Raw genomic sequence first — 57,671 nt, 5'->3', positions numbered from 1 at the left:
TTGATTAGCGAATTCATCAATTGACAACAAGCTGTCTAAACTTTGCGAAGATTTACGTCGTAACAGTTGGATTAACGTCTGCGCTTCAATACGCTTATTAACAGCGATATTCAGCTTGCGAGTGAGTTCTTCTAGCTCATTTGCGTAAATTTCATCAATACCGTTGATATCGATCAACCCTTCTTTTAACAAGAATTCTTGCAGCGCTTGCTCCGAGTTACGTAATCGCTCCTCCAATTTTTGAGAGTTATTTGTCAACCAAGTAGCCGCATTTTGTGTAACGACCAATTTGGCTTCAAAATTTGCGTCAATGTAGGCTTGGCCGACCGCGTTGGCGATTGTCGTCGCAAGCTTAGGATCGGTAGAACGAAAGCGAATTCTGACTAATTGGGTGTTACGTACTGGCTCAATATCGAGTTTACTTCTGAAAGCTTGAAGTGCCTGATAATAGGACTCTGAAAACTGGGCGGTTTCTTTTGGGCTTGGTGCCACATTCAGTAGGTCTTGAACAAAAGGAATCGACTTTATTTGGTCGATTTTTTTATTTAACCCCCCTGAGCTTGTGAATTCAGGTAATTGGGTGAGGTTCAGCTCTCTAATGACCTTATCTGCAATATGATTCGATTTTAAAATGGCGATTTGCGTTTGAAAGTACTCTTTTTTTGTCGTGTCGACGCCATATACTTCCTCGATTGAAAGGGCGCTTTTTTGCTCCTCTTGGATGAGTAGCGTAGCTGTAGCTTGGTATATCGATGCTTTGGAGTAGATATACCAAGTACAAGTTAATGAGAACAGAAGCGTGAATGCTGCGATGCTTAGCCAATTCTTTTTAATCGCTTTGAAGTGATGGCCAAAACGAATCAGTTCTACTTTGTTCATCTGGAGATTATTTGGATGAGTCCCGTTCATTTGATTCCCTGTCACTTAAAAGAAGCTCTGGTCAATAAATACAATGTCACCAGGTTCAACGTTGCGGTGCATACTGACCCCTTCCATCGTTTGACCTGTTTTATGCTTGGTGAGGTTAATGCCTTTGCGTGAGGCTCTGTCGGTCAAGCCACCTGCTAGAGCGATGGCCTTCTCTATGGTTAACCCTGGACGGTACTCAAATCCACCAGGTTTCCTGACTTCGCCATTAACGTAAAACAGACGAAAGTTATTGATGGTGACCATCACTTTTGGATTGATGAGATAATCGCCTTTTAAGCCCGTTTCTATTTCGTACTTGAGTTGTTTTGGTGTTTTTTTGATTGCTTTGATTCGGCCAAGGTAGGGGTAATCAAAATAGCCATCTGACGTTATTAGAATATTTTTAATCGTAAGATCTTCTTCACCATAGACCTGCACGGAAATGGTATCGCCAGTATCGAGTAAGTAATCTTCCTCGTTTGAGTCAGCGTTGACCAAAGTGCTAAATAGCAACAACGCTACACTCATGAATTTGATGAATGCCTTCATTAATAATCCTTTTTACAGAGAAAACTGTGCGCTTAAAGTCCAAATATTTTGTTCGAAGCTATAATCCGATCGGCTAGAGTTTTTATCTTGGTATTGCCAATCGGCTTGCAGCTGTATCCAACGTTTGATCTGATAATCGATACCAAAAGATAGAGTGTACCGATCGTCGTTTCTGGAGATTCCCGTGTAATCATCTTGTTGATAAACAGCACCTAAGCGAGTTGCAAGGTAACTATTCCAATCGTGCTTCAGGTTCAGTCGGTAACGAGTTTGTAGGTTGTAATCGCCATCTTGATCGGGGTTAACCGCCGCTTGAGTGGTTTTCACGCTGACTAGAGTTTGTTCTTGAGGCAACCATTCAAAGCCGATATCCCAACTAAAGCCTTTAAATGTCTCTCGTTGAGCGCTGTCAAAATCTTTGATTTGATAACCGAGTCGAGCGATGCCTTTGGTTTTTCCTGTGACTTCCCATTCGGCACCGGTGTAATAGAAACTGGTGTTGTTATCTTTCGATGGCTGCGCAGAATTTCGGTGCTGATACTCGGTTACGATTTGGTTTGTTCCGACTAACCAATAGGTTCTTGGCGTCGCTCTTAAATAGAACTCCAAATGTGCATTGGGAGCTCGAAAATCGTTGTATTTAGTTTTAGCGTTTGGGCGACCAGGCAAGCCGTCACGATAGTTTTGATAGGTTTTATCACTGTAGCCTAAACCGAATTCGAGTCTGCCTTTGGCACCGTTAGATCCAAAGACATAATTGGTTTTTACATCGTTACGGTTGAACTCTATTGGTGAGTCGATTGCGCTACCATTACCTTCGGTAATATCTTCTCCTCGAACTTCATGCTGGGCGCGAAAACGGTAATCAACCACTAAACGATGACGATGATTAAATTCGAAAAAGTTGGAAAACTGAAAAGTGTGGTCGTCGAAGTCGTTGCGATCGTCAGATGAAAAGCCAGCTTTTAACTTATATAAAATATCTGCGCGATAGCGATTCCGTTCTATACGTGCTAGTAAGCTTGGTTCTATACCCCAAATATTGACCGATTCTACATTGCCGGATTTTTCCGCTTTATTGATGTTGTCATCTCCCTCGTAGAAAGTTTTTACGAGGGGAATCAACTCTATACCAGACTCGGTTTGGTAAGCCATCGGTTCTGCGAGCAAGTCAGTAGAAAACAGACTTAATGCTATTGCTATTGTCAGTTTCTTCATAATCTCAACCTTAGTACGCGTTAGCACCAGTGAAGCCTTTGAAAACGGTCATAAAGATGATTTTGATGTCCATCCAAACCGACCAATGGTGGATGTAATCCAAATCAAACTCGACTCTCTTTTCCATTTTTTCTAAGGTGTCGGTTTCGCCGCGATAACCATTAATCTGCGCCCAGCCAGTAATGCCTGGTTTTACTTTGTGACGTAGCATGTAGCGATCCACGATCTGACGGTATTCTTCATTGTGTGCCACGGCATGAGGGCGTGGGCCGACAATAGACATGGTCCCTTGCAGTACATTGATAAATTGAGGTAGTTCGTCCAAAGAGGTGCGACGCAGAAATCCGCCAAAAGGCGTGATACGAGGATCGTTCTTTGTCGCCTGTTTCACGTTGGAACCTTGATCCATGGTTGTCATTGAACGGAACTTCCAGACTTCAATCTTGCGTCCATCAAGACCGTACCGATGTTGTTTAAAGATGACAGGGCCTTTAGACGTTGCCTTAATGCCAATCGCAATGACGAATAGAATAGGGGCGATTAAGACCAAAATAATGCTCGAAAACAAGATGTCTTCAAACCGTTTTACCCAAGAAGAAATTCCAGCAAAAGGTGTATCAAAGACACTTAGTGTTTGAACTTGGCCGATCTGCGCCCAACGAGAATGTAAAAGGTTATAAGTGAAGAAGTCGGGAATCAGATACGTATTTGCGGTGGTGTCTGAGAATTGGTTAAGAAGTGACGCAATGCGCTCTTTTGCGTGCATTGGCATCGCGATATAGACGTAATCTACTTCCCCTTTTTTAGCTCGCTCAAGGGCGTGGTCAACAGCTCCTTTAATAGGATAATCAGAATTTGGCAATCTGTCGGAAGATCGTTCGTCGTAAAAGCCATCAAAAAGCACACCGTGTTCTGTGTGGTTTTGAATTTCGTTAGCTAGGGTAATGCCGTGAGGAGTTTGGCCGATGATGACCGCAGTGCGAGTGTTGAATCCTTTTTTTCTCAAATAGGCTAATCCGGTACGGAATGTTACTCGCCATGCCAAAAGCAGAGCGGGCGTAATCGCAAACCACAGCACTAAAATTGTGTTATCAAATAAGGTATGGACTTCAGAAAAATACAGCACAATAAAGATAAGTGCAGAAGTCACCGCCCAAGCAACACAGACAATAAACATCTGCTCTTTAAACGAACTGGTTCGCCAAGAGCGATACAGATTGCCGCTTTCTGCCATAAATAGAAAGGAGATGCCTCCAACGAAAGCCAATATGACGTAATCTTTCCCCATCGCAGTATTCATGTCTTTGAACACTAAAAGCAGCATAAAAGAGACGATGACAGCAAGATCTGAGATGCGATATAAAAAAGCGAACTCCATCTCATGAGAGCGGATAAGTCCTTTTTGTTTCATGACTCAGTTTCCCTTCTGACACGCTACCGCCCTTGGGTGTCTTCCCCAATTGCCGTGTCGTGAACGTTATTAGTAGTTGGTGCACAGAGCATTCTGTTGAATGCTGCTGAGTTTTTTGTCACGTGTAATTTCGTTGATAAGTGTAAAAATTTGCGTTGTAGAGGTAAGTGGAAATAAGAATGATATTTAGCCCTTTGGCTAAGTTTGGCGGGTTAGGAAAAAGCTGGTACTTACTTATGAGGAATGAGGAAAAGTATTAAAAATGAAGTATCAGTACAAAGACAATGGTTTATGTGAGGTTAGAAGAAACGGGTGATTTGATTCGTTAACGATTAATGATTTAGTATCGAATTGCTGATATTTATTAAGATAAAAAAATCCCTCTCAAGTGAGAGGGATTTTTTTGAGTAAGGACGAATGAACTATTCGACTTCTACGCCGTTTTCTTTGTATAGGCGGCGGCATGCGCGACCATCACTGTGGAACAGGTGACAACGATGAGCTGGAATACCGATCTCGATTTTATCGCCAGTGTCGACTGCAAGCGTGTCAGGCTGACGGAAAATAACGTCGGCGTCCGCGCCTTCTAGATTTAGGTATACTTGAGTTTCGTTACCTAGCTTCTCAACAATCATCACTTCACCGTGAATACTTGCATCAGCTTCAGAAGCGGATAATAGGTGCTCAGGGCGAATGCCTAAAGACATTCGGTCGCCGCGGTTAACGGTTGTACCATCCACCGGAATCCAGAAAGATACGCCGTTAGATAGTTGAACTTTGACGCGCTCTGCTTCTACTTCATCAATGAATACGCTCATGAAGTTCATTTTCGGAGAACCGATAAAGCCAGCTACAAAGCGGTTTTGTGGGTAATGGTAAAGCTCAAGCGGCTTACCAACTTGCGATACATAACCGCCGTCTAGTACAACGATTTTATCTGCCATTGTCATCGCTTCTACCTGATCGTGCGTTACGTAGATCATGGTACAACCAAGTTGGCGTTGTAGCTTAGTAATTTGTGCACGCATGTTTACACGCAGTGCCGCATCCAAGTTTGATAGTGGCTCGTCTAGAAGGAATACATTTGGCTGCGATACCAATGTTCGGCCAATCGCCACACGTTGACGCTGTCCACCAGAAAGTGCTTTTGGTTGGCGCTCAAGCAAGTGGCCTAGTTGTAGGATTTCTGCTGCTTGTTCAACACGCTTGTCGATTTCTGCTTTGTCTGCTTTTGCTAGTTTCAAGCCAAATGACATGTTGTCATATAAGTTAAGGTGCGGGTAAAGAGCGTAAGACTGGAATACCATACCAACACCACGTTTGGATGGTTCGACGTCATTCATGCGCTGGTCACCAATATACAAATCACCTGAAGTAATGTCTTCAAGACCGGCAATACAACGTAAAAGGGTAGATTTACCACAACCTGATGGACCTACGAAAACAACAAATTCACCTTCGTTGATTGTTAGGTCTACGTTCTTAGAAATCAGTACGTCGCCATACGCTTTACAAACATTTTTTAACGTGACACTCGCCATGTAGCTCGTCCTCGATCAATTTTTTATTATTCACCGCTCATCATTATATGAATTATCTAGCGAGCAGTAACAGTAGGAATCGGTAAGTTCTTGCGGTTGGTAAGAAAAGTAGGGTAGCACTTCAATAAAATGTCCTGAATAGAAGTGCTACCCATCATAGCCAAGTACGAGTTTCTCTCCCCCACATTATTCGTATTGTCTCCCCCGTGAAATAATTACCACAAACAACACTAATAATGACATTCCACTCGTCTGGCAATGCAAAACCAGCAAATCTTTTTCCTAATACGTAGGCACTGCTGGGAAAGGGTTCTTACCATCCACTCTTGGATGACTGCAGTTTCTAAGATTGTGCGTAGTGCGACATCCTCCTAATAGAAATAATTGTAGGGGGAGTAGAAAGGGAGGAGTAAAAAAGGAGGAGGAAGAAAGCAGTTGGTCGGAAATCACATTATTGCACCACCTAAAGTTGAAACCGATCACAGGAACTATCCATTTTGTGATTTGAGTCTCTTACCCTTGGCGATTTAGATCACGAAAATACGTCATAATTGTAAGGGCGTAGGGATTAGGAGGATGAGACATATTGGATTATTTCAGATGATATATGTCGAAATACGGCTGAACCTCAATGGACTAGCCCTACATCAAAAATATAAAAAGGATACGAACATGAAAAAGTTAAGCGCTGTAGCACTAGGTACTCTTGTTGCTTTGGGTTCTTTTGGTGCTAATGCTGCCATCGAAGAAGGACAACTTACTATCTGGATCAACGGTGATAAAGGCTACAACGGCCTTGCTGAAGTTGGTAAGAAATTTGAAGAAGACACAGGCATTAAAGTGACTGTGGCTCACCCAGATGGCCTTCAAGACAAATTCCCTCAAACTGCAGCGACTGGCGACGGTCCTGATATCGTATTCTGGGCTCACGACCGTTTCGGTGGTTACGCAGAAGCTGGCCTGCTAGCAGAAATTAAACCTTCTAAGAATATTCAAGAAGGTATCGTTGATTTCGCTTGGGATGCAGTACGTTACGACGGCAAATTGATCGGCTATCCAGTTGCGGTTGAGTCTCTATCTCTAATCTACAACAAAGACCTAGTTCCAAACCCACCAAAGTCTTGGGAAGAGGTTGCAGCATTAGATGCAAAACTTAAAAAAGACGGCAAGTCTGCAATCATGTGGAACCTAAAAGAACCGTACTTCACTTGGCCACTAATGGCGGCTGATGGCGGCTACGCGTTCAAATACACTTCTGAAGGTTACGATGTTAAAGACGCTGGTATCGCGAAAGAAGGCGTTAAAGACGCAATGAGCTTCGTAAAAGGCTTAGTTGATAAAGGCGTAATCTCTGCGGATATGGATTACTCAGTGTCTGAGTCTGCGTTCAACCAAGGCAAAACAGCGATGACGATCAACGGTCCATGGTCTTGGGGCAACATTGAGAAGTCTGGCGTTAACTACGGCGTGACTACGCTACCTAAGTTCCAAGGTCAATCTTCTAAGCCATTCGTTGGTGTTCTAACGGCTGGTATCAGCACTGCGTCTCCAAACAAAGATCTAGCAGTTGAGTTCATTGAGAACTACCTACTAACAAACGATGGCCTACGTATGGTTAACAACGATAAGCCTCTAGGTGCGGTAGCACTTAACTCGTTCCAACGTGAGCTAGATTCAGATACTCGTATCGCAGCAACAATGGACAATGCGATGAACGGCGAAATCATGCCAAATATCCCTCAAATGAACGCATTCTGGGGTGCGGCTAAGAACGCAATCATCAACGTAGTTGACGGTCGTCAAACTGTCGATGCAGCTCTTGCAGATGCAGAAAAACAAATGACTAAATAATTAAGTAAGACCTTTTTAAGGAGGAGGCAACTCCTCCTTACTTTTCTATATTTATTCTATATTCGCTAGCAGGTTCCCTATGCAGTCAGTTCAAGGTACAAATGCTATGACAGCACCAGAAGCCAGCCTTCCGAGCAGCAAAAAAGTGTTCATGAAATGGTCACTTTTAGGCACAGTCGGCATCATCAATGGCTACGCAACAATCCTTATGTATTCTCGCGGTGAGATTGCGTTTGCACTACTTACGCTCATTCTTACCGCTTTAGCGTTGTTCATCTTTGGTAGCAAAAAGACGTACGCACACCGTTACATCTACCCTGGTATAGCAGGGATGATCCTTTTCATTCTTTTTCCTTTGGCGTACACCATAGGTTTGGCGTTTACCAACTATAGCGCGAAGAACCAACTCTCTTTTGATCGCGCTCAGAACGTACTTTTGGACCGAACTTACCAAAGTGGTGATAGCTACCCGTTCACTTTGTATAAAACGGAGCAAGGCCATCAACTTGTGGTTGAAAAAGATGGTGAGCTACTTGCAAGCCCGACTTTTCAGCTTGATAACCTTTCAGCATCGGAGTTTGATCTTTCACCAATTGAAGAAGTAACGGGTGAAAAAGAATCAATCAAGGCGATTGTTAAGAACCGCAGTGCGTTGAGCAGTGTCGATTTACATTTGCCAAGTGGTGATGATATCCGCATGAGTGGGCTGCGCAAATTTGCTGCAGTTGTACCTTTGTACACATTACAAGAAGATGGTGAAACGCTTTACAACAACCGGACTGAAGAAACGCTACGTCCAAATATGGAAGTAGGTTACTACCAGCCTGTCGATGAAAACGGTCAATTTGTTGGTAGCACAGTGTCACCAGGTTTCGTGGTGAACATTGGTACCCACAATTTTGAGCGTGTTTGGAAAGATGATGGTATCAAAGAGCCGTTTATCAGTATCTTTATCTGGACCATTGTTTTCTCTGCGCTAACCGTATTGTTTACGCTTGTTATTGGTCTTGTCCTTGCCAGTGTGGTTCAGTGGGAAGCACTTAAAGGTCGCTCAGTTTACCGTTTGTTGCTAATCCTGCCTTATGCAGTTCCGGCGTTTATTTCTATCTTGATCTTTAAAGGTTTGTTTAACCAAAGCTTTGGTGAGATCAACATGTTGTTGGAAGGCTTGTTCGGCATTAGCCCGGCTTGGTTCTCTGATCCGTTCATGGCGAAAACCATGATCTTAATTGTGAACACTTGGCTTGGTTTCCCTTACATGATGATTTTGTGTATGGGCTTACTAAAAGCGATTCCAGACGATTTATATGAAGCATCAGCAATTGATGGTGCGAACTTTGTCACGAACTTTACACGTATCACACTACCAATGATGTTGAAGCCATTAACACCATTGTTGATCGCGAGTTTTGCATTTAACTTCAACAACTTCGTACTTATCCAGTTGTTGACTGGCGGTGGTCCAAACATGATTGGCACATCAGAGCCTGCGGGTTACACCGACCTGCTAGTAAGTTACACCTACCGAATCGCATTCGAAGGTGCTGGTGGTCAAGACTTCGGTCTAGCAAGTGCGGTAGCAACGCTTATCTTCCTATTGGTTGGCGCATTGGCACTTATCAACCTACGCGTAACTAAAGTAGCTCAGGACTAAGGAGAAATTACAATGGCAATGGTACAAGGTAAGTCATTAAAGTATCGTGTTTGGGCTACTCATATTGCAATGTGGGCATTCTTGGCACTGATTATTTTCCCTTTACTGATGATCATCGCGATTTCATTCCGTGAAGGTAACTTTGCAACGGGTAGCCTGATCCCAGACAACCCAACACTTGATCACTGGAAATTGGCATTAGGTTTCTCGGTGACTAATCCAGACGGTACAGTTACACCGCCACCATTCCCAGTAATGACATGGTTGTGGAACTCGGTAAAAGTGGGTGGTATTTCTGCAATCCTAATCGTGGCGCTATCAACCACATCGGCTTACGCGTTTGCTCGTATGAAGTTCAAAGGTAAGAACACCATTCTTAAAGCGATGATGATCTTCCAGATGTTCCCTGCGGTGTTGGCACTGGTTGCTCTGTACGCGTTGTTCGACAAACTGGGTCAGTACATTCCTTTCCTTGGTCTGAACACGCATGGCGGTCTGATCTTCGCTTACTTAGGCGGTATCGCACTGCACGTTTGGACCATTAAAGGCTACTTCGAAAGTATTGACTCGTCTCTAGAAGAAGCAGCGGCTCTTGATGGTGCTACACCATGGCAAGCATTCCGTTTGGTATTGCTGCCACTGTCTGTGCCAATCCTAGCGGTAGTCTTCATATTGTCGTTCATCATGGTAATTGGTGAAGTTCCTGTAGCGTCACTACTGCTTTCTGATGTAGACTCGTACACACTTGCAGTGGGTATGCAGCAATACCTATATCCACAAAACTACTTGTGGGGTGACTTTGCCGCAGCTGCTGTACTTTCAGCAGTGCCAATCACTGCCGTATTCTTACTTGCGCAGCGCTGGTTGGTTGGTGGTCTAACCGCTGGTGGCGTGAAAGGATAATCTCTTGTGGTCTGAGATTGATAAGAATAACTAGAAAAGGGCGACCACATGGTCGCCCTTATACTTAGCACGGATATTACAATTTTGGTTTGGCCGCCGATCAGTAATATCTTGGCTTTTATTGGCGTTACGCATAGCTGGCTGTTAGCTTAGTTCCTTACGATTCAATCACTAACAGTTTTTGTAACCATAACCTGAGTTTAGACTCAGGTTTTTTTATGCCTGCTAAAGGCAATTTTGCAATAAGTAGATAGAGATTAGCGGCTTTGCAATGGATTACACAGGGCTTGAATAATGCCCTGCGTAGCACTTCACATAAATAACTAGAGCTTAGTAAAAAGCTAAATTGAGGTAGGGAAGGAAGAGATTAAAACTCTCGGCTGGAAGGTGCGCATCCAACGTATTGAAGCAGCGTGTACAAACTTTCTTGCTGCAGTGCGACGCGACGAAATAGATTAGCAAAGGTAACGTCACCGCCAAAGCAAGTTTGAATGTAATGATTAATTTCTGTTTCGTTATACCCCTCGACGTACATGGTTCTCACCCACTGGTACTCGACCGCTTTTAAATTGGTCAACGTCTCTTCACTTAAGGTCGTTTCTTTTAGTCTCAAGATCCAAACTCTATCCAACTCTAAAATAATGGATGGATTTAAGCAAAGCTAGGTGAAGGATTTATGACAGAGAAGGGCGAGCGTGAAACAAATGGCAAAACCATGATGTTGCTCCACACTCTGGGTCTAGGTAACGTTGAGGTACTTAATAGCGTTCTTAACGGATGCCAGTTACTTGAGATATTTAACGTGTGCTTCCATTTCTTCCCCAATCTCTTTACGCATGTTCATAAGACGGATAGCGGATTGCTCTAAGGCTTTGTCTTCATCTGACTCTGGAATCCATTTCGGTACATCGGTTGGTTTTCCGTTTTCATCTACAGCAACCATGATAACGATACAGTGAGTGGTGAGTCTGTTTTTCATTTGCTTTGGATCACTGGCTTGCACGTCAATCGCAATGTGCATTGAGCTTCGTCCGGTATAAATGACTTTCGCGCTAACTTCGACTAAGTTGCCGACATGAATCGGAGCAACAAACCGAATGCCGCCAGCATATGCGGTAATGCAATATTTACCACTCCACGCTGCAGAACAGGCGTACGCTGCCAAGTCGATCCATTTCATTACGGCGCCGCCGTGCACTTTTCCGCCAAAATTTACGTCGCTGGGTTCTGCTAAAAAGCGAAGGGTAATGTCTCTTTGACCACTGCTCATCTGTCTTTCCTTGATGGGTTATTGTTTTCCCAATTTAGCAGCAAGATGAATTTTCGGGAATAGCGAATGAAACAAAATATTAACTTTTATTCGAACGCTGGAAGTGACAAGCCACAGCGTAGTTCTGTGGCTTGGGGTGTAGATGTTAATTGGCGGTAGAGGCAATCTCAGAATTGGACAATGGTTTTCTCTGTCTTACTTTTATTTGCGACAGGATAACGCCAGAGATGACTAACAACCCACCAATAATATGGTAAGCGTAAATTTTCTCACCAATTAGTGTTGAAGCAAGTATGACGGAAACCACAGGCATTAGGTTCATGAACATAGCACTTGAATCAGCACCAATTGAATCAATCGCTTTGACCCACATCAGCGGCGCGAAAATGGAAGCAGCAATACCAGCATAAGCGATTAATGGTAGCGCGTCTTGGCTTGGTAACAGTTGCTCACTAGAGAGCCAAAGTGGTGTGAGCATCAAAACAGAAAAGAAGCCCTGCATGTAAACCAGAGTCAAACTACTGAATGGCATTTTCCAGCGTTTTAGCAGAACACAATAAGCCGCGTATACCATGGCAGCAACGAGCATTAAGCTGTCACCTTGCGTTAAGTCTTGATGTAAAAAGTAAGTGATATCACCGTGACCAAGCATAAATGCCAAGCCGCCGAGCGAAATGACACCACCGACGATACTTAACATTGATATAGATTTACCGAGCAATGGGACACTTAAAAACACACTGATCAAAGGAACTAAAGAGGTGATCAGGGCCATATTAGAGGCCGTTGTTGTTAAACCGGCATAGTATCCAAGTGACTGGTTGAGAACCATACCAAGTAACGCAAGAAACGCCAACTTAGCTAAGTAAGGTCGAATAATGTGTCGTTGTTTGATGATTGCAGGCAGGCAAAATGGCGTTAGGAGTACCATTGCGACAAACCAACGGTAGAAACTCATCGCACTTGGTTCAATGGCGCTTGCTGCCATCTTGTTCACAATTGAGTTACCACCCCAAATCATAACGGTGAAAAACGGAAGTAAATAAATCATGAGAACCCTATAGCACAATTATTGATGGCGCTAGTCTGGCAGGTCTTTATAATAAAAAGTATCTCTTAAAAGACATCGTAAGCGATAGGAAGACAATTTTGAAAAAGAGCGCCAGAAATCTTCACCCCTCCTTATCAATCGATCGTGCGCCATCAGATGTATTTATGAATTTCGAAGCGTTTCTCTCTAATACAGAAACACGAATTCATAGCCACCCTTGGGGGCAAGTGCAACTGATCAGCGGTGGGATTCTGGAGATGGATGCAGAAGACACAAGATTTCTAGCACCTCCACATCTTGCTATTTGGGTTCCCGCCGGAATTCGTCACACTAGCTACAACCGTAAGCCAATCGAATATTGTTCTTTGAACATTGCCCCTGAATTGACGGCGCATTTTCCAACTAAAACGAGCTTGATCAAAGTGACTCCAATCGTGTCATCTATTATTGAGGACTTTCGTCAGCGAGACATTAACGTGGCGCAAACTGATGAAGACAAGCGCTTGGTACAAGTGTTATTGGACCAGCTTGCAAAGCAAGAAGTCGAACATCACTTTTTACCGACTACCGACAATAAGTATCTTGAACCGATTTTAAAAGCAGTAGAAGAATCGCCGACGGATGAGATCAGTTTGGCGGAGTGGGCGGCAAAAGTGCATACCACAGAACGCACGTTAGCGAGACATTGCCAGAGTGAGTTGGGCATGAGCTTTACTGAGTGGCGCTTACGTGTGCGATATTTACATTCTATGGAGTTGCTGCGTAAAGGGCAGACTGTGAAAGAAGTCGCTCTGACGTTAGGTTATAACCAAGCTAGCCCTTTTATCGCGATGTTCAAGAAATACTCCGGCATGACACCGGAGCAATACAAGAATCGATTGTTATAGCTGAGCGATTATGTAATTCAAACCACCCACCACGGCTGCAACCTGTGCATCGTTACATTCTTCGTCGGTCACTGTTGGGCTGTCTGGGTACACTTCCGTTGTCGTGCCGTAAACGCAATTTGTTACGCCGCCACACAGGCCCAGTTTTACCATTGGGTAGTTGATAACGCCAAACTGTACGACGGGTGAACCAATGATTTCGCCGTTTTCATCTGCTGGTGCAATGTGAGTCACTTTTGCAACTGACTCAATGACCGCTTTTTGGAAGTCAGGCTGAGGGTTTTCACTATCTCCCACCGTGTAAAAGCCATCTGGGATCATACCTTCAATGTACTCAATACCATCACGAGCAGCTAAGGCTGGACGGAACTCAGTTTCGTCAGAATCTGTCGTTTCATGTAGATCAATGTGCATTAACACATCGCCTAAAGTTGCAACTAGCTTTATGAGGTTAGCGGACTCTTCGGCAGGGCTATCCTTATAGAAAGAGCGGTTTGGATCAATCGCGTTTGGATTCCAGCGGTTGATCACCTCGTAACCCCAAGGGCTTACGCAGGGTGCAACGACAATATTGAAATGCTCTGCATAGCGCTCTGCTTCTGTTTCTACAAACTTTAATGCGCCATGTACACCGCTGGTTTCGTAACCGTGCACGCCGCCTGTGACCAACACAGCAGGTTTAGTTGAATCCCAATTGCGTGTTTTGATACAAAACAGAGGGAAGCGTGCCTCGTTGTATGAGAGCGCACCATATTGTTCAACATCAAAACGCTCGCGTAGGGCATCGATTTTACTGACGACTTCATCTTGGTAGCTACGTTTTACTTCTTGCGTTGCTAACCAAGCTTTACGTTCTTCTTTGTTCCAAGGTTGGCCAGGAGTACCGATCGGGTAAATGTATCCACTTTTCATCTATACTTTTTCTTTTGACTGCTGAAAGGTATCACAAGACTAGACCTGTCTTATCTATACGGCAATATAAAACACCATTTGGGGTGGTATTCTTTGCAAAATCATCACTTTGATGAGTGATTCATTGGTGTTACATTTTGTTACTTACTCAATTTCATATAAGAGACAAAAAATGGCTGGAGCAAGTTTACTCACACTGTTGGACGATATTGCCACGGTGCTTGATGATGTCGCCTTAATGTCAAAAATGGCGGCAAAGAAAACCGCAGGTGTATTGGGAGATGATCTAGCGTTAAACGCTCAACAAGTGTCTGGTGTTGCATCTGAGCGAGAGATTCCAGTGGTTTGGGCGGTTGCAAAAGGCTCATTCAAAAATAAATTGATTTTAGTTCCTTCAGCTTTACTTATTAGCGCGATTATTCCATGGCTTATTATGCCATTATTGCTAATTGGCGGCTTATTTCTCTGCTTTGAAGGGGCAGAGAAAGTACTTGAGAAAGTGTTTCCTCACTCGCATCCGCACGAAGAAAAAGAGGAGCTAGTTAATACTGGCGAGTCGATAGAAGAGTATGAAAAGCGTAAAGTTTCTGGTGCGATTCGAACAGACTTTATCCTTTCAGCAGAGATCATCGTGATTGCGTTAGGTACCGTGACAGGAGCCAGTCTTGTTACGCAAATTTTAGTTGTCAGTTTAATTGCAGTGATTATGACGGTTGGAGTTTATGGACTAGTCGCTGGGATTGTGAAGCTAGATGATTTAGGCCTTTACCTTGAAAGTCGCTCAAACGGTAAAGGTTGGGTAGCGAAAGTCGGAGGGGCCTTGGTCGCTTTTGCACCAAAGTTGATGAAGTTGTTAACCATTGTAGGAACTGCTGCGATGTTTTTGGTGGGTGGAGGAATTGTGGTGCACAACGTGCCAGCCATTCATCACTTTGTAGAGCCGATTATTATGAACTTTAGTGGTTATTCGGTTGCTACAGCCATTTTGCCTATTTTATTGAACGGTATTATCGGCTTTGTGGCGGGGTTGGTTGTGGTTGCGGTATGGACGATGGTTGAAAAGCTTCGTGGTCAATAATCACATCTAAAACATGAGACGATAATAACAAGGGTCATGACTTCTTTTTACAAAAAGCATGACCCTGTTTTATGGGTGAAACGTCAGTAAAGTACTTACTTCACTTTCCACTCGATCTGTTCATTTGCTCGAATAGGCACAACGATATCATTGCCAAATGGCATCGTTTCTGGCACATCCCAAGCGGATTTTTCTAACGTTACCGTATCTTTGTTACGTGCAATGCCGTAAAAATCAGGACCGTTGAAGCTTGCGAAAGCTTCCAAGTTTTCCAACTTGCCTTCTTTTTCGAAGACTTCTGCATAAAGCTCTAGCGCTGCGTGTGCAGTGTAAGAACCAGCACAACCGCAAGCCGATTCTTTTGCCCCTTTCGCATGTGGCGCTGAGTCTGTACCTAGGAAAAACTTCTTGCTACCACTAGTTGCTGCTTCGATCAGCGCTTGCTGGTGGGTTCCGCGCTTAAGAATTGGCAAACAGTAGAAATGAGGTTTAATACCACCCACAAGCATGTGGTTACGGTTGAAAAGAAGATGGTGGGCAGTGATGGTAGCCGCTACGTTGTCTGAGGCGTTGTTAACGAAGTTTGCTGCGTCGGCGGTGGTGATATGTTCTAGAACGATTTTAAGATTAGGGAAGTCATTGACGATAGGAGCGAGGACAGTATCAAGGAATTCTTTCTCTCGGTCGAAGATATCAACATCGTGATGTGTTACTTCCCCATGAACCAAAAGTAACATTCCTACTTCTTCCATCGCTTCGAGAACGTGGTAAATGTTCTTCGCATTGGTCACACCGGAATCTGAGTTTGTGGTAGCGCCTGCAGGATAGAGCTTGGCAGCAACAATGTGTCCGGTTGCTTTAGCCTTACGTATTTCGTCTGGTGTCGTGTTATCTGTAAGGTAAAGCGCCATTAAAGGCTCAAACTGTTCGCCATGTTGCTCTTTGAGAATTCGGTCACGGTAGGCTAGGGCGAGCTCAGTTGTAGTAACAGGTGGGACGGTATTTGGCATAATCAGCGCACGGCCATTGTAGCGGCTGATGTCGCGAACGGTGTCTTTAAGAACTTCCCCATCGCGTAAGTGAACGTGCCAGTCGTCAGGACGAGTGATAGTCAGTGTTGTCATTAATTGCTCCCACCATTGAAAAGTTGTCTGATTGGAGCCTAAGCGCCGTATTTGCTTTTGAGCAAACGCTTGCGCTTAGGCGACAGGATGATAGAGGAATTGCCCTCATATTTCATCCCATTTTTCAATTTTATAAAGAGTGAGAGTGTAAGTGGTTACTTCATTGTTAACCAAAGCGCGTGGATCGTACCTGGTAGAAAGAAGAAACACGTCAATATTAGATTAATCAAAAAGTCTTTATTTAGACCTTTCTCCATAAACACCGCGACAGGCGGAAGAAAGATACATAACAAAATCAGAACCAGTTTTCTTGTATCCATAATTAAGCTCCAAATCGATAAATGGGAGTAGTGATAACTTGGGTGAATTATGTGTGTCGTATCACACTTTATCAAACGGTATTTGGTCAGAACGGTGTTAAAAAACGCGAATATTGAGTGTAGTAAATACTTGTCACTAAAACCAAATTTATAAGAATATGGTTTCGAGAAAGTTGAAATGGATGAAGAGGCAGCAGACTCTGCAACTTAATGTGATTTGAGTATACAATACCGCAACAAATAAAAAACACCCGTAGGAAGAAGGCTATGTCGCAACCCGTTTTATCCCAAATTAATGTTTTTCCGGTTAAGTCAGTTGGCGGATTATCGCTGTCGTCCGTATGGGTTGAGAAGCAAGGATTGAGCTTCGATCGTCGCTTTATGATTGCGAAAGCTGATGGCTCGATGATCACTGCGCGAAAGTATCCGCAAATGGTAACCATTAAGTCTGCCTTATTGTCCGATGGAGTGGTGTTTAGTAGTTTGGGTATGGAGCCACTTAAAATCCGTTACCAAGATTTCAAAATGCAGGAGACACCTGCAACGGTTTGGAAAGATACGTTTACTGCCTATACCACGACAGATGATGCAGATGACTGGTTTAGTCGTGTGTTGGGGCAGCGCGTTGAGTTGTTGTTTAGTGGTGAGCAATCGAATCGTGTCCGTGAAAAGCTAGGTCAAAACGTCAGTTTTGCTGATGGTTATCCGGTTTTAGTGATCAGCCAAGCTTCACTTGATGAGCTGAACCGAAGAAGTTCAGAGCTACACTCAATGGATCAGTTTCGTACTAACTTAGTTGTCTCTGATACTAAGCCATTTGAAGAAGATTCATGGAAGCGCATACGAATCGGTGAGGTAGAGTTTGAGTCTCTCAAACCTTGCGAGCGCTGTATCCTGACTACGGTGAATACCCAAAGAGGCACATTCCGTGAGAGCAAAGAGCCGCTCAAAACCTTGCAACAGTTCCGTGCAAACGATGTCGGTGGTGTGTTCTTTGGCCAGAATCTTGTCGCGCGAAATGAAGGCATTATTCGTCAAGGCGATAAAGTTGAAGTATTGGAGTACAAAGAGCCGGAGTTTTACGCAGATAACTCGCCAGTGCGCATGAAGCTTACATGTGTTGAGCGTGAAGAAATTGCCCAAGACTTTGTGACCTTATGGTTAGAGCCAAACAAAGGTTCGTTGCCTAATTACTTGCCAGGACAACACCTGCCAATAGAGGTGAATATTGATGGTAAGAAAGTGGGTCGACGCTATACCTTATCATCCAGTCCTTCTCGCCCGGGTCGTTATGCTATTTCTGTAAAGCGTATCGCGGGTGGAAGAGTCTCTAACTCACTCTTAGACAACTTACAAGTCGGTGATGTTTTAGAGGCAGAACAACCTGACGGTCAGTTCCACCTTAAAACGCATGAAGCGCAGCCTCTGCTGTTACTCTCTGCGGGTAGCGGAGTAACACCAATGTTATCAATGGTGCGTTACTTAGCGGATCACAATCAGTTGGATAATGTGGTTTTCTACCATCAATGTCGCACCGAGAATGATATTCCTTGTCGCTCAGAGTTGGAGCAGTTAAAGCGTGAGCACCCAGGGCTAGAAGTAAAAGTCTGTTTAACGCAACCTGCTGTTGATTGGTTTGGTTTGAAAGGGCGTTTAAGTTTGTCACACATTAAGCAAATCAAAGATGTTGAACAGCGGCAGGTGTTTGTGTGTGGCCCGGATGGCTTTATGGATAAAGCAAAAAGTCTTCTACTAAGAAAAGGGCTGCCAGAGGAAAACTACCATCAAGAAGCGTTTGGAGTTTCTTCTCTTACGTCAAAGCCAGAGAAAAGTCTCGCTATTGACTTTAATGGAGCTAAAGTCGTAGGCAACAACCAAAAAACGTTGTTAGATCAGCTCGAAGATGCTGGGAAGGTCATCAGCAATAGCTGTCGTGCTGGCTTATGCGGCGCGTGTAAAGTTCAGCTTACGTCGGGGCAAGTTCATCATCCGGACGTGCCCGCGCTGACTGATGAGGAACGTGCAATGGGAACCGTGTTGGCGTGTTGTGCTGTGCCAGAGACGGACGTAACAGTAACCAACTAGGCGAGAGCAACTTTGTCATTCGACAAAAACTGTTCCTAGACAAAAAAACGCTGCTATTTTTAGCAGCGTTTTGAGTTTTAAAGAGAGCTGAAAATATCGCTTAGTCGTAAATCGTCGGGATTGGCTGGCGTTTGTGCTGCGTTGCTTTGTAAATCGCTACCAGACGGTCACTCACTTGCTGTGTAACAGGTTTGCCCTCTAAGAAGTCGTCGATTTGCTCGTAAGTTAGGCGTAGGGCATCTTCGTCTGCTTTCTGTGGAGCAAGCTCTTCTAAGTCTGCCGTTGGCACTTTCTTCACTAGTTGCTCAGGTGCACCCAATGTAGCAGCCACTTCACGAACTTGGCGCTTACTTAATCCGAACAATGGTGCCATGTCACAAGCGCCATCACCAAATTTAGTGTAGAAACCAGTGATGTTTTCTGCTGAGTGATCAGTACCAAGAACAAGGCCGCCTACGTAGCCCGCGATCTCGTATTGAGCAACCATGCGAGCACGCGCTTTTACATTGCCTTTTACGAAGTCGACTTTTGCTGCATCAGTTGGTAGAAGGTCTGTGCCTTCTAATGCAACGTGAGAAGCCGAATGAAGCCCGTCAACACCTGCTTTGATGTTCACCGATACAGAATGGGTTGGCTGGATAAAAGACAGAGCGAGCTGAGCCTCATCTTCATCTTTTTGCTCCCCGTAAGGCAGGCGAACTGCGATAAATTGGTAGCTATTGTTGCCCGCTTCTTCGTTTAGTTGGTCTACAGCCAACTGAGCTAAACGACCACATGTCGTTGAGTCAACGCCACCGCTGATGCCAAGAACAAGAGACTTACAGCCCGCTTCTTGCAATTTACGCTTAATAAAAGCGACACGGCGTTCAATTTCAAAATGCGGATCAATTGAAGGGAGTACGCGCATTTCGTCACGGATGGATTGTTCCATTTAGGGTTCCTTTTCCTGCAAATATTTCAGACTCTAAAGCGCATTTGCTCAAATGGTGATAAACCATACAGTTGAGGCTCATTAAACGCGACTTTAGGGTCAAAAGCTGTAAAGATTAGTAGTATCATACCGAAATCATCAGATTAGAAAACTCTCTTCAACCAGGTAATCACCGGATATGAAAAAAATCGCCATTTTTGGTAGTGCATTTAACCCACCTAGTTTAGGGCATAAAAGTGTTATTGAGTCTTTGAGCCACTTTGATCTTGTGCTACTTGAGCCAAGCATTGCACACGCTTGGGGCAAGAACATGCTTGATTACCCAACTCGGTGCAAAATGGTTGACGCGTTCATCAAGGATATGGGGCTTTCTAATGTTCAGCGTTCTGATGCAGAGCAAGCTTTATACCAACCTGGACAAAGTGTGACGACCTATGCGTTGTTAGAAAAAATTCAAGAAATTTACCCAACTGCCGATATAACTTTTGTCATTGGTCCTGATAATTTCTTCAAATTTGCTAAATTTAGTAGAGCTGAAGAGATTACGGAACGTTGGACTGTTATGGCATGTCCTGAAAAAGTAAAAGTCAGAAGCACGGATATTCGCAAAGCATTGGCCGAGGGTGAAGAGATCGGCGCCTATACAACACCTTCCGTACGTGATTTATTACTTAGTAAAGGCTTATACAGAGAAACATTGTCTGGGAACTGAGAGGTCAGATTTTCATGGTCAGAGTCGTTTTATTTAGTGCATGTGCGCTGCTTGTGGTGACACAAGCTCATTCCGCGTGTAACTATTTTTCTGATCGTTCCGTGGTGTTTGAAGATAACACGCTTCCAATCTGTGAAGAAATTTTAGATTCCATCGGCGTGTTAAGTACTGAAGCATTGATTTGGTATGCAGCGGAAGCGAAGCTTGAAGGACCAACAGAAAACTATTGGGAGGAGTGGGCGATTAAGCCGGAAGACACCCCACTTCTAACTCAAAACTTAGAAAAGAATTACTTTGGTCTTGGTTTTTGGATGCCGGAAGAGCTCCGAGACGAAGAGAGTAAAATGGATACAGAAGAGTGGCTTCGTAGTCACGGGTTGATGTTCAGCGTCGGTTTTGGTGATAAATCCGACGGACAGCCAAGAATGCGGTTTGATTATCGTTGGCACGAATATTATGACGCTGACTGGATGATGCAGATAGAAGTACCTTTCTAGGCATCTCAAGCAAATGAAAAAAGGGCATACATTATCAATGTACGCCCTTTTTGTTTTAATCTACTTTCTGTGTCCGTAATTCTGAACACGTAGCTTGTTGAAGAGCAAGTTATAGCGCTTCTCCAAAGACTAAAAAGCAAAGCTGTTCATATTCTTCGGTGTTACCAGCAAAAAGAGAGTCAACAATTTGCTCTTCCTTCTTCCCCGACAGTTTCATTTTTCTTGCTTCACGTAGTGTTAGTACCAAGCAAAGCTCTTTAGAAATATTCATGTCACAGCCAGGAGTCCATTGATTGATGGTTCTCGTTAACGTTGAGTGCGCTAGTTTAGGAGACAGCGTCAATATTTCATGTCTTACTACTGTCAGTAGATCGGTTTGCAGATCCGAGCGTTCGGCAGTTGTTGCTAGCTTCTCGACGAGCGCTTTGAGTAGCGGTGAAGGCTTCACAAAGCCCGCCTGTTGTGAGAAGTCGTCATTTAAACGCACAGAAAAATCACAACGATATACACGAGAATTAGGTAAAAAGGTGAGGGAGCTCAAACATCCTTGAGGAATCCAAAAATATTGGCCTGGTTCAATGGCATACTCCTGCTTACCCAATTTAATGACGGCTAACCCTTCGATGACAGACAGTAGACTGTGCTTCAATGCTTTTTTACGCGCAGCTACATCAAGAAAGGGGTATTTAGCGTCGTGAAATTCAATTGCGTAGTTCATTATGAGTACCAGTGTTTTTTGGCGCTAAGGGTAACGTTAAACCCATACGATTCCAACCTGCTGAGAGAATTTTTTAGCATGATAAATGGTGGCTTAACTGGTATGACCATGTTAAAAGTATGGGTTGAAATGCTGCTTGTCAGCAAAACTATGCGTAAAATGTGCCAGCTTTTTTTGATATGTAATGAACAATGACAGCCAATACCGATCCTTATATTGAAATTCGTCCTTACAACGACGAAGAAATTCCAGCAGCGCTGGATCGTCTAATCCAAGATGATGAATTTATCACTGCTATCCTAGAACATCGCTTTGCTAATAAAGCAGCGTGGTTCAAAACGCTAATGAGCCCGATCCTGCGCATCTACCTGAAAGCCAAGTGGAGCAAGCTTGATTCTGTCGAAGCAATTCAGATTGAAGTGAAGAAGTATCTGAAAGATACATTGAATAAGACAACGGATGGCGTCACTTTTTCTGGTTTGGATAAGCTGGATAAAAACACGTCATACCTATTCGTTTCTAACCACCGTGATATTGCGATGGACCCTGCGCTCGTAAATTATGGCTTGTACCAAAGTGGGCACCGTACAGTTCGTATAGCGATTGGCGATAACCTGCTGAAGAAGCCATGTGCGACAGAATTGATGCGACTCAATAAGAGCTTCATCGTTAAGCGCTCTGCTAAAGCGCCTAGAGAAATGATGAAAGCATTGGGACAACTGTCAAGCTATATCAAACATTCGCTTGATACTGGCAATTCAATTTGGATTGCCCAAAAGGAAGGTCGTGCTAAAGATGGAAACGACTTTACTGATCCTGCGATTTTAAAAATGTTCCATGTCGAAGGTCGTAAACAAAAAATCAGTTTTGGTGAGTACACGCGTTCTTTGAAAATCGTTCCTGTCTCGATTGCCTATGAAAATGATCCATGTGACATTGCCAAAGCAAAAGAGCTGTACGAAAAAGCAGAAAATGGCCGCTATGAAAAAGGCGAATTTGAAGATATCGAAAGCATCATTCAAGGTATCGTTGGCTATAAAGGCCGTGTACATGTTGCGTTTGGTGATGTGATTGAGCAAGAGTTTGAAACGCCGGAATCTCTTGCTGGTGAAATCGACCGCCAAATTCACAACAACTACAAGTTGTACCCAATCAACTTGTTAGCTGCTGGGCATGAAGATTCGAGCATCATTACGGAAGCAGTTAAGCGTCATCTCGCGGATAAGTTGGATCAGCTACCTGAAGGCGCAAGACCTTATTTGGTGGCGAGCTATGCTAATCCTGTGAATAACCAAGAGTAATCTTCGTCACTGAACTCTGTTGATTCAGAATGCCTTAAAGCCTCGGCCTGCCGGGGCTTTTGTTTATCTGCTCTTTAAGGTGCGACGGCGCCACCAAGGGTTAAATTGCTAGGCCATTTGGTGATCCTGTTACCACCTAAATAGATATTCCCTTTCACCGTCATTGTGTCTGGAAATACTTTCAGCGCTGATCCTCCAATATAAAGATTACCATCAACCACCAATCCTTCAGGAAGTGCAGAAATGGGAGTGCGAATAACACTTAGATCACCTTTTACTCGAAGTTTAGCTGGAAGCGCTTTTAACGGTGTATCTGTCAGATTTAGGTAACCGCCTAGTTTGATGCCTTTAGGCCAGTTTTCGATCTTACTACCTAGTAGGTTTGCATAGCCTTTTATCTTTGTTCCTGAGCGAATAACTTTGAGTGCGCTGTTAGTTGCTTCCAGACTGCCTTCAACATCAAGCCCTTTAGGCAAGGTTTTGATAGGGGTTTGTGAGATGTTTAAGTTGCCCTTTACCACTAGGCCAGAGGGGAGTTGGGTGTAAGGCTTGTTTCTAAGATCAAGATTGCCGTAATTATCGATGTGACCAAACTTAGAATAGTAATCTAGCTCATATGCCAAAGGAGACGAGCAGAGCAGGATTGAAGTAATGCATAGGGAAACAAAACGCATAGTCAAAGAGTTAGTTAAATACCGAGATCAACAGGTGCTTATCTTATACTTAAATAAACCTATTATGCATTTTTTGCTCACAGTTTTTGATTCATAACTTAAATATTCAAATTAGAGATACACGTTAAAAGTGTGCGCTTCTTTACTGAGCTAAGTAACTTCAAGCTTACTAAAATGAGATAAATTAAATGATTGAATGTGAAGCAGACCCAAGTGTAGAGGTGAGAAAAATATCAGTAGATATTTGAATAATATGAGATTCTTCCAAGAACTTCACAAGGGTCCTTGTTAGTATTATTGAGGTTTGAGGGAGATTTTCATGAAGTTAAAAAGTGTATCTATTTTTACCGCTGGTGTTTTTGCAGTACTGCTGTCGGGTTCCGTTTTTGCTAAATCATACAGTACACCAGAAAACAAAGCGCTAATAGTTGCTGACGGTAAGGTAGGTCAGCGTATCTGTTACTACGATGATAAAGCCTACACCACAGGGGCCGTGATTAATGTTGAAGGCGTATTACTGATGTGTACCGCTGAGAACGATTTTGAAACCAATGGCTCGTTAAAGTGGGTCGTGTTCAAAAAAGATAAATAAACGCGCCGAAGTTGTCTGTTTCATTTAGAGCGGTTTAAGATTAAGAGATTGGAAAAATAAAAAGCGAGCATCATGCTCGCTTTTTTCATTAACGCGCGAGTGAGCGAGTTTTTAATTCAAAGATAAGTTTTTCAGCACTTACTTCAAATTTGAATCGAGCCGTCGCTTGGTTCGATTCTTCGGTTATTTCTGAAACATTGTATTCAACATCAGCACATACTGATTTAGCGAGCTCGATGTATTTTTGTAGTTCAGACTCTAGCTCTGTTTTTGTCTGTGCGAAAACCGTTACGTCGGCAACTTCGTCACCTTCTTTGATGATAAAGCCAATCTCGCCAGCACAGCCGCAGGCCTCACATACTTGGTTTTTTTCTAATTCGACACTCATAACGAATCCTCTTGTAAATACTAAGGGTATTCTATCAGGTATTTGATCTGTATCTACAAAAATGACGACTTTTGCGTAAAAAAGGAACAGAATAGGCACTTGTTAAGTAAGGGTTAAAGATTGGATTACTAAATCATCAAGAACGTTAATGTGATATATATCAACATTTAAAATCAATTAACGAACATAGTGACGAGATTTTGCTCAGTCCAGTTGAACTAATGGTTAATTTATAAGACTATTTCTTGATTGATTATTTTTAATAATTATCATTCTTGGTCTTTGAATAGTTTCGATGAATAATTGGCGCAAGGTTTTGATGAGACTAACTTTTCGCCTTATTTTGAGTAGCATGTATTGACAAAAACATAACTGAAAATTACACATTACGCAGTGTAAAGACGTTATGGTTTGGAACTCGACATGATATTAAATAGTCGCAATACATATACCCAAAGCGCTTTCAAGTGCAGCGCTTAGCAACCTGATTTCTAGGTTTTCGCTAATCGAACCGCATTGGCGAGCCGGGTATAATGCTAAGAATGATTTCATTCTGGCCTCATTTAATAGTGAGTTAGATGGATTTACAAAGAGAAGAGCTTAAAATATGCCAAAGCGTAGTAAAGAAGATACCGAAATCACTATCCAAAAGATCATGGATGCCGTTATTGATCAGCTACTCAGATTAGGTTACGACAAAATGTCGTACACGACGCTAAGCCAGCAGACAGGTATATCGCGTACCGGTATTAGCCATCACTTCCCTAAGAAAACGGACTTCACCGCCGCACTGGATGGCCGTATCTTTAAAATGTTTATTGAACACTTAGAGTTTGATAAAGGATTAAATGCATTTTCACAAAGTTGGATTAAAGCGCTGGAAGATGCTGAGTTTCTCGCGATTTTACGACTGCTATTCCATCACATTGTCACCGCTGAAAATGCGCAAGAATTTGCTGCTAATGGTATTGACCGCTTATACAAAATGGTTGAAAGCCAGTTTGGTGCGGGTGGTGACAAAGAGCTTGAGTGGTTGATTGGTCGATCATTGATCCAAATGAGCAAGTAATAGCCTTTAAAGCACCAAATTCTGCCACTATCAAAGCAAAGGCCCGCAACTCTCATATTGCGGGCCTTTGTCGTATCGAAGTGTTTTAGAGACGGCTTAGAGGAGATACGCTTTATGCTGCGGCATGCACTTGAGGGAAGTCTAGCGTCGGATGTTTTGTCACAATAGATCGATAGCCATAAACTTGCTCAATGCGCTCTGACGTTAGTGCATTCCATGGCGTGTCATCACAAACTAGTTTCCCGTTACGCAAGAGTACAAGGCGGTCTGCGTACTGAGAGGCTAGATTCAAGTCATGTAACACCACAACCACCGCTGCGTTTTGTGCTTTTGCCGTTTCACGAGCAATCTTTAACGTGTTGTGTTGGTGGGCGAGATCCAACGCTGAGGTAGGTTCATCAAGCATTAAGATTCGTTTTTCGCCAGATTGATGTAGTTGTGTCATCACTCGTGCTAGATGCAGTCGTTGCTTTTCTCCACCAGATAAAGACGGGTACAGGCTTTCTGCTAAATGCAATACGTCGGTTTGTTCCATGTAATGTAAAGCCAGTTTAGTGGTTTCTTTATTGGACAGTGATAGCGGTATTGCCCCCAGCTCTACTACTTCTCTGGCTAGAAATGGGAAGGTTAAGGTGCTGTGCTGCGGGAGCATTGCAATATGTTTGGCGCTTTTTTCAGGCTCCCAATCATGCTTTTGTTTACCGAAGTAGGTGATGTGATGATTCGAAGAGATCTCACCGCATAGAAGCTTGAGCAAAGTACTTTTACCTGCGCCATTGGGGCCGAGTAGGGCGGTCACTTCACCAGCTCGGATATCAATGTTGATGTCATCGAGCACCACACGGTTGCCATACGTCATCGAAATGTTTTTCCCCGATAAAACGATCTGGTTCATTACAAAATCTTCCCTTTTTGCTGGAACAATAAGTAGATGAAAAAGGGCGCGCCAATCAATGCGGTCACGATTCCAACTGGTAATTCAGCTGGTGCCACGGCAACACGAGCAAACATATCTGCGGCAGTAAGAAGCAGTGCTCCCATTAAGGCAGATATTGGTAATAGCGTTCGATGGTCAGGCCCAGCGAGCATGCGCCCTAAGTGAGGAATCACGAGCCCAATAAAGCCAATTGCACCACTGATGCTCACCGTAATACCAACACCCAGTGCAGAAAGTAAAATAAGCTGACGTTTGAGTTTTTGAACCGGAACTCCTAAATGTCTTGCTTCTGATTCCCCTAACAACAGAGCATTCAGCGCCATCGACTTCTTCTGAAACCAGAGCAATAGGATGACGAGTGTTACAGCAGATAGAGCAATCCCTGACCAATTTGCACCAGCTAATGAGCCCATCGACCAAAGCGTCAAGTCTCGCAGCATCTGATCATCTGCGATAAAGTTCATGTAGCCAATCGCAGCACCCGAGAGCGCGCTGATGGCAACGCCGGCTAACAACATAATTGTAACTGAGGTACCAAACTTACTTGTGCCGAGTTTATAAACGAGAATAGTCGTTAGTGCACCGCCAAGGAAAGCAAAAAGAGGCAGAGCCGCTAAGTTCATTAGTTGCGGATAGTTTTGGCTAAATTCAGCAAATACAACAATAGCGAATGCACCACCAAGAGCAGCGCCAGCAGACACACCAATGATACCAGGCTCGGCTAATGGGTTACGGAACAAGCCCTGCATAACCACACCACAAATTGCCAAAATGGCGCCGATGAACATACACAAAATGGTGCGAGGCAATCGGATTTCGTTAATGACCAACTGAATGTGAGGAGCGAGATCAGAACTGCCTCCCGTTAGGCTACGCAAACTGTCAGCAAAGCTAATGTTCATTGGGCCAACGGTAATAGAGGCGATAGCAATAAATGCTAAAAATCCACTAAGCACTGATAACGTCGTTGAAAGGGGGATGCGTCTTAACAACATGTCATGTCTCTATGGGTAAAGCAGTGCATTCAAGCGTTTAGCTTCTGCAAGGCTTTTAAGGCCCAAACCACCTACCAGAGCATGGCCATCAATCGTTATGATGTCTTTGTTCTTTCCAGCGGGTGTTGCAGCAAGAAGCGGCATTGCTTTTAAAATTGCATCGGCACCACCCAACGTTTCATAGCTGCGACCACTAACAAGAATCACGTCAGGCTGCATCTCTACCATCGCTTCTGTGGATAGAGGCTTGTAAGACGAGAGTTGTGTAGCGGCTGGGTTTTGTCCGCCGGCGAGTTGAATAATTGCATCGGGTGTTGTTTGTGAGCCCGCAACATTTGCAGGTCGCCCTTCATGGATCAGCAGAAAGAGCACTTTCTTTTTCTTCGCTTGAACAGGTTGGTTTGCATTGAGTGCTTGTACTTGCGCCTGGACATCTTGCTTTAAGCTTTCAGCTTGAGCTTTGCGATCCATAAGGTTCGCAATTTGATCAATACGTTGATAAAGGCCCTCGACATTTGCATCAGTATTAACGATTTCTACATCTACGCCAGCCGATTTCAATTGGCTCAATGTTGTTTTCGGCCCCATCTCATCAGAACCAATGACTTTTGTCGGACGTAAGGCGAGCAACCCCTCCGCTGAAAGACGACGATGGTAGCCCACTTTAGGCAGTTCCATTTCTTTTGGTAATTGACTGGTGACGTCGATAGCAACCAAGCTATCTTTAGCGTCGAGTTCAAGCAAGAGTTCAGTGACGGCGCTGCCTGCGCTAACAACGCGCTCTGAGGATGGCGTTTCATTGGCAAAAAGTTGACTACTCGCAAGTAGGGAAAGAGCTGCCGTGACAACAGCTTGAATAGTGATGCGTATGTTCTTCATTTTGAAAGGATCTCTATCTTACTTATTTTTATGATGGCTCTTCAGTGAGTAACTGAGTAGCTTGAATTCCGTTTTCTTGTAAAAAGCCGAGAAGTTGTACTAGCGACTGAATATTCGCGGTTTTTTCTGCTCCAATTACAATCGGTTTATCGCTTGACTTACTCTCTTCTAACAGCGCGAGGGTAAAGTTGTCCCAATCGATATATGTCTTGCCGTTAATAGCCCAGTAAGGCTCGTCTTTAAGAATATTTACCGTGATGGATTGCTTATCGACATCTGCAACAGCCTGAGATTCTGTGCTCGGTAAATTGACGTCTAATGAATCGAGTTTGACCGCTGCGGTTAACATCAGGAAAACCATGACGATAAAAATAATGTCTAACAGCGGTGTTAAATCGGGGGTTAAACCGTTACGACTATTTTCTTGTGGTGTTTTAATCATTGAGTTGCAGCCTCAATCTTCCCAGAAGAGCGCAGTGTTACTTTTGAGTGGTCTGGCGAGACATGCTGTAACGAGATACCTTCAAGCCATAAGTTGACGTAGTTTAAAGTGTGCTCAAGCTTGGCGATTACACGATCCGCCCACAAACCAATGATCTGCGCTCCTGAAATAGCAGGAAGTGCGATAATGAGACCTGCGGCAGTGGTGCGCATAGCAAGACCTAGGCCGTCAGCCAAATCATTCGGAGTGATATTCCCCGTTGAAACCGCAATGCCTTTGAACATGTCAATTAAGCCAAGCACCGTACCAAGCAAGCCAATTAAAGGACTGATGACACCAATCAGCGTCAGCAAACGAAGGCCGGAATGCAGCTGATGGCGTTTTTCTTGCAGCCAAATACCTGCGGCATCTTCTCTTAAAGATTTCGAGAAAGAATGATGAGCAAGCAACATCGCAACACCACGGTACAGAAGCGGCCTCTTATTCGACAACTCTTCAGCAAGTGCTTCAAGCTCGCTCCCATTTGTTGGGTCTAATCCTGTGAGCTTTTGGCGAATGGCTCGCTTTCCTACACCAAGGCTAATTAACACATGGAATAATCGCTCGGCGATGATCATCACGGTTAGAGCTGAGCAAATGATCAAAGGCCATGTCATCAGCCCAAATTGAGTTTGTAATTCTTGTAGTTGTTCCATTATCCATCCAACTTAAAACGAACAGGTACTTGTACTCGGTGAGCGACTTTTAGCCCACCTGAAATATGTGGTGTAAATTGCCACTGTTTGATCGCACGAAGTGCTGAGGCATCTAGCGACTCTGTGCCGGAAGACTCAATCAAAACCTGTTTAATCTGGTTACCATTCTCATCTAGCCATATCTCATACAAGGCTACACCTTCAATACCGCGTCTTTGTGCAGACCTTGGGTAACGGGGTTGTGTTGGTTGACTCACAAACGTTGGTTTGTCGACCAAGACAGGCTGAGACGTTGCCCCTTTGGATTGGCTCGCAGGTGCGGATTGTTGAGCTACCGTCTCTTTCTTCACTGGTTCCGTTTTTTTCTTTGGTTTCGCTTCGGGCTGAACCTTTTGCTTTGTTACGGTTTTGGTGGGCTCGACCGCTTTAGGTTTAGATTGTTTAACCGGTTCAGGTTTTTTCTCTACTACCTTCTTCTTAACAGCGTCTTTCTTGACGACCTGTTTTTTTACAATCTTCTTTTCTGGTTCAGGTTGGTCTTGAGGCTGCTCTTTTGGTGGCGCTACATTTTCTGGTGTAGATTTTTCGACAGCGGGAGGAGCAGACACAAGATTTAGACTCACCGAACTTGCTGGGTTTCCAGCCGGCATCGCGAACACCTTTGTCTCTTGAGAAACAAAAAGAAGTGCGGCATGGATGGCAAGGGAAGCACCTCCTGCAATGACATATCTTTGTACGTTCACGGAATATCTCGGGAAACTATGAAAACTTGGGCAGATTATTACCTACAATGGAAATAAGATCAATTATCAATTGCATTATCATTACGCTCAAATTATGATTCTTGCAGAATTTTTATGATCAGCTTCCATCCCTTACATGATGGGAGTTAAGCGAGTATATATGAGCGTCGATATCGATAAGCTTGATGAATCAGTGTTGGGCAGTGATAGTCCTGATCCATTGCGATTTGCTTTTGTTAAGAAGCATTCTGCACATGCCGGGGGAGCGAGCGTACCTGTGCCCTCGTCTCAACAACAGGCGATTTTTTCGAGTATTACGGCTAACTCAATTAAAGCGACCAATAAACGCTGTCTTTATATTCATGTTCCGTTTTGTCGCGTTCGTTGCACTTTTTGTAACTTCTTTCAAAATGCTGCAAGTCGCACACTGGTTGATGAGTACTTTGAAGCATTAATGCAGGAGCTTAGAGAGAAAGCGGCATTACCTTGGACACAAAATGGTATTTTTCACGCCGTATATATCGGGGGCGGAACGCCAACGGATTTATCTCCAGTACAGGTTCGTGTGTTAGGCCAGGCTATCCGAGACCACTTTCCTTTGGCTGCAGACTGCGAAATCACCTTAGAAGGTCGCATCAATCGTTTTTCTGATGAGTTGTATCAAGGCGCTTTAGAGGGTGGGTTTAATCGTTTCTCTTTTGGTGTGCAAAGTTTTAATACACAAGTGCGCCGCAGCGCAAAACGTTTAGATGATAGGGAAGATGTCCTCAAACGAGTGAGCGAGATCGCCAAAGAAGACAAAATTCCGGTCATTATCGATTTACTCTATGGCTTACCTTATCAAACCAAAGAAGTGTTAGAGCAAGATTTAAATGATTTCCTCTCGACTGGCGCACACGGACTGGATTTGTATCAGTTAGTGGTTGGCGGGTCAGCTCCCATGCTCAACCTCGTAGAAAAGGGAAAAATCCCGCCACCTGCGACCACACCAGAAAAAGCGGGAATGTATGAGCTCGGTGTGAACTTTATGGCCAAACACCATATGAAGCAACTGAGTGTGAACCATTGGGCAATCGATAACCGCGAGCGTAGTTTATACAATAGTTTAGCCAAGACTTATGCAGAGGTATTGCCAATTGGCTGTGGTGCTGGAGGTAATATCGGTGGCTACGGGATGATGCAACACCGCACACTAGAGACCTATATTAAAGCGGTCAAAGAAGGTCAAAGCACCATCGCGATGATGATGAAGCAAAGCCCTCTAGAACCACTTTTTTCTACACTCAAATCTGCGTTTGACCGTGGCATTGTTCAAGCAAATCAACTTCCATCATTTATGGGAGAGGACGCGTTCGGGTTTTTATTGCCTCTATTTAAAGTGTGGCAAGCGAAAGGCTTAGTACAACTACATGAACGTAGCGCAGTCCTTACTCTTGCAGGCAGCTTCTGGGCAGTGTCATTGGCTCAAAGTTGTATTCAGGTACTCACGTCGGAGATGAACGAAACCGTACCGAAAGCATCCAATAATTAATGAAAACAAATTGAACAAAAACGGAAGACACAATGGAATCAATCAAGCAACAAGTTGAAGTATTACTAGAGCAAGAACCACGATTATTGCCAGCTGCGATGGCAGAGCGTCTTGGCATTTCCGAGTTTGAGGTTGTTGCGGCTCTACCTCAGGAAATGGTGGCTATTGCACCAGGAGAGCAAGCGCAAAGCATCCTAGAAAGTTTGGTTGGTTTTGGCCCGGTGACGACCATCGTCCACTCTTTTGGTTCTATCTTTGAAGTTAAAGCGCCGTTTCCAAAAGGAAAAGTGGCGCGTGGCTATTACAATTTAATGGGTAGAGAAGGTGAACTGCACGGCCACCTTAAATTAGATAACGTTAAAAATGTCGCATTAGTCAGTAAACCGTTTATGGGTAGAGAGAGTCACTATTTTGGTTTTTTCTCGGAGTGCGGAAGCAATATTTTCAAGGTTTATTTAGGCCGTAACGAAAAGCGCGAGTTGATTGAAGAGCAAGTCACCGCATTTCGCGCCCTACAAGCCGAATTAAAAAAGTAATCACAAACATAATCGAGGCTTAACTCGAATACTAATTAGTAAAGTCAGGTATCAATATGGATCAACAAGTTAAACAAGAGCGTTTGCAAGGTCGTTTAGGGCCAGAGATCAAAGAGTTCCGTCAGGAGCGTCGTACACTTCAGCTTGCAACTGTCGATGCAGAAGGTCGCCCGAATGTAAGCTACGCGCCTTATGTCCAAAACCAGGAAGGTTATTTCGTTCTCATTTCTAAAATCGCTCGTCATGCCCGTAACCTTTTAGAAAATCCAAATGTTTCATTGATGATGATCGAAGATGAAGAGTCTTCAAAGCAGCTGTTTGCTCGTAAGCGCTTAACTTTTGATGCGGTAGCAAATGTAGTTGAGCGAGACACAGAGATGTGGCAACAAGTTGTTGGACAAATGAAAGAGCGTTTTGGTGAGATTATTGATGGTCTAAGCCAGCTAGAGGATTTCGTTTTGTTCAACTTAAAGCCAGAATCGGGGCTATTTGTTAAAGGTTTTGGTCAGGCGTATCAAGTGTCTGGTGATGATTTAGTCGACTTTGTTCACCTTCAAGAAGGTCACAAGAAAGTCGAAAGTGCCTGATTGTTAACCGATCATATGAATGTCGATCATTTGGCATAATGAACGTTTAAAGGGAGTTAGGTTATACTGACTCCCTTTTTTCTATTGGAACAAAAGCATGAAACCTGTAAGCAAGGAATTGAGCGAGATTTGCTATCCGTTTATTTACGAGGACAGTCCGGTTTGTGACTTTGAAATTACTGCAGATGAACTTTGTAGTCGTATTGGCCTTGTTCTCGCTATGGAGTTGGACGAGTTTAGCCGCGATATACTGACAAGAATGCAGCCTAATGTTTATCATCTAAATGGTTCGGTTCGCGGAAAATTAGCGATTACAGAGGCGGAAGTTGAAGAGTTAAAGGCCGATTATTCTTTGCTCAAACAACGCATTGATGGCGGCTTCAAAGGCTTTGTTCTACCCGGAGGGCACCCGGCAGCCAGTCAATTGCATTTGTGCCGTTGCCAAGCTAAAAAAACGGTACGAGCATTAGTTGCCGTTGAACATACAGGTAAGAAGCAGCCCGCACCTATTTTGTTTCGTTACGCGAACTTATTAGCGAATGTACTTTACAGCCTAGCTTCTTATATTAATCATGCTCACCAAGTCAAAGAGACGGAATTCGTTTCTCGTAGTTACGCGATGCCAAAGAAGTGAGCTGAGAAATTAGCGGATGTGAGCATCAGGGATAGGACAAGCACTACATTATATTCTCAAATCAAGTCGTCCAATAAGAGTTAAGAAGTCATAGCTTTGGCTTCTAGCTCTTTTGCTCCGCGAAGCATCGCTTCGATTAGTTCTCCTGCATTGAATTTCTCAAGTGCCTCATGCGCGCCAACTTGGTGAGCTCTGTCTACACAGATTTCGCTCGATAACGATGTATGTAAAATGCGGTATGAATGGTTCAGAGAGGAATTATTCTGAACTTCAAATGCTAATTCATAACCGTCTAATCCGGGCATTTCAATATCGCTGACCAGAATATCAATTGGGCGATGAGCCGCAGCGTCACTTTTCATCAGTTCCAATGCATCTAAACCATTTTTACAGATTTGATACCCAATATTGATGCTATCGAGTGCGTCACACAGCTGTTTACGAGCGATGGAAGAGTCATCTACCAATAGAATACTGAGTGCTTTTAGGCGTTCTCGCTCAATATCTGTCAGCATTGGGATCTTTGAATTCTCGTACTGCGGATAAATTTTGGAAAGTAGCAGCTCCACATCCAGCATTTGAACAGTTTTGTCCTCGTAGCGAGTAATTCCAGTCACGAAAATATTTTTTCCAGCGCTCAGAGGTGGCGTTTCAATAGCTTTCCAATCGCACTCAATGATCTTCTCTATACTACGAACCATAAAAGCTACCACGGTTCGCAAGCAATCTGTCACGATCAAGTAGCAGCTTTTATATTCTTCTTCACTTATAGGACGAAAGCCAACAGCCGCTGACATATCGATCACTGGTACTGTTAAGTTACGTATCGTAACGGTTCCAATGACGTGATGATGCGAGTAAGGGATCTTTGTCGTTGGCATGTACGGGACGATTTCACGGACTTTTAGCGTACCGATAGCGAAACTCTGTTGCAGGGTGAGCTTAAACATCAACATGCCCTGAGATTGATTCGCTTTGCTAATGACTTTTGCCATGAAAATAACCTTATAAACACCACCGAATTGTGTCTAATCTAATCTTATCAGACGAAGGCTTCAACCATCGGAGAGACAAATGTGAGCTTTTTAGACAATCTTTTAGAGACATAGTGATTAACTGAGCAAAACTTGTTTGTATTTTAAACTCATTATGTAGACGATTTTATATTCCTCGTGTATTGGGGCCTTTACCGCTGAGCTATTATTAAGAAATGTTTGGTCTGTTAAAAAGGATTGGGTACACTTGCGCGACCAGAATAGTGAGAGATAGATCAATGGCAAATACAGCAGCCGCATTACATATTCTTGTGAAGCACAAAGAGCAAGCGGAAGACATAATCAAGCAACTGAAAAAAGGCGCAAAGTTTCAGACATTAGCGAAGAAGTATTCAACTTGCCCGTCAGGCAAACGCGGTGGTGACCTTGGTGAATTCCGCCGTGGTCAAATGGTACCTCAATTCGACAAAGTGTGCTTTTCTGGCGAAGTGTTAACGCCGCATTTAGTTAAAACCAAGTTCGGTTGGCATATTGTGAAGGTGCTTTACAGAACATAAGGCTTGGTATCGACCTAAACATTGTCAGATGAAACCCACAAGCATTAAATATCATCTGTACGGTCTCTTTTCACCAATCACTACCGTTATGACATGGCAGATACATTCTGATCTGCCATGCTCAACCAAACGCTAATCTTTCCAAACTAGAAACTCATTTATATGCAGTTAACTTGGCTTTTCTCATAAGTCGTTATCCTATTTCAAGCTTTGGTATGAGAATACGTTGGCTGGTTGTATCAATTATCAATGCTATTCCTTGCTGGCGAACTTTGGTTCATCTTCGGGCGCCATTCGCATATGATAGCGACCTTATAAAAATTAACCCTGTTCATAATTTAAGATGTCCCTGACTCATAAAGACTATTTTAAAATCGCATTTCCTTTCATCGTTTCTACTGTTACCCAACCATTATTGGGGGCGGTGGACACCGCGGTGATCGGTAAACTCGGTGTGGCTGAGATGATTGGTGGTGTGGCGATCGGCACCGTCATCATGAACACCTTGTATTGGCTGTTTGGCTTTTTCCGCGTAAGTACTACGGGGCAAAGTGCAATCGCATTAGGTAAAAATAGCCCAGAAGATCAAGCGAGCAGCTTATTCCGTCCTTTCGTGCTTTCGCTCTGCCTTGGCTTGATTTTCATTGCGTTGCAGTCCGTGATTTGGATGGGGGCAGAGCTGATTATCTCCCCTGATGCAGTCGTGGCAGAAAACGCTAAGACTTACTTCGATATCATGATCTTTGGTGCGCCGTTTGTACTGCTGAACTACACCGTGATTGGTTGGTTGATGGGGCAGGCGGAAGCCAAAGAAACCTTGTTCACGCAAGTGTTTGGTAACGTGCTGAACATCGTGCTGGATATCGTCTTTGTGTTGTACTTCGATATGGGCATTGCTGGCGTTGCGGTAGCGACACTTATCGCGCAAATTTCGACGTTTGTTATTGGTGCGGTGCTGGTGTTGAAAACCTGTCGCTTCCCGCTGTTTGATTACATTCAGACCGCGAAAATGACGCGTAAAGATCTCAAAGTTATCGCGTCTTCCAATATGGATCTGCTGCTTCGCACTGTGTGTCTATTGGTGTTCTTCAACATGATGGCGCGTGTAGGCTCTCAGCTTGGTTCTGATGTGCTTGCTGCGAACGCAATCTTGATGCAAGTGACCTTTATCGTCAGCTACATGTTCGATGGTGTGGCGAATGCGTCGAGCGTCTTCGCAGGTAAAGCCGTAGGCCAGAAGAATCCGACATTGCTTGATAACGTGATTAAGCTAAACACGCAATGGACCGCGGCGTTCGTTGTTGTCTTGACCTTGCTGTTAGTGCTGTTCAAACATCAAGTGGTGTCGTTATTTACCACTTTGCCAAACCTTGTTGAGCTGTATCTAGACATGAGCCCTTGGTTATTGGCATTTCCGTTGGTTGCTGGTTTTGGTCTTACGTTTTACGGCATCTTTACCGGTACAGGGACGACGCGACCAGTGCGTAACTCTACCTTCCTAACCATGGTTTTGTTCTTAGTGACTCAATTTATTGCGGTGCAATATTGGTGCAATCACGGTTTGTGGCTGGCATTCACTTTGTTCTACGTTGGGCGTTTTGTCTTCTTGTTCCCATACCTCGGTCAAGTTAAACAAAAGTGTCTTTAATTCACACTGTCACAAACGACCTAATTTAGATGTTCTTATAACAAGGGTGGGGCCATCTGCCCTTACTGATAAATCTAAAAAAGGTGATGAAATAACCTTTCCGACTGGTTTCCTTGCTTTAACCCGCATGATATTATTTGTGATGTTATATTATTACATTTAGTTTGATGCCGTGATTTCTCGACCAATACTCTCCGTTAATAATCTCAGCCTTACAGACTCAGAGCGCACACTCTTCAAAGACATTTCTTTTGAGCTGTTTCAAGGTGAAGTTCTTGCCATTATGGGACCTTCCGGCATTGGTAAATCCATGTTGTCGAAAGCCGTCGCAGGTTTTTTGCCGTCTGATATTTGGGTAGACGGAAGTATCCAGCTTAACAGCTGTGAAGTCGCACAAACTGCCATGCTGCAACGCAGTCAATCTCAGCGTCCTGCGGTCATTTTCCAAGATGCACTTAAAGCACTGAATCCATTGGCGTCTGTCGAACAACAACTGTGTTTGGCATTGACGGGCAACAAAACGCGCTTGTCTTCAGCAAACCGAGAAACGGTGACGACCTTGTTGTCTCAACTCGGATTTGCGGATCCAAAAGCAGCATTAGCGCAGCATCCAAGTCAGCTATCTGGTGGTCAACGTCAGCGTATTTGTATTGCGATTGCGTTGCTTGGTAGTGCTAACTTGATCATCGCTGATGAGCCCACCAGTGCGCTCGATCCAATCACCGAAGCGGAGATCCTTGAGTTGTTTCGCAGTAGTGTTCAGCAACGCAACATCAGTGGTTTGTTGATCACGCACGATCTATCTGCGGCTTTGGTGTGTGACAAAGTCTTGGTGATTGCGGACAACACCATGGTGGCTTATGGCGCACCGTGGCAAGCCATTCAGCAAAGTTCGCATCCTTTCTGCCAACAACTTGCGCAACTGCTGCCTTAACCTCATCTCTGGAGCCTATTTTGACTAAGCACAACTTGAGCGGGCACACGCAGCCTAAATCGGCGGAAGTTCGCTTTGAGCAAGCCAGTGTTCACTATTACTCCAAACCAAGTTGGTTAGGGGGTAAACCGTTTAAAGCGCTTGAACAATTGGATCTTGCTATCGACACAAAGAATATTGCGATTGTTGGTCCTTCTGGTGCGGGTAAATCGACCTTGATTGAGCTTTTGTTCGGTCTTCGTAAGCCCACATCTGGTGAAGTGTATGTGTGTGGCTATCCGCTATCGCGTAGCTCGGCTAAGCAGCGACAAGAGTTGTGTCAGCACATTCAACTGATTCCGCAAGAGCCGCAGTCTAGCTTGAATCCGTATTACACCGTTCGCCAGATCTTACTGGAGCCGCTAAGCAACATTGGTTTAACGCAAGAGCTTAACGAGAAGGTGGAAAAGGTCTTGGCGGATGTCGGTTTGGATCTCACATTGTTGGATCGTAACCCGCAGCAATTATCAGTTGGGCAAGCGCAACGTGTGGCTATCGCCAGAGCTTTGATTGTCGAGCCTTGTGTGTTGGTTGCCGATGAGCCAACCAGCAGCCTAGACCCCGTCAGTCGTAAACAGATTCTTGACCTGTTGGCAGGCATTCAAAAAAGTCGTCAGATGCGCCTGATTTTGGTGACACATGACCTCGATGCGGCACAAACCCTATGCGATGAAATCCTAGTGTTAGACAAAGGACGCGTTGTCGAGCACGGCACAGCACAGAACGTGACAAATAACCCATCACACTTGATCACGAGAGCCTTGATGAGCGCTCAACACAAAAGTAATGAATTCACAAAAACCATTGGAGAGGTTTCTTATGCACCTTAGTACTCCCAAGTTAGCTTTGTCGCTGGCTTTAAGCGCACTGTTGACGGGTTGTTTTGACTCTGGCGAAAGCAAGCCAGAAGCGGAAAAAGCAGCTGCACCGCAAGCAACGGAAATTCGCGTTGCCATGATGCAACCACCACGCACAGGTTTGTCGCCACTTTCAGATGACGCGTTCAAACTGTCACGTTGGAGCACAGCAGAAACGCTAGTGAACCTCAACGATCAGTCGGTAGCAGAGCCTATGCTGGCAACAGAGTGGGAACAAGTTGACCCGATGACGTGGCAATTTAAGGTACGTAAAGGCGTGAAATTCCACGATGGTTCTGAGCTTGATGCCAACGCGGTCGTGAACTCTCTGCAAAAAGCATTAGATGCCGCACCAAAACCACGTATTTTGGATGGTATCGAATGGCAAGTTCGCGCACTGGACGACTTCACTGTTGAAATCAAAACGACCTTTAACGATCCATTGTTGCCAAGCCGTCTATCTAGCCCACAGCTAGCGATCCTTTCTGGTGCTGCATATCAAGAAAACGGTCGCGTTGTGCCAATCAATGCGGGTACGGGTCCATTCGTTCTGACAGAAATCAACGGGACAACCAGCGCGAAACTGAAGCGTTTTGACGGTTACTGGGGTGAAAAAGCAAAAGTAGACAGTATCTTTGCTGAATACGTACCAAACGGTTTTGCTCGTGCTGCTGCACTGCGTACCGGTGAGGCGGATGTCGTTGAAGCGGTTCCTGTTTCGCAAATCGCGATGATGGAATCTTCACAGCTGCACGAAGTCGCAATGCCACGTACCAACACGCTTTACCTAAACAATAAATCAGATGTGTTTAGCCAGTTCGGTTTGCGTAAAGCAGCTGCTCAAGCGGTTAACCGTGAGCAAATCATCAAAACGGTTTACGAGAACCACGCCGATTCAGCAAAAGGTCTGTTAGGTCCAGCATTGGCATGGGCTCAACCAATTCGTGATGCGAACCCTCGTATGGAAACCATGGAAATGCGCCACGCGAACGGTGAGAAGATCACCATCGGTACATTTACCGACCGTGCTGAGCTGCCAGAAGTGGCGGTGCTGCTAAAGCAACAACTTGAAGCGGCCGGCTTTGTGGTTGAACTAGACGTTCGTGAATACGCACAAATCGAAAACGATGCACTAGCAGGTAAGTTCGATGCGTTCTTGTTGTCACGTGCAACAGTGTTGGATTCTGGTGACCCAGTGGCGTACATGCAAAGTGACTTTAGCTGTAAAGGTTCTTACAACCTAGGTCAGTTCTGCTCTGAAGAAGTGGATGCTGCATTGAAACACGCTGATCGTCAGCCGTTGGGTGAGAAACGCCAACAAGCGATCATCGAAGCAGAAAGCAAAATCCTTGAGCAATACGCTGTGATTCCACTGCTTCACGAGCGTGTAATCCAAGGTGAGAGTGACCGCGTGAAGAATGCACAACGTGACCCACGTGAGCGTCGCCTGATCGACCAGTTTACTGAGGTGAACTAACTCGATGTCGTCTGTTGCCAACATGCGCTCTCGTTGGAGCGCTTGTATGCCTGAATGGTTTACGCGTTTTTTGTCGCGCTTCCTGTCACTCGGGGTAGTGGTTGTGCTGGTGGGTTTGATGCCGGACATTGCCGGTATCGACCCAAGCCAATCAATCCTCCGTGCTCGTGCGGGGGCTCAACAATTGCTGACGGCAGAAGCTCTGCAAGCAATTCGAGAAGATCTTCAACTTGACCGCAGCGCTGCTGAGCGACTGTGGGATTGGTTGACGCTTGCCATGCAAGGTGACTTAGGTGTCTCTTGGGTGAGCGGGGCGTCCGTCATGGAGAGCGTTAAACAAACCGCAAAAACGTCGCTATTACTGATGCTTACAGCGCTAGGCATGGCATTTGTAATGTGTATGGCGAGCGTCCTTTACACTGTGCGTCGTTGGCAACAGAATCGTTTAGATAAGCATCATGACACGCTCAGTTCGGTGTTGGTTTCATTGCCTGAATACGTGATTGCTTCGTTGCTGATCATGGTGTTTTCCATCTGGTTGGGCTGGTTCCCGCCTTATGGTTGGCAAGGTGTGCAAAACCTCTGGCTACCCAGTTTGGCAATAGCATTGCCTGCTGCTGGTTTGTTCGGGCGCTTGCTCAATGACAGCCTCAAGCGAGTATTAGATGAGCCTTGGGTGATCACTTGGCTATCGGCAAACGTCAGTAAGTTTCAAATCTTACGCTTTGCCTTGTGGCGTGCCGTTAGTAACTTGATTCCTCAAATCGCAATGACGGTGATTGGTTTAACCGGCGGTGCGGTTGCTGTGGAGCAAGTGTTTTCCATTCCGGGTATCGGACGATTGATCTTAGGCGCGGCGAAGTCACAAGATCTGCCAATGCTGCAAGGTGGCTTGTTGGTGTTGCTGGTGTTCTCGATGTTGATCAGCAGTGCGAGCATCTTATTGCAACGTTGGTTACTCGGGCACAGTGTCACAAGTGGCAAGCTGATCAGCAGTCACAGTACGTTCCGTTTTACCCAAAGCACCACCAAACGTATCGTCAGTGCGACAATCTTTGCCTTGCTGATTGGTTGTGCGGGATGGGCGTTAATGCGCGATCCTTACACCATCCAATTTACCCGCCTTGAATCGCCAAGCTTAGCAGCACCGTTTGGTGCCGATGCGGTCGGGCGAGATCTGCTTGCTCGTGTTGGCGGCGGTATGATGTCGACAATCAAAATGGGCATCATCGCAACGTTCCTAACTTTGGTGATTGGTTTGCTGCTCGGCTTCGTGACTCGTTATAGCCAAGGCTTAATTGAGATCACCAAAGGTGTGCCATACATTGTGGCGGGTCTGTTGATTGCTGGTCTAACGGGGATGAACCCAAACAGTGCCTTGATTGCGATTGTTATGGTGTCATGGGCACCATTAGCAGCGCACTGTGCAAGTTTGTTGATGGAAGCCAAAGCGCAGCCTTATACACATCTTGCACCCATTTGGGGAACCAGTCAGTGGCGAGTTCTCCGTTACTACTTGTTGCCTTATGTGCTGCCGCCATTGATTCGTCACGCGTTTTTGCGTTTGCCGTACATTACGCTCAGCCTGACGTCTCTGAGTTTTATCGGACTTGGCGTTAAGCCGCCAGAACCTGAGTGGGGCTTATTGATTGCAGAGAATCTGCCTTACATTGAGCGCTCGCCATTAGGTGTTTTACTGCCAATCTCAGGCTTAGTTTTGATGGCAATTGCGGTGAATTTGATTTTTGATGACAAGTGACGAGCAGCGATAAAGTGAAGTGAGCTTCCATATCCAGATGTAATCAGTAATTTGGTAATTTAGAAAACAAAAGGATGTGTTTTCTGCCAGAAAGTACACAGCACGGTCTATGTATATTGGAAGCGCTCAATCCCCACTTATTACCTATACAGTTGGCTTTTCTATCGCTAAGCTGTTGCTAGTTAAAGAAAAGTTATACTTACCAAGGACACTTCGTTAACCAAAGGAGTGATATCCCCTAAAAATGAAAAAAGACTCAGCAAGTAAGCCGAGTCATTTTTTTCGTTAGTCTTGGTTTGTCGTACTTTTGATATTAATCCAGTAGCTTTGGAATATCGCCGCTGAAGTCGATCCATGAGTTAGTACCCAGCGTTTCCGTACCTTCAACACTCGGCTCTTCATAACGCATAACAAAGTTTTTAGGGCCGTGTGCATAAGCGACAACCAAGCCATAAGGTGCATCTAAGAACCCACCATGAGGTACGAGACCTGGGTAGCTGATTCGCCACGCATCACCATCTAGTGAGACGTGACTCAGCGTCAGTTTACCAATCACATTGTCTGGTAATACAAAGAACCAAGTCCATGGCCCACCAGACACGATGGTCATCACTTCATCGATACCTACGCCATTCTCTGAGCTATTAACATGTAACTTGCCGAATTTTTCTTGTAGAAAGTGCATAACTTCTGGAGTCATTGCTTTCATATCATAAACCTTTGGATATGGAGCAACGCCTACTTCAGACGTCGATAGGAAACCGCCTCTGTGTGCCTCTGGTAATCGGCCAGCTTTTTCGATTTGATCCAGTAAGTCACCACGGTGCATAGAAAATAGTGAGATTAGTTTTTCACTTTCTTCCTTTGTAATAGCTCTTTTTTTGGATATTTCCAGAATAGGTTTGGCTTCTTCAGGCAGCGAAACGGTACTAACTCGCACACCAATAGTTTTGAGCACTTCGTTGACCTTCTCAACGCCTTGAGTTGGCGCTCTACCATCACTGTAAGACAGAGTCAGCTGACCCTCTGTTGACATTGTTTTTGCTACGCTTTGTGCGATCGGCATAGTGGCAATCATGCTCACTAATACTAAATTGATCCATTTTTTCATCATTCGGTCTCCTGCTTGATTATAGGACGATGAGTTGTGTTTTCAGGCCTAAGTGTAGAAGTCGCGCTAAATCAGATAAACAGCACTCAGGTAAACAAATTGTTTACCAATAGTGAACTGACGATGTGGAGGTGTATTAATAAGGAGTCAATTACTACAAACTATTTCTCTTTGGTAAACAGTTAAGTTACTAAATGGAGCTTTAATTACTCAATGCGGCTGTTATGGTTAAGTCTTTAGTGCTTGAGCACTAGTAGAGTATTTATCCCCTTAAAATAGATGGCCTTGATGTGAAAAATATTAAATATCACCTTTTGTCCTTATTAGTGACAGCGCTGGTTGCAGGATCTTTTTTATCTTCAGAAAAACTATCCGGTGTAATCAATCCATTCTCCTTAACGTTATTGAGATTCCTGCTTGCAGCACTGGTATTGTTTCCTTTTATTCTGACAAAGAAACATCGCATCAAAATGGCAAAAGATGTGTTTCCAAGAAGTCTTATCATGAGCCTTTTCTTTGCGATCTTTTTTATATGTATGTTCAGGGCTTTGCAGACAACCACGGCATTAAACACAGGCACACTGTATACATTAGTGCCATTTATTACTGCCATTGTTAGTGTTTTCCTCTTTAAGGAAAAATTATCTATTCAGATGCTTGGCGTTTATTTGGTAGGGACTGTCGGGACATGTTGGGTGGTTGTGAAAGGAGATTTAGAGACATTATTGAAACTAAACCTCAACAAAGGAGATATTTTGTTTTTGCTCGGGTGTATGTCTATGGTGTGTTTTTCTGTCTCGATGAAAGTTTTTCATCGTGGAGAAGAAACCATTGTTACCGTGTTTTGTACTCTGATTGGCGGTGCCTTCTGGATGTTGCTGGCATTGTTTGTATTCCATCAACCACTAGACTGGTTTGCATTAAATGCCGAGCTTACCTTGCACATGCTATACCTCGCTTTGTTTGCGACATTGCTCTCAACCTTTATCATCCACAAAGCCACCGTTGTACTGGGGCCTGCAAAAGTGATGGCTTATATTTATCTAAGTCCTGTATTTGTTGCTTTTATCATGTTGTTATTTGATGGAAAGAGTATACCCACAGCTGTATATCCTGGTATTGCACTATCCATTCTTTCTACTGTGGTATTGCAAGTGTCGAATAGTCAGGCCGAGCGAAATCAAGTCTGTTGAAAAATCTGGCCACCTTCTCACATCTGGCCACCTTCTCACAAAGGTTGCGTTTTCATGCTCAGGTAATCAATTTGACAGGAGAAGGTGAAGGCTAGTGCTGTTTGTTTTCGAAGTGTTTAACGACAAAATCAATAAAAGTTCTGACTTTTTGAGATTGCTCTTTATGGAAAGGATAAACAACATACAGTGAATGCCTATCAGCTTGCCACATCGATAAAACCTCAACTAATTCCCCAGATTCTAACTCGCCTTTAACGAATAAATCCGGCAGCAATAAAATACCATGGCCTGAGCACGCTGTTTGCTTGAGCGCTAATCCATTGTTTACGACATAAGAACTTGATTGAAGCTCGATCTCTTTGACTTCATCCTCATTTCTGAATAGCCAACGTCTTGCTGACGAAGAAAAACTGTATATGAGGCACTTATGATGAGCGAGATCTTCTGGCTTAAGAATCTCGCTGGATTTTGAAAGATATTCAGGAGAAGCGCAAAGCACTCGTCTCATATCGATAAGCTTTCGGGATCTTAAACTAGAATTGCTTAATTCTCCCCCTCCTCGAATCGCTATATCAATGCCTGAGTCGATGAGATCGACATATTGGTCACTCATGACAACTTCAATAGACAAATCAGGATATTGGTGCATGAATTCACAAATGATGGGGTTAATTTCTAAAATTCCTAACGACATAGGAACGCTTATTTTCAGTGATCCTTTTAACGTATGAGACGACTCGATGACTGACAAATCAGCATGTTTCAAATCATCTAATATGTTGCAAACCTGATTGTAGTAAAGTTGACCATTATCCGTTATGTGCATGTTACGCGTAGTTCGGTTTATCAGAGGGCTTTTAAGATAGTCTTCCAACTCATTGATATTCTTACTAACGGCTGCTTTTGACAGACTTAAATCTTCAGCTGCTGCTTTGAAGCTTCCCAGTTCCACAACCCTTCTGAAAACGGTTAGCGCCCTTATTTTATCCACTTCGACCTCATTTAAACTCTTATTGTTTACCAAAAGTAAACTATTTAGTTACTAACATATAGTTTATTCACCAATGCTAGTCAATTAGTATTTATTGTAATCACCAACACTGAGGTGTTGACCTTAAATACCTAACAGGACTAACTCATGAAAAAGATACTCGCGCTCTCGGGAAGTAATCACAGTCAGTCAATCCATAATACTCTGATTCGTTCCTTGGCTGAAAAAGCCACCCAAACTAAAGTGACCATCATCGAATTGAAAGATTTCGATTTGCCAATGTATGGCATTGATGCAGAGTCAAAAGGTATACCAGCCGACGCCATCACATTGAGACAAATGATGAATGAACACGATGCGCTGATTATTGCTTCTCCTGAGCACAACGGCTCTATGCCCGCATTTTTAAAGAATGTCATTGACTGGCTTTCACGTGTTGCTGAATCAGGTAAATCCTTCTTTGGTGACGATAAGAAACCCGTTCTTTTAGTCAGTACTTCTCCTGGACCGAATGGCGGTGCGACCAATCTCAGAACGATGGCGGAGCTAATGCCATGGTGGGGTGGCGACGTTAAAGGAATCTACAGTTTAGGGAGTTATCAGGAGAAAATTCACGATGGTGAGTTTGACGTAGCGACTAAAGTTGAACTGGAAGCGCTGATGTCTTCCTTTGAAAACGCACTATAGGAGCGTAGGTATGAAAGTGGATATTGGTATAAACGAACAGGATCGTGTTGTGATTGGAGAAGCGCTTAAACGCCTTCTGGCAGACTCCTACACTTTGTATTTGCAAACGCATAATTTTCATTGGAACGTTACTGGCCCCCAATTTCGCGAGCTACATCTTATGTTTGAAGAGCAATACAACGCATTGGCAATCGCCGTCGATGACATTGCTGAGCGAATACGAACACTAGGTGAAGTTGCGCCAGGGACTTACAAAGCGTTCGCCGACCTTAGCTCAGTTTCTGAAGTAGATGGCGTGCCCTCAGCAGAACAAATGGTGTCTATTCTTGTTCGTTCTCATGAGCAAGTGGTCAAGACTTGCCGAGACGTTCTGAAATTGGCTCAGGATGGGGATGATGAATCTTCTGCTTCATTGGTTTCTGATCGAATGCGAGAGCATGAAAAAACAGCCTGGATGTTACGTTCAATGCTGTGAGTCAAATTCGTCGCTGTATACCTTAACAATGTAACGTTGAGCGAAAGCTCGCGTTATTACATATGTTTCCTTAATTTAAGTATGTAGGTGCACCCCATGGCTGTTTTAGAAAAAGGGATTTGGTATCCAAATAAAGAAGTAAAAGACCTGTCTCATGAGGACAGCTTTGAATTGCCAAAAGTCGCTGAGCAAGGGCGTTATCACTTGTACATGTCGTTTGCTTGCCCTTTTGCCCATCGGCCTTATCTGGTGATCAATTACCTAGGATTGAATGACGCAATAACTGTTTCTTCTGTTGCAGCAAAGCGATATTCCGACGGATGGTTATTTGACGATGCTAACTCAGATCCTTTGTACGGCTCTCAAAACTTGATAGAGCTTTACCAACGAGCAAATCCAAATTACACGGGAAGAGTAACAGTACCGATACTATGGGACAGACAAGAGCATGCAATTGTAGGTAATGATTCCTCTGCGATAGCAATGGAGCTTGCTACCAACTGGCTACCTTTAGCTAAGAACAAAGTTGAGTTGGTTCCAGATAGTCTGCGAGAAGAAATAGAAAAGCTCAACGAGTGGTTACACGTCAATGTGAATCGAAAGGTCTACCACGTTGGTTTTGCCACAGAGCAGGCAGAATATGATCTAGCCAGTGACACCTTATTTGATGCTATGGAGCAGTTGAACAACAGGCTAAGTCAAACTCGTTATCTGTATGGTTCGAATATCACACTATCGGATCTGTTTCTGTTACCCACACTTGTCAGGTTTGAAGCCGTTTATGAAGTTCACTTTAAGGCCAATAAAAAGCCACTAAAAGCCTTCGATAACCTTTACCAGTATATGCTGGATTTACTCAGTCATGAGAGCATCAGAAAAACGATCGATATCGAGTACATGAAGTTGCATTACTACTTCTCGCACAAGCACATTAACCCTTATGGAATTGTTCCAGCAGGACCGGTCATTAGTTGGTAAGCCAGTAATACTTTCAATCTTGGAGAAAAGTAATGAGCAAAAAAATTAGAGTCGATTTTTTTCACGACGTCATTTGTGGGTGGTGTTATGTTTTGTCACCTCGACTACGCCAGCTTGAAAAAGAGTTTAATTTAGATATCCATCATCATGCATTTGCTTTGTCTGCCTCACGGGAAGAAATGATTGGCAAGTTTGGCTCAATGAAACAAGCGAAGCAAATTATTTTGGAACACTGGGAGCAATGTGCGCGTGCCGACGATAAAAAGCGCGTAAACGTAGAAGGGATGCGTCAGCAGACGTTTGAATACCCATTTTCAACGCCAGGTTTGGTGGCATGTAAGGCGGCTGAACAACAGGGAGGATCCAGTGCTTACTGGGACTATTTTGATGCTGTTACACATTCACATATGAGTGAAAACAGAAATATTGGTGATTTGGACGAGCTTACAGAAATTGCTGGTGAGGTTGGGCTGAATAAGGCTCGTTTTCTTGAGGACTTTGCTTCTCCGGAGCGACAAGCTGAGATACAGCGTGACAGAAAGTTGGCTCAAGAATATGACATCACTTCTACGCCAACGTTGGTTATCAATAAAGGGTGGGTTGTACCGGGTGCTCTCGGTATCAATACATTGCGTAAAACATTAAAAGAGCTCACAAATAAAGTTTGAGTCCCAAGAAAAGCCTTTTCAAATTTTCACAATGCCTTTAGCCAGCTAGATAGCTGGCTTTTTTCAATTTGTGTGAGTTAAAGTTATCCATCTGATGGATATAAGTACTTTCCAACCTGAATAGATTTTGCCCCTATGTGTATCAAGTCGGTTCTGGTTAAAGTTGCAGCCAGAATGATTGATGTGAGCATTATTAGGGAATTTACGGCACTAAGTGAGGTTGTTACGGAATATATTGTTATGTAAATGGCAGGTAGTATGGTCTATATCTGCCATTGCTATTTCCCGCTTAGTAAGCGATTACCTATAAAGGATATATTCGAGTTTAACCTTAGTGACTTTACTCTAGCGAAGTAGGGTTACTTTATATAAGAGTCCAGTACTTTTAATACGACTTCCATATCTTTTTCACGTTGAGTTTTGTCTTCCTCAAGTACGACGTGTTCAAGTAAGTGACCTTTAATTACTTCTCGCATCAAACCATTTACTGCCCCCCGAATAGCGGCAATCTGCTGCAACACATCTTGGCATTCATGCTCTTCTTCCAGCATTTTTTTAAGTCCATTCACCTGACCCTGTATTTTACTGACTCGAGTGTTGAGCTTCTTTTGATCTCTGGTTGTATGCGACATGTCTTATCTTCTTTAAGTTACGGGCAGAGTTATTCTAACTGATAATGTAGCACTCAATTTATACTGGGGGGTAGTATTTAATACTAGGGGGGAGTATAGTTTGCGATAAATTAGAATCAACAACAGAGAACAACAATGGATTTTGTCGCGTTACTACAACAAGGTAATGGGTGGTTCTTTATTCCCAGTGCCATTTTGCTTGGCGCTTTGCATGGTTTAGAACCTGGGCACTCTAAAACGATGATGGCGGCGTTCATTGTCGCGGTGAAAGGAACGGTCAAACAAGCCGTGATGCTGGGTTTAGCTGCCACACTTTCTCACACTGTAATTGTATGGTTAATCGCTGTTGGCGGGATGTATATTAGCCAGAAATTCACCGCTGAAGCGGCTGAACCATGGATGCAACTTATGTCTGGGGTCATTATCGTGACAACCGGCGTATGGATGTTTTGGCGGACATGGAGCGATGAGCGAGCTTGGAACAAAGCTCAGGATCATGCTCGCGATTGGACGACGCAAGTTGTGGATACAGGACATGGGCATGTTTCGCTTTCGATTACAGAGGAAGGGGAGCATCACCGTTTCCAGTTGCGAACACTCAGCGGTAAACCTTTAACTGCTGAAGGTATCAAGGTTTCGGTATCGAGTGATGGTTATCAACCTGCTGATATTTATCACTTTATAGAGCGTGATGGATACTTGGAATCGGCGTCTTGCATTGAAGTCTCTAATGGACTTTCTGTCACTTTGATCATCGGGCACCATGATCATACCCATGACTTTGATGTACATTTCCGTCCTGGTTCTCATTTAGAAAGCGAAGATAAGGAATATCAAGATGCTCACGAGCGCGCTCACGCTTTAGACATTCAAAAGCGCTTTGAGAATCGAGACGTGACGAATGGGCAAATTCTGCTGTTTGGATTAACGGGCGGTTTGATTCCATGCCCTGCTGCGGTAACGGTTTTGCTTATCTGTTTGCAGCTTAAGGAAATGACTCTTGGTGCGACTTTAGTTGTGTCATTCAGTATTGGCTTAGCCTTGACTCTGGTTGCTGTTGGCGTTGTGGCAGCAGTGGGCGTGCAAAAAGCGACATCTAAATGGAGCGGTTTGAATGATGTTGCACGTCGAGCTCCTTACTTATCGGGCGTCTTGATCAGTGCAGTTGGTTTATACATGGGTATGCATGGATACATATCGCTGACGAGCTAAACTCTGTGGTAAAGATTTTTTTCCTTTCTTTTTTTATGGGCAATGGCTTCATGCCTTGGTTTGCATATTTTGCTGCCGATTCTTGATTGAGAATTACTCGATCTGACATCGCTGCCATATCTACAAACCAAGTCATTCTCGCTTCACCAAACATCTCGTATTACAACCGCTGCGATTGTGGCTCTAATATCTGAACCTGAGATACTAAATGATAAAACGGGAGCACTGACCACAGCGCTCCCGACGGTCAAAACGCTAATTAGAAGTCTTTTCTTTAATGTTCGATACCAATTTGGTCGCATAGTTAAATTTAACTATGCAAACGTTTCCTTTTGCGTACTCGTCCCTTCGCCAAACCTCGTAGAAATGTGACGTTTTGAAGACTTTTTTTCCTTCTGTCTAAAGTAATCGGGAACCAAGCAGATACATAGTTATAAAGTTATGTCTTGCTCTGCCAAACAGACCCAAAATGCAGTTTGGTTGGTTTTGGAGAAGAAAGGCTTAGCGCTCGATTAATGAGCATCAATTGAATTGTATTGAGACAATTATAATGAAAAGAATCATCTTATTAGCAGTCTGCGCCATGTTTGGTATTGCTGTCGTGGCGAGTATGGCATCAACGTACCTAATTTCGAGTCAGAAAATCGATGACATCATCTTAAACAAATCCCAAGTTCAAGCTGAGTTTCTAGCGGGAAATGCGAGTTATATTTTGGAGAACTCAGCCAATCCAATGCAAGATTTACAATCGCTTGTTGAGGGGCTGAAACAACGTTCAGACGTGAGTTATGCCGTTGTAATTGACCGTAACGTAACGGCAGTAGCCCACAGTGATAAGCACAAGCTGAACAAAACCTATAACGATGAATATACTGTTGAAGGCGCGACGAGAGGTGTTCAACAGTACTCAAAGTGGTATGCCGATGTCCAGAAAGTATGGGTGTTTGACATCATGGCACCAATTTATGTGGATGGTCAGTTATACGGTACTTTTGATATTGGTATTCCTATTACCGAAGTGAGCCAAGCGACGAATGGAATTATTACTTACCAGTTGATCTCTATGGTGGCGATCTTCGTTATGTGTGTTTTGATTCTGTCACTTCTGCTAAATAAACTGATGAGACCGCTTTCTGCGCTTAAAGACGCTCTACAAGACATCTCAAAAGGAGACGGAGACTTAACCGTTCGTTTGCCAGCGAAAGGTAATGACGAAGTCGCGCAAATTTCTTCTGCTTTCAACGTTTTTGTTGGGAAAGTACATGAGATTATTACACAAGTTGTAAATACTGGTGTGGAGCTTAATAGTTCAGCTGTCGCTTTGCGTGGGCAATCTCAGCAAGCGCTCACAAGAGGGCAAGAGCAGAACGAGCAAACCATGCTGGTTGTCACATCCATGAACGAAATGATTGCGACGGTCAATGAAATTGCCTCCAATGCTGCCGGAGCGGCAAATGCTGCGAGTGCAGCAAGTAATGAAGCGCAAGATGGCTACACGACGCTAGAAAGAACCAAAACGGCGATGACTAATCTTGAAAACGAGATGAACAGCACTTCCAACATTATCGTGAGTCTTGCTGAAAATACTCAGTCGATTGGTAGTATTCTAGAGGTGATTAGAGGTATTTCGGAGCAAACCAATCTATTGGCTCTCAATGCGGCTATCGAAGCTGCACGCGCTGGTGATGCCGGCCGAGGTTTTGCAGTAGTCGCTGATGAAGTTCGCAACCTAGCGACTAAAACGGCTCATTCTACCGATGAAATTGACAATATGATTCACCAGCTACAAACTGAAGCTCAAAGTGCGGTGAATTCAATGAGTAATAGTAAGACTCTTATTGAAGAAGGAACGGCAGAAACTGAGTTAGCTCGACAGGCTTTAGAAGCAATAGCTGCACAAGTGACGACTATTTCAGATATCAATACTCAAGTAGCAACCGCAACAGAACAGCAATCAACGGTAGCAAACGAAATTAATATGAACATGGATACCGTCAGCCACTCAGTGAAAAGTGCGCTAACGGCGAGTGAGCAACTAGAAGAATCAAGTCAACAACTCGCGGAGCTATCGCGAACACTCGATCGTCACGTGGGAGCGTTTAGAATCTAAACGCCAACTGACCCTCTTTAATAAAAAGCCAGTAAATGTTAATTGCTGGCTTTTTTATTTGAAAAAATCGAGTCTCAAATCGCTTAGCGGTGTCTGTCCTTTCTAAACGATAAAACAAAATATGATAAATTAGTTGAGTAAAGCTTAGCTAAGCGTTAAGTTTCGCATTTTGCTTTAAATGTTCAACAAATATAGATATTTTCTTAGCTACATGTTTTCTAGACGAGTAAAAGGCGTAAAGCACTAAATCCTCAGGTTCGTACTCTAGAGTGACGATTTCTAGCTCACCATTTTTGATCTCATTTTGGCATGACTCAATTGGCAATATTGCGTATCCAAGCCCTGATAACGCGCCATATCTGGCGAGATGACCGCTGTTTACTTTGAATGAAGATTGCACAGTTTGAGTAATATGGCCCCCAACAGGGTTTCTGAATACCCATGGTGCACCATTTACTGCGGTAAGCGTCGTGATGCAGGGAACATGACTTAGATCCGTAATTTTGTAAGGGGTGGCGTATTTCTCAATTAGTTGAGGCGCGGCTAAAATGGCACTGGGCCAGCGTTTTATCTCTCTCGCCACCCAGTTACTGTCTGACAAAGTCCCTCTATGAAAACTCAAAATGACATCAAAGCTGTCAATAACATCATCTTTAGGGTTTAGCGTTGTATCGCAAGACAAAGAGATTGACGGGTATTGCGTGCAAAAGGTGACAACCGCTTTGGCCAGTACAGGTGTGTCTGGCATAAGAATTCGCAGTTTCCCTGTTACCGTGTGTGAGTGGCGCGTTACCGTTTCTAGTGCGGCGTTGAGTTGCTCCAATAACGGATGAGTGCTGCTATAGAGCTCTTCTCCAGCCTCGGTAGGCGTCATTCGCCTTGTTGTTCTATTGAACAACCTAATGTTTAACTTTTCTTCAAGCAGGGCAATGTGTCGGCTGATATTTGATGTTGGTATGTTCAAACACTCAGCGGCTCGCTTAAAGCTGTTGTTCTCATAAACACAGTGAAAACTTTTTAACCAGATTTGGTCAACGTTATCAAACATTTCATTATCCCACTTTATTGGATTATCAAGCCAGCATATCGCACTTTATCTCTGTACTAAGTTACATACAATTTTATTTACAAGTTTAAGCGAACAAACAACGAGATATCGCGCTAGAACGTAATCAATAGTGGTGAATTTATGAGCTGGTTAGAACGGTTATTTGAGAATAAAAATATAATAGGTTCGCGCAAAGCGTCTATCCCTGAGGGCGTTTGGACAAAGTGTCCTGAGTGTGAACAAATACTTTATCGTGCCGCGTTAAAAGAAAATTTGGAAGTATGCCCTAAATGCTCATATCACATGAGAATGGCTGCGCGTCAAAGGTTGATCTCTTTTCTGGACCATGGAACACAACAAGAGTTGGCAAGTGAGTTGGAGCCACAAGATATTTTGGGTTTTAAAGACTTAAAGCGATATAAAGAGCGAATTGCTTTAGCACAGAAAACGACTGGAGAAAAAGATGCGTTGGTGGTGATGGAGGGCAAGTTATTGGGGCTGCCTGTTGTTGCGTGTGCATTCGAATTCTCTTTCATGGCAGGCTCGATGGGCGCAGTGGTTGGCGAGAAGTTTGTCCGAGCAGTTGAAAGCGCAATTAATACAAAATCTGGGTTAGTATGTTTTTCCGCTTGCGGAGGGGCGCGCATGCAAGAGTCTTTGGTGGCACTCATGCAAATGTCAAAAACCAGCGCCGCGTTAAACCACTTATCTGAGCACAGATTACCCTATATCTCAGTATTGACGGACCAAACTTATGGTGGCGTCTCGGCGAGTTTAGCCATGTTAGGAGACATCAATATTGGTGAACCTAAAGCAAGTATTGGCTTTGCGGGAAGACGGGTCATTGAGCAAACGGTACGTGAAAAGCTACCAGACGAGTTTCAGCGAAGTGAATTTTTACTAGCGCATGGTGCGCTAGATATGATTGTCGATAGACGTGAAATGCGCGATCGCGTTGGCCGCTTACTGGCTAAGTTAACCAACGCGAGGGTGGTCTCAGAATAGGTTGTATTAAAGTTAGACTTAGTACTTGCGTTTATTGAGCCGTAATCATTACAAACCGTTCATTTTGCCCCCATCTTGGTTCCGCATTCATTAGGCTGAGATCCAACGCCGTTTGGTATGGGTCAACAGCAAAATGGTCGCTTACTAACCCCCAGAGCATCCAGTTGATTGCGGTTTCATTCTCGGTAAGCTCTTCGAGTGGCGCTTGGAGGAAAAAGTACTCATCTTCGCCATCGTAACCGAGCCGATCATAGATAATGTTGCGTAGCTCTCGATCCAAATCATGTTGGAGGTTGATTGAGTCGTACAGTTGCTCTTCTGTTGGGCCATTCTCATGGTGATAAACATTGCGTTTTGACTCTTTGTGTAAAGTACCTGCGCCAGTTTCAATGCTTACTTTCTTTTGCGAGTGTTGCTCAAGAACTTGAATGATTTCATCCTCTAGTTGATCGAGTTTACTCAGCAAAACTTGATTGTTTATGTCACCAGCGGGGGAGGCCATCGTTTGGAAGGCTTTCACTCTCTCGTAGACTGCTTTCCCGTGAGGAAGGGCTGCAAAACACTGTTCTTGGAGCGCTTCATTGGCTTGCCAAATGCCCGAGTAGAGCTCGTAATCATGTGTATATGGTGGAAGCTCTTCAGTATCTTCCCCTAATAATTCTCGCCAGCGCTTTTGCCACTGTTCTTCTTTTGCGTGTTTTACACGCGCGTATTGCTTAACCCAGCGGTTACGAAGTTTTACCCCAAAAATGGCAAGTCCCCATGGAGCGAGCAAATAAAAATAATAGTGAGAAGAGTTATCCCAAAAGTAACCGTAAACGTAAACACCAAAAGCAAGCACCCAAGTTCCAATAGTACAAGCAATAACCCCGGACATTATTGATGATTGGCGCTTTGTTTCTCTTAATGTATTACCTTCAGCACATAACCAAAAAATGCCGCCAAAAACAAAGGCAAACGTTGTCATGAAGTAGGCAATCCCCGCTCCCAAAAATCCCCAAAGTGACATGTATTATCCCTAGCCAAATATCTGCTTTATTCACTCATCAATGACTGGAGGAGTAAATGTGTTTGATTTGGCGGAGAATTTACCATTAATGCCAACCTTTTGATATGCACTCTATGACTTATTGGGAATGAGTCACAAATAAAAATAGATGGTATCAAGCATCAAAATTTAATTTAGAACCTTTGATTGTCGTGAACTCTATCTGGAAGAGTTAAGGGGGGCGTTTAAGGGCAATTTTCCTCATAAAGTCGTTATTTAGAAAAAGGTAAATTAATGTTTTTATTGATAATTGTGAGTTTTTTTTGGAGTGGGATTGCTCCCATTTAATTAGAGTAAAAGACCTATTTTTGGGAGCGGTTTCATAAATTTTATGACACTGATTTCACTGTTTGAGCTGTAAAGAATATAAACCCCCACTCAATGTATGTTAATAATCAATGAGTGTTGTTATGTCTCATATCCGTTTTTTCCCGCGCCATCGTTTGGCGCTTGCTTGTATGCTAGCGAGTGTGTCTGGCTTCTCTTTTGCACAAAATCAGTGTGCGGTTGCTGATTTACAACAATCGCGAGATCTGGCTACTGCCGTTTCTGGTGCTGAGTATGATTGCTACCACGCTTGGTTTTCAGCACCTTCAGAAACGCTGAATGATATCTATAGTGAAGCGAGCCTAAGCCGTATCCAAGTCGCGCTGGATCAAGAAATTGCTCGCTATCGTGGTGAAGCAGATCAAGCTCGTATTCTAGAGAACCTAGGCGAATTTATTCGAGCGGCCTACTACGTTCGCTACAACGCTGGTACTGGTACACCTGAGTTTTCGCAAGCGTTGAGTCAGCGTTTTGCTCAGTCGACGAACCTATTCCTAAACAACCCTCATGCTTTGGATCAAGGTCGTGAACAAGTTGGTGCAATGAAGAGCCTGACTTTGATGGTTGATAACGTTAAGCAGTTGCCGCTGACCATGGATAGCATGATGGCCGCATTGATGCACTTTAATCGTGAAACCGCGCAGGACACGCAATGGGTCGATGGTTTAAACAACTTGTTCCGCTCTATGGCAGGCCATGCGGCGAACGATGCGTTCTACCGATACATGGCAAACAATACTCACCATATTGATACGTTGGTGAAATTCGCATCTGATAATGCTTGGGCATTAGATACGGATGCAAGCTTTATCGTTTTCAATGCATTACGTGAAACTGGTCGTTTGCTCGCGAGCCCAGATCAGGAGACCAAACGCAAAGCATTGGCAGTAATGCAACAGGTGATGCAGCGTTATCCACTGGGTAGTGAGCATGACAAACTATGGCTTGCTGCCGTTGAAATGATGAGCTACTACGCACCAGAAGGCCTAAATGGTCTGAATATTGAGCAAGCCAAGCAAGATTTAGCTGCACGTGTAATGCCAAATCGTTTTGAATGTCAGGGACCTGCCATTATTCGCTCTGAGGATCTGACCGATGCTCAAGCAGCGAAAGCGTGTGAAGTGCTAGCGGCAAAAGAAGCCGACTTCCATCGAGTTGCGAATACGGGTAATCAACCTGTCGCTGATGATTTGAATGATCGTGTTGAAGTGGCGGTATTCGCGAGTAACACTAGTTACGTTGATTACTCTTCATTCCTATTTGGTAATACAACGGACAACGGTGGTCAGTACCTAGAAGGTGACCCTTCAAAAGCGGACAATACTGCGCGTTTCGTCGCTTATCGCTACGCGAATGGTGAAGATCTCTCTATCTTGAACCTAGAACATGAATACACGCACTATTTAGATGCACGATTTAACCAATACGGTTCGTTCAGCGATAACTTGGCTCATGGTCATATTGTTTGGTGGCTAGAAGGTTTTGCTGAATACATGCATTACAAGCAAGGTTACCAAGCTGCGATTGAGCTGATTGCAGATGGTAAACTGAGCCTTTCCACTGTGTTTGATACCACGTACTCTCACGATACCAATCGTATCTATCGTTGGGGTTATCTAGCTGTTCGATTCATGTTAGAAAATCATCCACAAGACGTCGAAAGCTTGTTGGCATTGTCGCGCTCTGGCCAGTTCGAACAATGGGCACAGCAGGTGACGTCTTTAGGTCAACAATACGATGCTGAGTTTGAACGTTGGTTGGACACATTAAAAGTGGAACCTGAGCAACCTGATACAGACCCAGAAGAGCCAACAGAACCAACAAGCCCTGAAGCACAAGTGACTGAATTGACGGCGAACCAAAGCCTTCAGCTCAGTGGCGAAGCATACAGCGAAAAACTGTTCTACGTTGATGTTCCAGCCAACACCGTTAACTTCAATGTATCTATTGAGGGTGCGGGTGATGCGGATCTTTACATGAGCTACAACAAAGTCGCGCATTACTATGATTTCGAAATGAGTCAATATGCTGATGGCAGCAATGAAGAGATTGTGTTTGAACCAGAGCAAGATGGTTACGTTAAAGCGGGTCGTTACTACATCAGCTTAACTGGACGTGATAGCTATGACTCAGTGAATCTTGTGGCTGCGCTAGAAGTGGAAGCGCAAACACCGCCAACCCAAGTGCAAGATGATTTAGCACCTGTGGTATTAGAGTCTGGTGAAGCCAAAATGCTTACCGTTCACAAGCAGCGTTATGCAGCAGTTTATGTGCCTGAAGGTGTTGAAGAGGTTCG

57 protein-coding genes (2 of these 57 running past the window's edge) are annotated in these 57,671 nt (G+C 44.0%); 30 read left to right on the top strand and 27 right to left on the bottom strand.

Translation table 11 applies throughout. The features are described 5' to 3' along the window. From KI742_RS08710 to malK, 5 genes are all read right to left on the bottom strand, one after another. Positions 1–909 carry the 5' end (the start) of a polysaccharide biosynthesis tyrosine autokinase gene (locus tag KI742_RS08710; protein ID WP_005385847.1) on the bottom strand. The gene continues 1,272 nt to the left of window position 1, outside the view, so 909 of the gene's 2,181 nt are visible here — the first part of the coding sequence; its start codon is at positions 907–909; the stop codon falls past the left edge of the window. A gap of 15 nt (positions 910–924) precedes the next feature. Then, positions 925–1,458 (bottom strand): polysaccharide biosynthesis/export family protein, encoded by a 534-nt coding sequence (locus tag KI742_RS08705; RefSeq protein ID WP_005375265.1) that lies wholly within the window; start codon positions 1,456–1,458, stop codon positions 925–927. 12 nt (positions 1,459–1,470) lie between these two features. Continuing rightward, entirely contained in the window at positions 1,471–2,676 is a 1,206-nt protein-coding gene (locus tag KI742_RS08700; protein WP_285385789.1) for an outer membrane beta-barrel protein, read from the bottom strand. Positions 2,677–2,686: 10 nt separating this feature from the next. Further along, a complete protein-coding gene (locus tag KI742_RS08695) occupies positions 2,687–4,087 on the bottom strand; it encodes an undecaprenyl-phosphate glucose phosphotransferase (RefSeq protein WP_285385787.1) in 1,401 nt (466 codons plus the stop codon). A gap of 422 nt (positions 4,088–4,509) precedes the next feature. After that, positions 4,510–5,628 carry a maltose/maltodextrin ABC transporter ATP-binding protein MalK gene (gene malK, locus KI742_RS08690; protein ID WP_005375271.1) on the bottom strand — a complete coding sequence of 373 codons (1,119 nt, stop codon included), beginning with the start codon at positions 5,626–5,628 and terminating at the stop codon, positions 4,510–4,512. A gap of 672 nt (positions 5,629–6,300) precedes the next feature. Here malK and malE point away from each other — a divergent pair. The 3 genes from malE (at position 6,301) to malG (ending at position 10,036) form a co-directional block, all read left to right on the top strand. After that, positions 6,301–7,479: a maltose/maltodextrin ABC transporter substrate-binding protein MalE gene (malE, locus tag KI742_RS08685; RefSeq protein ID WP_005375272.1), complete on the top strand. Its 1,179-nt coding sequence runs from the start codon at positions 6,301–6,303 to the stop codon at positions 7,477–7,479. Positions 7,480–7,558: 79 nt separating this feature from the next. Next, on the top strand, positions 7,559–9,133 hold the full coding sequence (malF, locus tag KI742_RS08680) for a maltose ABC transporter permease MalF (RefSeq protein ID WP_005375273.1): 1,575 nt from the start codon (positions 7,559–7,561) through the stop codon (positions 9,131–9,133). Between the two features lie 12 nt (positions 9,134–9,145). Next, a complete protein-coding gene (gene malG, locus KI742_RS08675; RefSeq protein WP_005375275.1) occupies positions 9,146–10,036 on the top strand; it encodes a maltose ABC transporter permease MalG in 891 nt (296 codons plus the stop codon). A 367-nt stretch (positions 10,037–10,403) separates the two neighbouring features. Here the strand turns inward: malG and KI742_RS08670 are convergent, their stop codons facing one another. The 3 genes from KI742_RS08670 to KI742_RS08660 all read right to left on the bottom strand — a co-directional run bounded on the left by KI742_RS08670 (position 10,404) and on the right by KI742_RS08660 (position 12,357). Next, complete coding sequence (locus KI742_RS08670; protein ID WP_005375277.1) at positions 10,404–10,649, bottom strand: hypothetical protein; 246 nt, start codon at positions 10,647–10,649, stop codon at positions 10,404–10,406. A gap of 171 nt (positions 10,650–10,820) precedes the next feature. Further along, positions 10,821–11,306 carry an acyl-CoA thioesterase gene (locus tag KI742_RS08665; RefSeq protein WP_005375279.1) on the bottom strand — a complete coding sequence of 162 codons (486 nt, stop codon included), beginning with the start codon at positions 11,304–11,306 and terminating at the stop codon, positions 10,821–10,823. A gap of 145 nt (positions 11,307–11,451) precedes the next feature. Next, the gene (locus KI742_RS08660) at positions 11,452–12,357 is read right to left on the bottom strand and encodes a DMT family transporter (RefSeq protein ID WP_017821248.1); all 906 of its coding nucleotides are present in this window, start codon (positions 12,355–12,357) and stop codon (positions 11,452–11,454) included. 98 nt (positions 12,358–12,455) lie between these two features. Between KI742_RS08660 and KI742_RS08655 the strand changes: the two genes are divergently transcribed. After that, on the top strand, positions 12,456–13,244 hold the full coding sequence (locus KI742_RS08655) for a helix-turn-helix domain-containing protein (protein ID WP_005385013.1): 789 nt from the start codon (positions 12,456–12,458) through the stop codon (positions 13,242–13,244). On the opposite strand, the gene KI742_RS08650 is transcribed toward KI742_RS08655, so the two are convergent. Continuing rightward, entirely contained in the window at positions 13,239–14,156 is a 918-nt protein-coding gene (locus KI742_RS08650) for a M14 family metallocarboxypeptidase (RefSeq protein WP_285385783.1), read from the bottom strand. The genes KI742_RS08655 and KI742_RS08650 overlap by 6 nt on opposite strands. Before the next feature lie 172 nt (positions 14,157–14,328). Between KI742_RS08650 and KI742_RS08645 the strand changes: the two genes are divergently transcribed. After that, complete coding sequence (locus KI742_RS08645) at positions 14,329–15,234, top strand: DUF808 domain-containing protein (RefSeq protein ID WP_017635279.1); 906 nt, start codon at positions 14,329–14,331, stop codon at positions 15,232–15,234. 95 nt (positions 15,235–15,329) lie between these two features. On the opposite strand, the gene pyrC is transcribed toward KI742_RS08645, so the two are convergent. After that, a complete protein-coding gene (pyrC, locus tag KI742_RS08640) occupies positions 15,330–16,358 on the bottom strand; it encodes a dihydroorotase (RefSeq protein WP_213961210.1) in 1,029 nt (342 codons plus the stop codon). 155 nt (positions 16,359–16,513) lie between these two features. Then, the gene (locus KI742_RS08635; RefSeq protein ID WP_005375297.1) at positions 16,514–16,678 is read right to left on the bottom strand and encodes a YqaE/Pmp3 family membrane protein; all 165 of its coding nucleotides are present in this window, start codon (positions 16,676–16,678) and stop codon (positions 16,514–16,516) included. A 267-nt stretch (positions 16,679–16,945) separates the two neighbouring features. Between KI742_RS08635 and KI742_RS08630 the strand changes: the two genes are divergently transcribed. Further along, positions 16,946–18,763 (top strand): hybrid-cluster NAD(P)-dependent oxidoreductase, encoded by a 1,818-nt coding sequence (locus KI742_RS08630; RefSeq protein WP_005385020.1) that lies wholly within the window; start codon positions 16,946–16,948, stop codon positions 18,761–18,763. A 100-nt stretch (positions 18,764–18,863) separates the two neighbouring features. Here the strand turns inward: KI742_RS08630 and nadE are convergent, their stop codons facing one another. Continuing rightward, positions 18,864–19,694 (bottom strand): ammonia-dependent NAD(+) synthetase, encoded by an 831-nt coding sequence (nadE, locus tag KI742_RS08625; protein WP_285385781.1) that lies wholly within the window; start codon positions 19,692–19,694, stop codon positions 18,864–18,866. Between the two features lie 178 nt (positions 19,695–19,872). Between nadE and KI742_RS08620 the strand changes: the two genes are divergently transcribed. Then, positions 19,873–20,406: a nicotinate-nicotinamide nucleotide adenylyltransferase gene (locus KI742_RS08620; protein ID WP_005375300.1), complete on the top strand. Its 534-nt coding sequence runs from the start codon at positions 19,873–19,875 to the stop codon at positions 20,404–20,406. A gap of 14 nt (positions 20,407–20,420) precedes the next feature. Further along, a complete protein-coding gene (locus tag KI742_RS08615; RefSeq protein ID WP_017635276.1) occupies positions 20,421–20,903 on the top strand; it encodes a hypothetical protein in 483 nt (160 codons plus the stop codon). A 109-nt stretch (positions 20,904–21,012) separates the two neighbouring features. On the opposite strand, the gene KI742_RS08610 is transcribed toward KI742_RS08615, so the two are convergent. Next, the gene (locus KI742_RS08610) at positions 21,013–21,621 is read right to left on the bottom strand and encodes an AraC family transcriptional regulator (protein WP_167415897.1); all 609 of its coding nucleotides are present in this window, start codon (positions 21,619–21,621) and stop codon (positions 21,013–21,015) included. Positions 21,622–21,812: 191 nt separating this feature from the next. On the opposite strand from KI742_RS08610, the gene KI742_RS08605 reads away from it, so the two are divergent. Continuing rightward, complete coding sequence (locus KI742_RS08605) at positions 21,813–22,922, top strand: 1-acyl-sn-glycerol-3-phosphate acyltransferase (protein WP_005385027.1); 1,110 nt, start codon at positions 21,813–21,815, stop codon at positions 22,920–22,922. A 74-nt stretch (positions 22,923–22,996) separates the two neighbouring features. Here KI742_RS08605 and KI742_RS08600 read toward each other — a convergent pair whose 3' ends face one another. Then, the gene (locus KI742_RS08600; RefSeq protein WP_238855475.1) at positions 22,997–23,596 is read right to left on the bottom strand and encodes a hypothetical protein; all 600 of its coding nucleotides are present in this window, start codon (positions 23,594–23,596) and stop codon (positions 22,997–22,999) included. 319 nt (positions 23,597–23,915) lie between these two features. Between KI742_RS08600 and KI742_RS08595 the strand changes: the two genes are divergently transcribed. Continuing rightward, on the top strand, positions 23,916–24,188 hold the full coding sequence (locus KI742_RS08595) for a YnjH family protein (RefSeq protein ID WP_005375306.1): 273 nt from the start codon (positions 23,916–23,918) through the stop codon (positions 24,186–24,188). Positions 24,189–24,276: 88 nt separating this feature from the next. Here the strand turns inward: KI742_RS08595 and KI742_RS08590 are convergent, their stop codons facing one another. Beyond that, positions 24,277–24,576, bottom strand: coding sequence for a YfcZ/YiiS family protein (locus KI742_RS08590; RefSeq protein WP_005375307.1), 300 nt, complete (start codon positions 24,574–24,576; stop codon positions 24,277–24,279). A gap of 607 nt (positions 24,577–25,183) precedes the next feature. On the opposite strand from KI742_RS08590, the gene KI742_RS08585 reads away from it, so the two are divergent. Beyond that, positions 25,184–25,645 (top strand): TetR/AcrR family transcriptional regulator, encoded by a 462-nt coding sequence (locus KI742_RS08585; RefSeq protein ID WP_005385033.1) that lies wholly within the window; start codon positions 25,184–25,186, stop codon positions 25,643–25,645. A 112-nt stretch (positions 25,646–25,757) separates the two neighbouring features. On the opposite strand, the gene KI742_RS08580 is transcribed toward KI742_RS08585, so the two are convergent. The 6 genes from KI742_RS08580 to KI742_RS08555 are packed head-to-tail and all read right to left on the bottom strand — an operon-like array spanning position 25,758 to position 30,336. Continuing rightward, complete coding sequence (locus KI742_RS08580; protein ID WP_213885927.1) at positions 25,758–26,540, bottom strand: heme ABC transporter ATP-binding protein; 783 nt, start codon at positions 26,538–26,540, stop codon at positions 25,758–25,760. Next, positions 26,540–27,577 (bottom strand): iron ABC transporter permease, encoded by a 1,038-nt coding sequence (locus KI742_RS08575; RefSeq protein ID WP_005375318.1) that lies wholly within the window; start codon positions 27,575–27,577, stop codon positions 26,540–26,542. The genes KI742_RS08580 and KI742_RS08575 overlap by 1 nt, the downstream gene beginning before the upstream one ends. Positions 27,578–27,586: 9 nt before the next feature. Beyond that, positions 27,587–28,456 (bottom strand): hemin ABC transporter substrate-binding protein, encoded by an 870-nt coding sequence (locus tag KI742_RS08570; protein ID WP_285385776.1) that lies wholly within the window; start codon positions 28,454–28,456, stop codon positions 27,587–27,589. A 28-nt stretch (positions 28,457–28,484) separates the two neighbouring features. Next, a complete protein-coding gene (locus KI742_RS08565) occupies positions 28,485–28,898 on the bottom strand; it encodes a biopolymer transporter ExbD (protein WP_005375322.1) in 414 nt (137 codons plus the stop codon). Then, on the bottom strand, positions 28,895–29,593 hold the full coding sequence (locus tag KI742_RS08560) for a MotA/TolQ/ExbB proton channel family protein (RefSeq protein WP_145472135.1): 699 nt from the start codon (positions 29,591–29,593) through the stop codon (positions 28,895–28,897). Before KI742_RS08560 ends, KI742_RS08565 begins: the two co-directional genes overlap by 4 nt. Further along, entirely contained in the window at positions 29,593–30,336 is a 744-nt protein-coding gene (locus KI742_RS08555; protein WP_025998667.1) for an energy transducer TonB, read from the bottom strand. Before KI742_RS08555 ends, KI742_RS08560 begins: the two co-directional genes overlap by 1 nt. Before the next feature lie 160 nt (positions 30,337–30,496). On the opposite strand from KI742_RS08555, the gene hutW reads away from it, so the two are divergent. The 4 genes from hutW (at position 30,497) to KI742_RS08535 (ending at position 33,624) form a co-directional block, all read left to right on the top strand. Next, positions 30,497–31,867, top strand: coding sequence for a heme anaerobic degradation radical SAM methyltransferase ChuW/HutW (gene hutW / locus KI742_RS08550; protein WP_213901287.1), 1,371 nt, complete (start codon positions 30,497–30,499; stop codon positions 31,865–31,867). A 32-nt stretch (positions 31,868–31,899) separates the two neighbouring features. Next, positions 31,900–32,403, top strand: coding sequence for a heme utilization cystosolic carrier protein HutX (gene hutX / locus KI742_RS08545; protein ID WP_132936320.1), 504 nt, complete (start codon positions 31,900–31,902; stop codon positions 32,401–32,403). A gap of 56 nt (positions 32,404–32,459) precedes the next feature. Next, complete coding sequence (hutZ, locus tag KI742_RS08540; protein WP_005375331.1) at positions 32,460–32,990, top strand: heme utilization protein HutZ; 531 nt, start codon at positions 32,460–32,462, stop codon at positions 32,988–32,990. A 97-nt stretch (positions 32,991–33,087) separates the two neighbouring features. Then, complete coding sequence (locus KI742_RS08535; RefSeq protein WP_285385772.1) at positions 33,088–33,624, top strand: ATP:cob(I)alamin adenosyltransferase; 537 nt, start codon at positions 33,088–33,090, stop codon at positions 33,622–33,624. Positions 33,625–33,704: 80 nt separating this feature from the next. Here the strand turns inward: KI742_RS08535 and KI742_RS08530 are convergent, their stop codons facing one another. Beyond that, a complete protein-coding gene (locus KI742_RS08530; protein ID WP_285385771.1) occupies positions 33,705–34,619 on the bottom strand; it encodes a chemotaxis protein in 915 nt (304 codons plus the stop codon). Positions 34,620–34,834: 215 nt separating this feature from the next. Here KI742_RS08530 and ppiC point away from each other — a divergent pair, with 215 nt between their 5' ends. The 6 genes from ppiC (at position 34,835) to KI742_RS08500 (ending at position 41,890) form a co-directional block, all read left to right on the top strand. Beyond that, entirely contained in the window at positions 34,835–35,176 is a 342-nt protein-coding gene (gene ppiC, locus KI742_RS08525) for a peptidylprolyl isomerase PpiC (RefSeq protein WP_258460894.1), read from the top strand. A 343-nt stretch (positions 35,177–35,519) separates the two neighbouring features. Next, on the top strand, positions 35,520–36,824 hold the full coding sequence (locus tag KI742_RS08520; RefSeq protein ID WP_285385767.1) for an MATE family efflux transporter: 1,305 nt from the start codon (positions 35,520–35,522) through the stop codon (positions 36,822–36,824). 172 nt (positions 36,825–36,996) lie between these two features. Continuing rightward, positions 36,997–37,758: an ATP-binding cassette domain-containing protein gene (locus KI742_RS08515; RefSeq protein ID WP_285385764.1), complete on the top strand. Its 762-nt coding sequence runs from the start codon at positions 36,997–36,999 to the stop codon at positions 37,756–37,758. A gap of 20 nt (positions 37,759–37,778) precedes the next feature. Continuing rightward, positions 37,779–38,627 carry an ABC transporter ATP-binding protein gene (locus tag KI742_RS08510; protein WP_009698234.1) on the top strand — a complete coding sequence of 283 codons (849 nt, stop codon included), beginning with the start codon at positions 37,779–37,781 and terminating at the stop codon, positions 38,625–38,627. Continuing rightward, positions 38,617–40,131 (top strand): ABC transporter substrate-binding protein, encoded by a 1,515-nt coding sequence (locus KI742_RS08505; protein ID WP_045400754.1) that lies wholly within the window; start codon positions 38,617–38,619, stop codon positions 40,129–40,131. The genes KI742_RS08510 and KI742_RS08505 overlap by 11 nt, the downstream gene beginning before the upstream one ends. Before the next feature lie 4 nt (positions 40,132–40,135). Next, positions 40,136–41,890, top strand: a complete 1,755-nt coding sequence (locus KI742_RS08500; protein WP_373417463.1) for an ABC transporter permease subunit — start codon at positions 40,136–40,138, stop codon at positions 41,888–41,890. A 313-nt stretch (positions 41,891–42,203) separates the two neighbouring features. On the opposite strand, the gene KI742_RS08495 is transcribed toward KI742_RS08500, so the two are convergent. Beyond that, complete coding sequence (locus tag KI742_RS08495) at positions 42,204–43,004, bottom strand: hypothetical protein (protein ID WP_202599865.1); 801 nt, start codon at positions 43,002–43,004, stop codon at positions 42,204–42,206. A gap of 287 nt (positions 43,005–43,291) precedes the next feature. On the opposite strand from KI742_RS08495, the gene KI742_RS08490 reads away from it, so the two are divergent. After that, a complete protein-coding gene (locus tag KI742_RS08490; RefSeq protein WP_053303811.1) occupies positions 43,292–44,194 on the top strand; it encodes a DMT family transporter in 903 nt (300 codons plus the stop codon). A gap of 91 nt (positions 44,195–44,285) precedes the next feature. Here KI742_RS08490 and KI742_RS08485 read toward each other — a convergent pair whose 3' ends face one another. Beyond that, a complete protein-coding gene (locus KI742_RS08485) occupies positions 44,286–45,185 on the bottom strand; it encodes a LysR family transcriptional regulator (protein WP_053303810.1) in 900 nt (299 codons plus the stop codon). A 147-nt stretch (positions 45,186–45,332) separates the two neighbouring features. On the opposite strand from KI742_RS08485, the gene KI742_RS08480 reads away from it, so the two are divergent. The 4 genes from KI742_RS08480 (at position 45,333) to KI742_RS08465 (ending at position 47,993) form a co-directional block, all read left to right on the top strand. After that, positions 45,333–45,872 (top strand): NADPH-dependent FMN reductase, encoded by a 540-nt coding sequence (locus KI742_RS08480; protein WP_053303809.1) that lies wholly within the window; start codon positions 45,333–45,335, stop codon positions 45,870–45,872. Between the two features lie 10 nt (positions 45,873–45,882). Further along, positions 45,883–46,347: a Dps family protein gene (locus KI742_RS08475; RefSeq protein WP_053303808.1), complete on the top strand. Its 465-nt coding sequence runs from the start codon at positions 45,883–45,885 to the stop codon at positions 46,345–46,347. Between the two features lie 96 nt (positions 46,348–46,443). Further along, complete coding sequence (locus tag KI742_RS08470; protein ID WP_285385756.1) at positions 46,444–47,325, top strand: glutathione S-transferase C-terminal domain-containing protein; 882 nt, start codon at positions 46,444–46,446, stop codon at positions 47,323–47,325. Between the two features lie 32 nt (positions 47,326–47,357). Further along, a complete protein-coding gene (locus KI742_RS08465) occupies positions 47,358–47,993 on the top strand; it encodes a DsbA family protein (RefSeq protein WP_285385755.1) in 636 nt (211 codons plus the stop codon). A 359-nt stretch (positions 47,994–48,352) separates the two neighbouring features. On the opposite strand, the gene rcnR is transcribed toward KI742_RS08465, so the two are convergent. Then, on the bottom strand, positions 48,353–48,625 hold the full coding sequence (rcnR, locus tag KI742_RS08460; protein WP_005375370.1) for a Ni(II)/Co(II)-binding transcriptional repressor RcnR: 273 nt from the start codon (positions 48,623–48,625) through the stop codon (positions 48,353–48,355). A gap of 135 nt (positions 48,626–48,760) precedes the next feature. Between rcnR and KI742_RS08455 the strand changes: the two genes are divergently transcribed. Both KI742_RS08455 and KI742_RS08450 read left to right on the top strand, forming a co-directional pair. After that, positions 48,761–49,837, top strand: a complete 1,077-nt coding sequence (locus KI742_RS08455) for a nickel/cobalt efflux protein RcnA (protein WP_285385754.1) — start codon at positions 48,761–48,763, stop codon at positions 49,835–49,837. A 550-nt stretch (positions 49,838–50,387) separates the two neighbouring features. Then, a complete protein-coding gene (locus KI742_RS08450) occupies positions 50,388–51,947 on the top strand; it encodes a methyl-accepting chemotaxis protein (RefSeq protein WP_017635256.1) in 1,560 nt (519 codons plus the stop codon). A 148-nt stretch (positions 51,948–52,095) separates the two neighbouring features. On the opposite strand, the gene KI742_RS08445 is transcribed toward KI742_RS08450, so the two are convergent. After that, a complete protein-coding gene (locus KI742_RS08445; protein WP_053303804.1) occupies positions 52,096–52,995 on the bottom strand; it encodes a LysR family transcriptional regulator in 900 nt (299 codons plus the stop codon). Between the two features lie 141 nt (positions 52,996–53,136). Between KI742_RS08445 and accD the strand changes: the two genes are divergently transcribed. Continuing rightward, positions 53,137–54,000: an acetyl-CoA carboxylase, carboxyltransferase subunit beta gene (gene accD, locus KI742_RS08440; RefSeq protein WP_017821534.1), complete on the top strand. Its 864-nt coding sequence runs from the start codon at positions 53,137–53,139 to the stop codon at positions 53,998–54,000. Positions 54,001–54,031: 31 nt separating this feature from the next. On the opposite strand, the gene KI742_RS08435 is transcribed toward accD, so the two are convergent. After that, the gene (locus KI742_RS08435) at positions 54,032–55,009 is read right to left on the bottom strand and encodes a hypothetical protein (RefSeq protein WP_053303803.1); all 978 of its coding nucleotides are present in this window, start codon (positions 55,007–55,009) and stop codon (positions 54,032–54,034) included. A gap of 449 nt (positions 55,010–55,458) precedes the next feature. Between KI742_RS08435 and KI742_RS08430 the strand changes: the two genes are divergently transcribed. After that, positions 55,459–57,671 carry the 5' portion of a M9 family metallopeptidase gene (locus KI742_RS08430; protein WP_053350527.1) on the top strand. It continues 214 nt past the right edge of the window, so 2,213 of the gene's 2,427 nt are visible here — the first part of the coding sequence; its start codon is at positions 55,459–55,461; its stop codon lies beyond the right edge, outside the window.

The sequence above is a fragment of the Vibrio sp. D417a genome (genome assembly GCF_030248595.1).
Lineage (GTDB): Bacteria > Pseudomonadota > Gammaproteobacteria > Enterobacterales > Vibrionaceae > Vibrio > Vibrio alginolyticus.
This window is presented reverse-complemented; position numbering and strand designations above follow the sequence as displayed.

Excerpts from the sequence above, each read along its gene's own strand:
- KI742_RS08705 (WP_005375265.1), bottom strand. The coding sequence starts at position 1,458 with ATGAAGGCATTCATCAAATTCATGAGTGTAGCGTTGTTGCTATTTAGC.
- malE (WP_005375272.1), top strand. The coding sequence starts at position 6,301 with ATGAAAAAGTTAAGCGCTGTAGCACTAGGTACTCTTGTTGCTTTGGGT.
- KI742_RS08615 (WP_017635276.1), top strand. The coding sequence starts at position 20,421 with ATGGTCAGAGTCGTTTTATTTAGTGCATGTGCGCTGCTTGTGGTGACA.
- accD (WP_017821534.1), top strand. The coding sequence starts at position 53,137 with ATGAGCTGGTTAGAACGGTTATTTGAGAATAAAAATATAATAGGTTCG.
- KI742_RS08470 (WP_285385756.1), top strand. The coding sequence starts at position 46,444 with ATGGCTGTTTTAGAAAAAGGGATTTGGTATCCAAATAAAGAAGTAAAA.
- KI742_RS08665 (WP_005375279.1), bottom strand. The coding sequence starts at position 11,306 with ATGAGCAGTGGTCAAAGAGACATTACCCTTCGCTTTTTAGCAGAACCC.
- KI742_RS08700 (WP_285385789.1), bottom strand. The coding sequence starts at position 2,676 with ATGAAGAAACTGACAATAGCAATAGCATTAAGTCTGTTTTCTACTGAC.
- KI742_RS08635 (WP_005375297.1), bottom strand. The coding sequence starts at position 16,678 with ATGGATACAAGAAAACTGGTTCTGATTTTGTTATGTATCTTTCTTCCG.
- KI742_RS08530 (WP_285385771.1), bottom strand. The coding sequence starts at position 34,619 with ATGGCAAAAGTCATTAGCAAAGCGAATCAATCTCAGGGCATGTTGATG.
- KI742_RS08645 (WP_017635279.1), top strand. The coding sequence starts at position 14,329 with ATGGCTGGAGCAAGTTTACTCACACTGTTGGACGATATTGCCACGGTG.
- KI742_RS08605 (WP_005385027.1), top strand. The coding sequence starts at position 21,813 with ATGACAGCCAATACCGATCCTTATATTGAAATTCGTCCTTACAACGAC.
- KI742_RS08535 (WP_285385772.1), top strand. The coding sequence starts at position 33,088 with ATGAAACCTGTAAGCAAGGAATTGAGCGAGATTTGCTATCCGTTTATT.
- KI742_RS08660 (WP_017821248.1), bottom strand. The coding sequence starts at position 12,357 with ATGATTTATTTACTTCCGTTTTTCACCGTTATGATTTGGGGTGGTAAC.
- KI742_RS08445 (WP_053303804.1), bottom strand. The coding sequence starts at position 52,995 with ATGTTTGATAACGTTGACCAAATCTGGTTAAAAAGTTTTCACTGTGTT.
- KI742_RS08610 (WP_167415897.1), bottom strand. The coding sequence starts at position 21,621 with ATGAACTACGCAATTGAATTTCACGACGCTAAATACCCCTTTCTTGAT.
- KI742_RS08595 (WP_005375306.1), top strand. The coding sequence starts at position 23,916 with ATGAAGTTAAAAAGTGTATCTATTTTTACCGCTGGTGTTTTTGCAGTA.
- KI742_RS08495 (WP_202599865.1), bottom strand. The coding sequence starts at position 43,004 with ATGATGAAAAAATGGATCAATTTAGTATTAGTGAGCATGATTGCCACT.
- pyrC (WP_213961210.1), bottom strand. The coding sequence starts at position 16,358 with ATGACAACACTGACTATCACTCGTCCTGACGACTGGCACGTTCACTTA.
- KI742_RS08620 (WP_005375300.1), top strand. The coding sequence starts at position 19,873 with ATGAAAAAAATCGCCATTTTTGGTAGTGCATTTAACCCACCTAGTTTA.
- KI742_RS08600 (WP_238855475.1), bottom strand. The coding sequence starts at position 23,596 with ATGCGTTTTGTTTCCCTATGCATTACTTCAATCCTGCTCTGCTCGTCT.
- KI742_RS08560 (WP_145472135.1), bottom strand. The coding sequence starts at position 29,593 with ATGGAACAACTACAAGAATTACAAACTCAATTTGGGCTGATGACATGG.
- KI742_RS08480 (WP_053303809.1), top strand. The coding sequence starts at position 45,333 with ATGAAAAAGATACTCGCGCTCTCGGGAAGTAATCACAGTCAGTCAATC.
- KI742_RS08465 (WP_285385755.1), top strand. The coding sequence starts at position 47,358 with ATGAGCAAAAAAATTAGAGTCGATTTTTTTCACGACGTCATTTGTGGG.
- KI742_RS08630 (WP_005385020.1), top strand. The coding sequence starts at position 16,946 with ATGTCGCAACCCGTTTTATCCCAAATTAATGTTTTTCCGGTTAAGTCA.
- KI742_RS08695 (WP_285385787.1), bottom strand. The coding sequence starts at position 4,087 with ATGAAACAAAAAGGACTTATCCGCTCTCATGAGATGGAGTTCGCTTTT.
- KI742_RS08580 (WP_213885927.1), bottom strand. The coding sequence starts at position 26,540 with ATGAACCAGATCGTTTTATCGGGGAAAAACATTTCGATGACGTATGGC.
- malK (WP_005375271.1), bottom strand. The coding sequence starts at position 5,628 with ATGGCGAGTGTCACGTTAAAAAATGTTTGTAAAGCGTATGGCGACGTA.
- nadE (WP_285385781.1), bottom strand. The coding sequence starts at position 19,694 with ATGGAACAATCCATCCGTGACGAAATGCGCGTACTCCCTTCAATTGAT.
- malG (WP_005375275.1), top strand. The coding sequence starts at position 9,146 with ATGGCAATGGTACAAGGTAAGTCATTAAAGTATCGTGTTTGGGCTACT.
- KI742_RS08475 (WP_053303808.1), top strand. The coding sequence starts at position 45,883 with ATGAAAGTGGATATTGGTATAAACGAACAGGATCGTGTTGTGATTGGA.
- KI742_RS08505 (WP_045400754.1), top strand. The coding sequence starts at position 38,617 with ATGCACCTTAGTACTCCCAAGTTAGCTTTGTCGCTGGCTTTAAGCGCA.
- KI742_RS08520 (WP_285385767.1), top strand. The coding sequence starts at position 35,520 with ATGTCCCTGACTCATAAAGACTATTTTAAAATCGCATTTCCTTTCATC.
- KI742_RS08585 (WP_005385033.1), top strand. The coding sequence starts at position 25,184 with ATGCCAAAGCGTAGTAAAGAAGATACCGAAATCACTATCCAAAAGATC.
- KI742_RS08570 (WP_285385776.1), bottom strand. The coding sequence starts at position 28,456 with ATGAAGAACATACGCATCACTATTCAAGCTGTTGTCACGGCAGCTCTT.
- KI742_RS08450 (WP_017635256.1), top strand. The coding sequence starts at position 50,388 with ATGAAAAGAATCATCTTATTAGCAGTCTGCGCCATGTTTGGTATTGCT.
- hutW (WP_213901287.1), top strand. The coding sequence starts at position 30,497 with ATGAGCGTCGATATCGATAAGCTTGATGAATCAGTGTTGGGCAGTGAT.
- malF (WP_005375273.1), top strand. The coding sequence starts at position 7,559 with ATGCAGTCAGTTCAAGGTACAAATGCTATGACAGCACCAGAAGCCAGC.
- KI742_RS08500 (WP_373417463.1), top strand. The coding sequence starts at position 40,136 with ATGTCGTCTGTTGCCAACATGCGCTCTCGTTGGAGCGCTTGTATGCCT.
- KI742_RS08590 (WP_005375307.1), bottom strand. The coding sequence starts at position 24,576 with ATGAGTGTCGAATTAGAAAAAAACCAAGTATGTGAGGCCTGCGGCTGT.
- KI742_RS08565 (WP_005375322.1), bottom strand. The coding sequence starts at position 28,898 with ATGATTAAAACACCACAAGAAAATAGTCGTAACGGTTTAACCCCCGAT.
- KI742_RS08575 (WP_005375318.1), bottom strand. The coding sequence starts at position 27,577 with ATGTTGTTAAGACGCATCCCCCTTTCAACGACGTTATCAGTGCTTAGT.
- ppiC (WP_258460894.1), top strand. The coding sequence starts at position 34,835 with ATGTTTGGTCTGTTAAAAAGGATTGGGTACACTTGCGCGACCAGAATA.
- hutZ (WP_005375331.1), top strand. The coding sequence starts at position 32,460 with ATGGATCAACAAGTTAAACAAGAGCGTTTGCAAGGTCGTTTAGGGCCA.
- rcnR (WP_005375370.1), bottom strand. The coding sequence starts at position 48,625 with ATGTCGCATACAACCAGAGATCAAAAGAAGCTCAACACTCGAGTCAGT.
- KI742_RS08455 (WP_285385754.1), top strand. The coding sequence starts at position 48,761 with ATGGATTTTGTCGCGTTACTACAACAAGGTAATGGGTGGTTCTTTATT.
- KI742_RS08435 (WP_053303803.1), bottom strand. The coding sequence starts at position 55,009 with ATGTCACTTTGGGGATTTTTGGGAGCGGGGATTGCCTACTTCATGACA.
- KI742_RS08650 (WP_285385783.1), bottom strand. The coding sequence starts at position 14,156 with ATGAAAAGTGGATACATTTACCCGATCGGTACTCCTGGCCAACCTTGG.
- hutX (WP_132936320.1), top strand. The coding sequence starts at position 31,900 with ATGGAATCAATCAAGCAACAAGTTGAAGTATTACTAGAGCAAGAACCA.